The organism is Halomonas getboli (assembly GCF_023094245.1).
In the GTDB taxonomy this organism is placed as follows: domain Bacteria; phylum Pseudomonadota; class Gammaproteobacteria; order Pseudomonadales; family Halomonadaceae; genus Halomonas; species Halomonas getboli.
Genome location: NZ_JALMEW010000002.1, coordinates 449,468 through 504,115, shown reverse-complemented (window position 1 = coordinate 504,115; position 54,648 = coordinate 449,468). Strand labels below are relative to the sequence as shown.

At 67.7% G+C, this 54,648-nt stretch carries 53 protein-coding genes, 1 pseudogene and 1 riboswitch (2 of these 55 only partly in view); of the genes and pseudogenes, 30 read left to right on the top strand and 24 right to left on the bottom strand.

The features are described 5' to 3' along the window. On the top strand, nt 1–153 hold the final stretch of the coding sequence (locus MYL53_RS07310) for an OsmC family protein (RefSeq protein WP_247852958.1). Its footprint begins 276 nt before the window's first position; 153 of the gene's 429 nt are visible here — the last part of the coding sequence; its start codon lies off the left edge, out of view; the stop codon is at nt 151–153. A gap of 86 nt (nt 154–239) precedes the next feature. Here MYL53_RS07310 and MYL53_RS07305 read toward each other — a convergent pair whose 3' ends face one another. Further along, nucleotides 240–917, bottom strand: a complete 678-nt coding sequence (locus MYL53_RS07305; RefSeq protein ID WP_247852957.1) for a gamma-glutamyl-gamma-aminobutyrate hydrolase family protein — start codon at nt 915–917, stop codon at nt 240–242. Next, a complete protein-coding gene (locus MYL53_RS07300) occupies nt 914–1,909 on the bottom strand; it encodes an amidoligase family protein (RefSeq protein ID WP_247852956.1) in 996 nt (331 codons plus the stop codon). The genes MYL53_RS07305 and MYL53_RS07300 overlap by 4 nt, the downstream gene beginning before the upstream one ends. Before the next feature lie 133 nt (nt 1,910–2,042). On the opposite strand from MYL53_RS07300, the gene MYL53_RS07295 reads away from it, so the two are divergent. After that, nucleotides 2,043–4,304: a mechanosensitive ion channel family protein gene (locus MYL53_RS07295; RefSeq protein WP_247852955.1), complete on the top strand. Its 2,262-nt coding sequence runs from the start codon at nt 2,043–2,045 to the stop codon at nt 4,302–4,304. Between the two features lie 24 nt (nt 4,305–4,328). Here MYL53_RS07295 and MYL53_RS07290 read toward each other — a convergent pair whose 3' ends face one another. Beyond that, nucleotides 4,329–4,742, bottom strand: coding sequence for a hypothetical protein (locus MYL53_RS07290; RefSeq protein WP_247852954.1), 414 nt, complete (start codon nt 4,740–4,742; stop codon nt 4,329–4,331). 1 nt (nt 4,743) lies between these two features. Then, on the bottom strand, nt 4,744–5,814 hold the full coding sequence (locus tag MYL53_RS07285; RefSeq protein ID WP_247852953.1) for a J domain-containing protein: 1,071 nt from the start codon (nt 5,812–5,814) through the stop codon (nt 4,744–4,746). A gap of 154 nt (nt 5,815–5,968) precedes the next feature. Between MYL53_RS07285 and MYL53_RS07280 the strand changes: the two genes are divergently transcribed. The 5 genes from MYL53_RS07280 (at nt 5,969) to MYL53_RS07260 (ending at nt 10,156) form a co-directional block, all read left to right on the top strand. After that, nucleotides 5,969–6,337 (top strand): glutaredoxin family protein, encoded by a 369-nt coding sequence (locus MYL53_RS07280; protein WP_247852952.1) that lies wholly within the window; start codon nt 5,969–5,971, stop codon nt 6,335–6,337. Between the two features lie 299 nt (nt 6,338–6,636). Then, complete coding sequence (locus tag MYL53_RS07275; protein WP_247852951.1) at nt 6,637–7,131, top strand: P-loop nucleotide/nucleoside kinase family protein; 495 nt, start codon at nt 6,637–6,639, stop codon at nt 7,129–7,131. Nucleotides 7,132–7,229: 98 nt separating this feature from the next. Continuing rightward, nucleotides 7,230–7,673 carry an SRPBCC domain-containing protein gene (locus tag MYL53_RS07270; protein WP_247852950.1) on the top strand — a complete coding sequence of 148 codons (444 nt, stop codon included), beginning with the start codon at nt 7,230–7,232 and terminating at the stop codon, nt 7,671–7,673. Nucleotides 7,674–8,059: 386 nt separating this feature from the next. Beyond that, a complete protein-coding gene (locus tag MYL53_RS07265) occupies nt 8,060–8,629 on the top strand; it encodes a cysteine hydrolase family protein (protein ID WP_247852949.1) in 570 nt (189 codons plus the stop codon). Between the two features lie 210 nt (nt 8,630–8,839). Further along, a complete protein-coding gene (locus tag MYL53_RS07260) occupies nt 8,840–10,156 on the top strand; it encodes a diguanylate cyclase (protein ID WP_247852948.1) in 1,317 nt (438 codons plus the stop codon). A gap of 136 nt (nt 10,157–10,292) precedes the next feature. Here MYL53_RS07260 and MYL53_RS07255 read toward each other — a convergent pair whose 3' ends face one another. Continuing rightward, nucleotides 10,293–11,033 (bottom strand): dienelactone hydrolase family protein, encoded by a 741-nt coding sequence (locus MYL53_RS07255; RefSeq protein ID WP_247852947.1) that lies wholly within the window; start codon nt 11,031–11,033, stop codon nt 10,293–10,295. A 173-nt stretch (nt 11,034–11,206) separates the two neighbouring features. On the opposite strand from MYL53_RS07255, the gene MYL53_RS07250 reads away from it, so the two are divergent. Continuing rightward, nucleotides 11,207–11,527 (top strand): antibiotic biosynthesis monooxygenase family protein, encoded by a 321-nt coding sequence (locus MYL53_RS07250; RefSeq protein ID WP_247852946.1) that lies wholly within the window; start codon nt 11,207–11,209, stop codon nt 11,525–11,527. A gap of 52 nt (nt 11,528–11,579) precedes the next feature. Here MYL53_RS07250 and MYL53_RS07245 read toward each other — a convergent pair whose 3' ends face one another. The 9 genes from MYL53_RS07245 to MYL53_RS07205 all read right to left on the bottom strand — a co-directional run bounded on the left by MYL53_RS07245 (nt 11,580) and on the right by MYL53_RS07205 (nt 19,456). Next, nucleotides 11,580–11,900, bottom strand: a complete 321-nt coding sequence (locus MYL53_RS07245) for a hypothetical protein (RefSeq protein ID WP_247852945.1) — start codon at nt 11,898–11,900, stop codon at nt 11,580–11,582. 26 nt (nt 11,901–11,926) lie between these two features. Then, entirely contained in the window at nt 11,927–12,328 is a 402-nt protein-coding gene (locus tag MYL53_RS07240) for a gamma-glutamylcyclotransferase family protein (protein WP_247852944.1), read from the bottom strand. 308 nt (nt 12,329–12,636) lie between these two features. Continuing rightward, nucleotides 12,637–13,059 (bottom strand): cytidine deaminase, encoded by a 423-nt coding sequence (gene cdd, locus MYL53_RS07235; RefSeq protein ID WP_247852943.1) that lies wholly within the window; start codon nt 13,057–13,059, stop codon nt 12,637–12,639. Beyond that, entirely contained in the window at nt 13,056–13,790 is a 735-nt protein-coding gene (gene deoD / locus MYL53_RS07230; protein ID WP_247852942.1) for a purine-nucleoside phosphorylase, read from the bottom strand. Before deoD ends, cdd begins: the two co-directional genes overlap by 4 nt. A gap of 47 nt (nt 13,791–13,837) precedes the next feature. After that, nucleotides 13,838–15,079 carry a phosphopentomutase gene (locus tag MYL53_RS07225; RefSeq protein ID WP_247852941.1) on the bottom strand — a complete coding sequence of 414 codons (1,242 nt, stop codon included), beginning with the start codon at nt 15,077–15,079 and terminating at the stop codon, nt 13,838–13,840. Then, the gene (gene deoA / locus MYL53_RS07220) at nt 15,076–16,404 is read right to left on the bottom strand and encodes a thymidine phosphorylase (RefSeq protein ID WP_247852940.1); all 1,329 of its coding nucleotides are present in this window, start codon (nt 16,402–16,404) and stop codon (nt 15,076–15,078) included. Before deoA ends, MYL53_RS07225 begins: the two co-directional genes overlap by 4 nt. Continuing rightward, nucleotides 16,404–17,186, bottom strand: a complete 783-nt coding sequence (gene deoC / locus MYL53_RS07215) for a deoxyribose-phosphate aldolase (protein WP_247852939.1) — start codon at nt 17,184–17,186, stop codon at nt 16,404–16,406. Before deoC ends, deoA begins: the two co-directional genes overlap by 1 nt. 89 nt (nt 17,187–17,275) lie before the next feature. Next, on the bottom strand, nt 17,276–18,544 hold the full coding sequence (locus MYL53_RS07210; protein ID WP_247852938.1) for a NupC/NupG family nucleoside CNT transporter: 1,269 nt from the start codon (nt 18,542–18,544) through the stop codon (nt 17,276–17,278). A gap of 78 nt (nt 18,545–18,622) precedes the next feature. After that, entirely contained in the window at nt 18,623–19,456 is an 834-nt protein-coding gene (locus MYL53_RS07205) for an outer membrane protein OmpK (protein ID WP_247852937.1), read from the bottom strand. 278 nt (nt 19,457–19,734) lie between these two features. Here MYL53_RS07205 and MYL53_RS07200 point away from each other — a divergent pair, with 278 nt between their 5' ends. The 8 genes from MYL53_RS07200 (at nt 19,735) to MYL53_RS07165 (ending at nt 27,104) form a co-directional block, all read left to right on the top strand. Beyond that, complete coding sequence (locus MYL53_RS07200; RefSeq protein ID WP_247852936.1) at nt 19,735–20,454, top strand: DeoR family transcriptional regulator; 720 nt, start codon at nt 19,735–19,737, stop codon at nt 20,452–20,454. 108 nt (nt 20,455–20,562) lie between these two features. After that, entirely contained in the window at nt 20,563–21,243 is a 681-nt protein-coding gene (locus MYL53_RS07195; protein ID WP_247852935.1) for a CBS domain-containing protein, read from the top strand. A 299-nt stretch (nt 21,244–21,542) separates the two neighbouring features. Next, nucleotides 21,543–22,514, top strand: coding sequence for a ubiquinol oxidase subunit II (cyoA, locus tag MYL53_RS07190; RefSeq protein WP_247852934.1), 972 nt, complete (start codon nt 21,543–21,545; stop codon nt 22,512–22,514). A gap of 3 nt (nt 22,515–22,517) precedes the next feature. Continuing rightward, entirely contained in the window at nt 22,518–24,542 is a 2,025-nt protein-coding gene (cyoB, locus tag MYL53_RS07185; RefSeq protein WP_247852933.1) for a cytochrome o ubiquinol oxidase subunit I, read from the top strand. Then, entirely contained in the window at nt 24,542–25,156 is a 615-nt protein-coding gene (locus MYL53_RS07180) for a cytochrome o ubiquinol oxidase subunit III (protein ID WP_247852932.1), read from the top strand. The genes cyoB and MYL53_RS07180 overlap by 1 nt, the downstream gene beginning before the upstream one ends. 1 nt (nt 25,157) lies before the next feature. Beyond that, entirely contained in the window at nt 25,158–25,487 is a 330-nt protein-coding gene (cyoD, locus tag MYL53_RS07175) for a cytochrome o ubiquinol oxidase subunit IV (protein WP_247852931.1), read from the top strand. After that, nucleotides 25,487–26,389: a heme o synthase gene (gene cyoE, locus MYL53_RS07170; RefSeq protein ID WP_247852930.1), complete on the top strand. Its 903-nt coding sequence runs from the start codon at nt 25,487–25,489 to the stop codon at nt 26,387–26,389. The genes cyoD and cyoE overlap by 1 nt, the downstream gene beginning before the upstream one ends. A 106-nt stretch (nt 26,390–26,495) precedes the next feature. Continuing rightward, nucleotides 26,496–27,104 (top strand): Yip1 family protein, encoded by a 609-nt coding sequence (locus MYL53_RS07165; protein ID WP_247852929.1) that lies wholly within the window; start codon nt 26,496–26,498, stop codon nt 27,102–27,104. A gap of 84 nt (nt 27,105–27,188) precedes the next feature. Here the strand turns inward: MYL53_RS07165 and MYL53_RS07160 are convergent, their stop codons facing one another. Beyond that, entirely contained in the window at nt 27,189–28,325 is a 1,137-nt protein-coding gene (locus MYL53_RS07160) for an aminotransferase class V-fold PLP-dependent enzyme (protein ID WP_247852928.1), read from the bottom strand. 211 nt (nt 28,326–28,536) lie between these two features. Here MYL53_RS07160 and MYL53_RS07155 point away from each other — a divergent pair, with 211 nt between their 5' ends. From MYL53_RS07155 to MYL53_RS07145, 3 genes are all read left to right on the top strand, one after another. Beyond that, nucleotides 28,537–29,043: a porin family protein gene (locus MYL53_RS07155; protein WP_247852927.1), complete on the top strand. Its 507-nt coding sequence runs from the start codon at nt 28,537–28,539 to the stop codon at nt 29,041–29,043. A 247-nt stretch (nt 29,044–29,290) separates the two neighbouring features. Then, nucleotides 29,291–30,205 (top strand): HAD-IIB family hydrolase, encoded by a 915-nt coding sequence (locus MYL53_RS07150; RefSeq protein WP_247852926.1) that lies wholly within the window; start codon nt 29,291–29,293, stop codon nt 30,203–30,205. Beyond that, nucleotides 30,202–31,428 (top strand): glycosyltransferase family protein, encoded by a 1,227-nt coding sequence (locus MYL53_RS07145; RefSeq protein WP_247852925.1) that lies wholly within the window; start codon nt 30,202–30,204, stop codon nt 31,426–31,428. The genes MYL53_RS07150 and MYL53_RS07145 overlap by 4 nt, the downstream gene beginning before the upstream one ends. 100 nt (nt 31,429–31,528) lie before the next feature. Here MYL53_RS07145 and MYL53_RS07140 read toward each other — a convergent pair whose 3' ends face one another. After that, complete coding sequence (locus MYL53_RS07140; RefSeq protein WP_247852924.1) at nt 31,529–33,340, bottom strand: sugar phosphorylase; 1,812 nt, start codon at nt 33,338–33,340, stop codon at nt 31,529–31,531. Between the two features lie 162 nt (nt 33,341–33,502). Here MYL53_RS07140 and MYL53_RS07135 point away from each other — a divergent pair, with 162 nt between their 5' ends. Next, nucleotides 33,503–36,061, top strand: coding sequence for a heavy metal translocating P-type ATPase (locus MYL53_RS07135; protein WP_247852923.1), 2,559 nt, complete (start codon nt 33,503–33,505; stop codon nt 36,059–36,061). A 71-nt stretch (nt 36,062–36,132) separates the two neighbouring features. Here the strand turns inward: MYL53_RS07135 and thiC are convergent, their stop codons facing one another. From thiC to MYL53_RS07100, 7 genes are all read right to left on the bottom strand, one after another. Beyond that, nucleotides 36,133–38,052 carry a phosphomethylpyrimidine synthase ThiC gene (thiC, locus tag MYL53_RS07130; RefSeq protein ID WP_247852922.1) on the bottom strand — a complete coding sequence of 640 codons (1,920 nt, stop codon included), beginning with the start codon at nt 38,050–38,052 and terminating at the stop codon, nt 36,133–36,135. 76 nt (nt 38,053–38,128) lie between these two features. Next, a riboswitch (TPP riboswitch) is annotated at nt 38,129–38,248 on the bottom strand. Between the two features lie 194 nt (nt 38,249–38,442). Beyond that, nucleotides 38,443–39,111 (bottom strand): thiaminase II, encoded by a 669-nt coding sequence (tenA, locus tag MYL53_RS07125; protein ID WP_247852921.1) that lies wholly within the window; start codon nt 39,109–39,111, stop codon nt 38,443–38,445. Between the two features lie 321 nt (nt 39,112–39,432). Continuing rightward, nucleotides 39,433–41,346 (bottom strand): glucans biosynthesis glucosyltransferase MdoH, encoded by a 1,914-nt coding sequence (gene mdoH, locus MYL53_RS07120; RefSeq protein WP_247852920.1) that lies wholly within the window; start codon nt 41,344–41,346, stop codon nt 39,433–39,435. Continuing rightward, complete coding sequence (locus MYL53_RS07115) at nt 41,333–42,889, bottom strand: OpgD/OpgG family glucan biosynthesis protein (protein WP_247852919.1); 1,557 nt, start codon at nt 42,887–42,889, stop codon at nt 41,333–41,335. Before MYL53_RS07115 ends, mdoH begins: the two co-directional genes overlap by 14 nt. 149 nt (nt 42,890–43,038) lie before the next feature. After that, the gene (locus tag MYL53_RS07110; protein ID WP_247852918.1) at nt 43,039–43,971 is read right to left on the bottom strand and encodes a lysophospholipid acyltransferase family protein; all 933 of its coding nucleotides are present in this window, start codon (nt 43,969–43,971) and stop codon (nt 43,039–43,041) included. Between the two features lie 3 nt (nt 43,972–43,974). After that, entirely contained in the window at nt 43,975–44,355 is a 381-nt protein-coding gene (locus tag MYL53_RS07105; RefSeq protein WP_247852917.1) for a DUF4870 family protein, read from the bottom strand. A gap of 73 nt (nt 44,356–44,428) precedes the next feature. After that, nucleotides 44,429–44,809, bottom strand: coding sequence for a VOC family protein (locus MYL53_RS07100; protein ID WP_247852916.1), 381 nt, complete (start codon nt 44,807–44,809; stop codon nt 44,429–44,431). 38 nt (nt 44,810–44,847) lie between these two features. Between MYL53_RS07100 and MYL53_RS07095 the strand changes: the two genes are divergently transcribed. The 5 genes from MYL53_RS07095 to MYL53_RS07075 all read left to right on the top strand — a co-directional run bounded on the left by MYL53_RS07095 (nt 44,848) and on the right by MYL53_RS07075 (nt 50,823). Beyond that, complete coding sequence (locus tag MYL53_RS07095) at nt 44,848–45,486, top strand: class I SAM-dependent methyltransferase (RefSeq protein ID WP_247852915.1); 639 nt, start codon at nt 44,848–44,850, stop codon at nt 45,484–45,486. Nucleotides 45,487–45,651: 165 nt separating this feature from the next. Further along, nucleotides 45,652–47,055: an MFS transporter gene (locus MYL53_RS07090; protein WP_247852914.1), complete on the top strand. Its 1,404-nt coding sequence runs from the start codon at nt 45,652–45,654 to the stop codon at nt 47,053–47,055. A gap of 78 nt (nt 47,056–47,133) precedes the next feature. Continuing rightward, the gene (locus MYL53_RS07085) at nt 47,134–48,951 is read left to right on the top strand and encodes an acyl-CoA dehydrogenase (protein WP_247852913.1); all 1,818 of its coding nucleotides are present in this window, start codon (nt 47,134–47,136) and stop codon (nt 48,949–48,951) included. A 144-nt stretch (nt 48,952–49,095) separates the two neighbouring features. Continuing rightward, nucleotides 49,096–49,950 carry a 3-hydroxyacyl-CoA dehydrogenase NAD-binding domain-containing protein gene (locus tag MYL53_RS07080; RefSeq protein ID WP_247852912.1) on the top strand — a complete coding sequence of 285 codons (855 nt, stop codon included), beginning with the start codon at nt 49,096–49,098 and terminating at the stop codon, nt 49,948–49,950. 99 nt (nt 49,951–50,049) lie between these two features. Then, the gene (locus tag MYL53_RS07075) at nt 50,050–50,823 is read left to right on the top strand and encodes an enoyl-CoA hydratase-related protein (RefSeq protein ID WP_247852911.1); all 774 of its coding nucleotides are present in this window, start codon (nt 50,050–50,052) and stop codon (nt 50,821–50,823) included. Between the two features lie 68 nt (nt 50,824–50,891). Here the strand turns inward: MYL53_RS07075 and MYL53_RS07070 are convergent, their stop codons facing one another. Beyond that, a complete protein-coding gene (locus MYL53_RS07070; RefSeq protein WP_247852910.1) occupies nt 50,892–51,800 on the bottom strand; it encodes a DMT family transporter in 909 nt (302 codons plus the stop codon). Between the two features lie 190 nt (nt 51,801–51,990). Here MYL53_RS07070 and MYL53_RS07065 point away from each other — a divergent pair. The 5 genes and pseudogenes from MYL53_RS07065 to MYL53_RS07040 form a co-directional block, all read left to right on the top strand. After that, nucleotides 51,991–52,703 (top strand): annotated as a pseudogene (locus tag MYL53_RS07065) (aspartate/glutamate racemase family protein). 37 nt (nt 52,704–52,740) lie between these two features. Then, nucleotides 52,741–53,598 (top strand): MOSC domain-containing protein, encoded by an 858-nt coding sequence (locus tag MYL53_RS07055; protein WP_247852909.1) that lies wholly within the window; start codon nt 52,741–52,743, stop codon nt 53,596–53,598. 6 nt (nt 53,599–53,604) lie between these two features. Next, complete coding sequence (locus MYL53_RS07050; RefSeq protein WP_247852908.1) at nt 53,605–54,042, top strand: GNAT family N-acetyltransferase; 438 nt, start codon at nt 53,605–53,607, stop codon at nt 54,040–54,042. A 48-nt stretch (nt 54,043–54,090) separates the two neighbouring features. After that, the gene (locus MYL53_RS07045; protein WP_247852907.1) at nt 54,091–54,477 is read left to right on the top strand and encodes a tautomerase family protein; all 387 of its coding nucleotides are present in this window, start codon (nt 54,091–54,093) and stop codon (nt 54,475–54,477) included. Between the two features lie 111 nt (nt 54,478–54,588). After that, nucleotides 54,589–54,648, top strand: partial view of a PHA/PHB synthase family protein gene (locus MYL53_RS07040; protein ID WP_247852906.1) — the 5' portion only. It continues 1,707 nt past the right edge of the window; only the first 60 of its 1,767 coding nucleotides appear in the window; the start codon lies at nt 54,589–54,591; its stop codon lies off the right edge, out of view.

Genomic DNA, 54,648 nt, shown 5'->3' with positions numbered 1-54,648 from the left:
TTCAGCATCAGCGCCATCCACCTGGAGACCCGCGCCAGCGTGCCCGGCGCCGACGAGGCGGCCTTCCAGGACGCGGCCGAGAAGGCCAAGGCGGGCTGCCCGGTGTCGAAGCTGTTCAACGCCGAGATCACCCTGGACGCCAAGCTGGACTGACGTCATCACTTTGATCGCTGGATTCACGAGGCCACCTGCGGGTGGCCTCTTTCGTGTTCGGCGTACGGGGAAGAGGACGCACGGCGTCAGCGGCTGCGGCGGGCGGCGTCGACCAGGGCGCGGATCAGCCGCTGCTGGGGGCGATTGAAGATCAGCCACTCCGGGTGCCACTGCACGCCGATCAGGAAGTCGTGCTCGCGGGACTCGATGGCCTGCACCAGGCCGTCGCGGTCGCGGGCGACGATCTCGATGCCCCGGCCGGCCTCCTGCACCGCCTGATGGTGCAGGCTGTTGATGCGGCACCAGGTGACGCGAAGGATGCGGTAGAGCCGGCTGTCGCCGACGATGTCCACCGTCTTGCGCGGCAGCACGGTGCGCCGCCGCTTGAGCCCCTCGTAGGTGGTGTAGATGTCCGGATCCAGGGTGCCGCCCTGGTGGACGTTGATCAGCTGGGCGCCGCGGCAGATGCCGAGCACCGGCGTGTCGGCGGGAATGAAGCGCTCGAGCAGCGCCAGCTCCAGCTCGTCGCGTTCGGGGTCGACGCGCACGTCGAGCTGGATCTCGCCGCCGTAGTGATGGGCCTCGATGTCGTCGCCGCCGCCGATGATCAGGCCGTCGAGCGCCTCGGGCCGCGGCCGCGAGGGCGACAGCCGCAGCGGACGCCCGCCGTGACGCCACACGGCGAACCAGTCGAACCACCAGGCGATGCGGCTCTTGCGGTCGGAGGTGGTGATGCCGATCAGCGGGCGTTCGCTCTGCCTCATGCGTGCCCCAACCTCCGGCGCAGCGAGCGCCAGACCCGCACCGGCCAGGCCGGCCGATGGCGCGCCAGGTACTGGGCGCCGCGCTCGGCCAGGGTCTCGGGCGTGGCGGCCAGGGTCTCCACCTCCAGCCAGCGGTTCCACTCCTGCACGGCGCCCCAGCCCGGCTCCGAGAGCTGGGCGTTGGGCAGCCGGTAGTGGTAGGTCGGCCGCGGCTTGACCAGATGATCGCCGAGCAGCTCGTGGGGATGCTCGGGATGCAGGTGGGCGAACAGCGGCAGCAGGTCGAGCTCGCGGTTGCGGGTCGGGTTGTACTCGAGATAGTCGTCGATCAGCGTCTCGAGGTCCGGCGCGTAGCCGGGGTCGAGCACCTTGAGCGCATAGGCCCGCGGGAAGGGATTGGCGTGGGGCAGCACCTCGCGGGTGATGTCGACCTGGATCTGCTCGCGCAGCCAGCGGGCGCTGAGCAGATAGGCGCGCAGATGGGCCAGCAGGCTCTCGACGTCCAGGCGCGGCGCCTCGGGGTTGAGGTGCAGGCCGAAGCCGTAGAGCAGGCTGGCATCGGTGCCCTTGGCGCCGTGCTGGCGCAGTGCCTCGAACAGCGCATCGAGCTCGCCGAGCTCGTCCCAGGGGACCGGCGGGCAGACGATCTCGGTGGGCACCAGGCCGGTGACCACGTCGCCGATCAGCTCCCGGGTGCGCTCGTGGAACTCCTGGCGCATGCGCTCCCACTCGCTGTCCTGGCAGGCCTCGGGATCGACGCGCTGTTCGTCCGGGTGGGCGTACTGGGTGTCCAGCTCGATGCCGAACTCGCCCCAGCGCGTTTCCTTCACCTTCAGGCGATGGGGGCTCAGCACCTCGACCTCGCCACCGAACAGCGACTGCACCAGGCAGGCGGTGTCGTGCGGCGGCAGGCCGGCGAACTCGATTTCAACGCCCACGCGGCGCGGCTTTCCTTGCGCATTGTCGGGCACGGGTGGCGGTTGCGGCGTCATGACGGCATCCTGTGTGACGGTATCGGCAGCCTAACATCGCTGCCCAGGATTCTGATATTGCGGACCCCCAACGCACGGAGACCCCACGTTGCCACGCGCTCGCCGCCACTTCTCGTTTGCCCTGCGGGGCCTGATGCTGCTTTCGCTCCTGCTGCTGCCGCTGATGGCGGCCGCCCAGTCGCTGCCGATTCCCGCCCTGGGCGGCCAGGAGCAGAGCGGCGAGCAGCAGCCCGACCCCGCCGCCCTGCAGCAGGCGCTCGATCGCATCATCTCCACGCTGGAGGACGAGAACCGGCGCGACCAGCTGCTGAACAGCCTGGAGGCGCTGCGCACGGCCAACGGCCAGGTGGCCGAGGACGAGGGCATCGCCGGTCAGCAGGGCCTGCTCGGGGCGTTGGCCGACACCTTCAACGAGCTGGGCCAGCAGGCCGAATCCGGCAGCTCGCCCTTCAACGACTGGCAGCGCCAGTTCCGCCAGGGCTGGGGCGATTTCACGCAGCTGGTGATGCGCACCGGCGACGGAGCAGTGCTCAACTTCCTGGTCGAGATGGCGGTGCTGGTCGGCATCTGGGCCGGGCTGCTGGTGATCCTGATCGCGCTCGGGCGGCGGCTGGCGCAGCGCCGGGCATGGCCGCTGGATCTGCCCCGGGAACCCAAGGGCGCGCTGCTGGCGATCCACTTCCTGCGCCGTCTGCTGCCCTGGGCGCTGGCCTTCCTGCTGGCGCTGGGCGTAGCGCAGCTGGTCCCGGAGAGCGCCGGGCGCACCGGGGCGTTGGTAGTGGCCTACATCTCGCTGTGCGGGCGTACCCTGTCGGTGGTGGTGGAAACGGTGATCTCGGTGTTCACCCGCGGCCACCGCTTCGTCGCCGTGCAGATCCTCCAGCATCGGGCGCTGCGGCCGCTGTTCGTGATCGGGGCGCTGATCGCGCTGGGCGATGCCCTCAACTCCACCCGCATCACCGACGCGCTCGGCGTCGATCTGTCCAACCTGCTGTCGGTGATCGCCAACGTGCTGGCGGCGTTCCTGAGCGGCCGCTTCGTGGTCCGCTTCAAGCGGCCGATCACCCATCTGATTCGCAATCGCCCCTACTCGTATCGTCGCGACAGCAGCGCGGCCGCCGACATGGCTCGCGCGGTCGGCGGGCTGTGGCACATTCCGGCTCTGCTGCTGGTAAACGGCTCGCTGGTGGCGATCTTCGTCACCGGCGGCGACGTGGCTACTGCCCTGGCGCGCTCGATCGTGTCCGCGGCGCTGCTGGTGCTGACCCTGGTGGTGGCGGGGCTGATTCGTCGCCACTCCGAGCGCCGCACCAAGCGCCGCTTCCGCCGCGAGTATCGCCGCCGCCTGGAGCGCTTCGGCTATACCCTGGCCCACGTGCTGGCCTGGATCACCTTCGCCGAGCTGTTCCTGCAGGTGTGGGGCGGCTCGCTGATCGGCATCGGCCGCCAGGGCGTGGCCAGCGTGCGCATCGGCCAGGCGCTGCTCGGCATCGGCTTCACCGTGCTGCTGGCCTGGCTGGCCTGGATCTTCGCCGACACCGCCATCCAGCGGGCGCTGGCCTCCTCGGCGCGCACGCGCGGGCGGCGGGTCAACCAGGCCCGGGCCCAGACCATCACGCCGATGATCCGCAACATCATCTTCGCCACCATCGTGATCATCGCCTCCATCGTCGGGCTGGCCAATCTGGGAGTGAACGTCACGCCGCTGCTGGCCGGTGCCGGGGTGATCGGCCTGGCGATCGGCTTCGGCGCCCAGACCCTGGTGCAGGACCTGATCACCGGCATCTTCATCCTCATCGAGGACTCGCTGGCGGTGGAGGACTTCGTCGAGATCAACGGCCACATGGGCACCGTCGAGGGGTTGACGCTGCGCACCGTGAAGCTGCGCGATCTGGACGGCATCGTGCACATCATCACCTTCAGCCGCATCGACTCGATCCATAACATGTCGCGCCAGTTCGGCATCGCGCTGATGAAGATCCTGATTCCCTACGACATGAAGATCGACGACGCCATCGCCCTGATGCAGGAGACCGCCCAGGCGCTGCGCCAGGATCCGATGATGCGCCACTACATCTGGTCGCCGCTGGAGATGCAGGGCATTCACGCCTTCGAGAACGGCTGCCCGCTGCTGCGCATGCGCTTCCGCACCGCGCCGGAGATGCAGTGGGACGTGGCGCGTGCCTTCAACCTGCTGCTCAAGCGGCGCATGGAAGAGCAGAGCATGGACCTCGGCGTGCCGCGCCTGAGCGTCAGCATGGAAGGCCACGGCGGCGGCCGGCTCGACGGCACCACCGAATGGGGCGATGCCGCCGGCCGCCAGCCCGGCGAGGCCGGCGTCGCCGACCCCTATCGCCAGACCAGCGCCAGCGGCGGCTCCCCCGATCCGGGCTAAGATAGGCCGGCTAACGCGGCCCGGCTAGAACGGCGGCAGGTAGCGCCCCAGCATCGCACCGCCGGCCAGCGTCGCCAGCCACAGCACGATCAGCGCGCCGCGGCGCCCGGGCCTGCGGTTGTGGGCCCGGGCGGCCAGGTTCAGGCGCTGCATCCATTCCTCGAAGCGCGAGCCCGGCGGGCCCGGCGGCAGCGAGAAATCGTCCGCCGGGCCGGCGCGCCAGTAGGGCGCGTGGGTCAGGCCCAGCCGCGCGCGCAGCCGGCCGATGTCGGAGAGGGTGTCGTGGAGGGCGTCGTACTCGGCGCGGCGTGAGTCGGCCTGCAGCACGGTGGCGGCGTCGGCCTTCAGCGCGCTGTGCTCGCAGCGCGCGATGGCCTTGGCCAGTGCGGCTTCGTCGGCATCGGGCGAGAGGTGCAGTCGCTGGTAGAGGTCGCGCATTTCAGCTCACCTTCATCAGGAAGTCGTAGGCTCGGCGAATCCGCTGGAAGCGCCGCGAGGCGCTGGCCACGATCGCCTCGCCCTCTTGGTGGAAACGGTCCGGGTGGTGGGCCTGGGCCAGGCGTCGATAGGCCTTGCGGATCTCGCCGCGGCTGGCGCCGGGCTCCAGACCCAGCACGGTCAGGGCGCTGCGGATGCGGGGGTCCGGCGCCGCGGGCCGCTCGTGGGCGCGGTGGGCGCTCTCGTCGTCGCGCCGCTGTTCTCGATGGCCGCCGCGCCGTTGCGCCCGCTCGTCTTCCCGGCGTCGACGCGCCTGTTCGCGTTCGGCCCGCTGGCGCTGCTTCTCGGCCTCGCGACGGGCCTGCTGGCGGCGCTTCTCGGCGTCGCGCTCGGCCTGCTGACGGGCCTTTGCCTGTTCCTTCTCCTGCTGCCGCTGGCGCTTGGCTTCGGCCCTTTCCTCGCGGGCCTGACGCCGGGCCTCGGTCCTGGTCGCGCGGGGGCTTTCCGTCTCGGCCCGGTCGCGCTTGTCCGCCTGTTCCTGCGTGTACTGCTGACGCTTCTCCTCGCCGGCCGTCTCGCGGCGGCGGTCGCGGGCTCTCTGCTCGCGCCGCTGCCAGTAGTCCTGCCGGCTGGGGTCGCCCGGCTCGCGCAGCGCCCGCCCGACCTGGGAGGCATAGAGCTCGGCGAACTCCGGCGGCGACACGCCCAGCAGGTCGGCCAGGAAACGCAGCACATGGTGATTGGCCAGGGTCGGCTCGCCGTGCTCGGCGGCCAGGGTGACGGCCAGGCGCAGGAAGGCGCGGGCGGTGTCGCCGTGCAGTTCCTTCTGCAGTACCTCGGCGGCGAGCTGGATGGCGCCCAGGTCCTGGCTGGCGGCGATCTCCAGCAGCGGTTCCAGCGCGTGGCCGTGGCGGAAGGCGCCGGTCAGCGAGACCAGCTGGGCGCGTTCGGCTTCCCCGACCGGCCCCTGCTGGGTCAGCACCCAGGCCAGCAGCAGCAGCGCGGCGCTGTCGGCCTGGTCGCGACTCTGGAGCAGCAGCAGTTCGAAGGTGGAGAAGCGCGCGGCGGTCATTCCCTGACTCTGGTTGAAGGGCTCGGCAAGCCCGGTGCGACGATGTGCTAGCGTAATCTCGTGGGTGCCGGCATTCGCCCCTCGGGCGACGGCCGGGTACAGCCCTTCGTTATCGGCGGCGGGCGCCAAATCTTGATGCCAGGAGGAGACCCTCATGCGATCGCTGATCCAGACGTTGCTGGCGCCGGTGGTGTGGGTGGCCGACAAGCTCGGCACCAGCCGCGAGATCGAGCGCGACGAGGCGCAGCAGGCCGAAGTGGATGACGCCTGCGAGGCGCTGGCGCTCTACCAGTTCTGGAGCGAACCCGAGTGCATCCGCGTGCGCCGCGAGATCACCCGCCTGGGGCTCTCGATCGAGACCCGTGACGCCCGCCTCGATCCCGAACACGGCCAGACGCTGAAGGAGCAGGGCGGCAAGCTCCAGGTGCCGTGCCTCTATATCCGCGAGGCCTCCGGCGAGGAGCGCTGGCTCTACGATGCCAGGCGCATCATCGACTATCTGCGGGGGCGGTTTGGGGAGTAGTGCGGCGTCTTGTCTCGATACGGCAACGTCCTTTTCCACCGCGACAGTCCTCCGGGCAATGGCGCTCATACCACGCTAGATCCTCAACTAATTTAGTGGCAGGCTGAGGGAAAGGTCGTGATAGGTGGAAGGCTCGATGATCTGTGTTATGACGCCAAATTATTATCAAGGCTATTGAAAATCAGTCGGTTAGCTCGCGTGAGGCGCGCCGCATAACACGGATGAACATGCCGGCGCGTTTAAGTCGATAAACGAGCCGACTACCTAATAACTGTTATGCATCAAAATAGAGAGCAACAATGAACAAAGGAATATTGACCTTCTTCTGTGGAAAAATGGGTGCAGGAAAGTCTACCAAAGCTAGCGAAATCGCACTGAAAAGCAATGCAGTATTGCTTTCAGAGGATGAATGGCTTGCGTCACTTTACCCAAATAAGATTTTGTCACTAAATGACTATATCGAATATTCAAATCTGCTTAAGCCGCAGATTAAAAAGCTTGTTCAATCTATGTTGTCTACAGGAGCTAATGTGGTAATGGACTTTCCGGCAAATACTCTTTCACAAAGAGACTGGTTTCGGAGCATTTTTTTCGAGATTGAGGCTCCACATAATTTGATATATATCGACCTGCCAAACGCGGACTGCTTGAAACAGATTGAAAAACGGCGCAAAGAACAGCCAGAAAGATCGGCAACAGATACACCAGATATGTTTGAGCAGGTGACAAAGTATTTTATGGCCCCTACCCCCGAGGAAGGCTTCAATACAACCAAAGTGGCGCAAAATGCATAACAAGGCGCTGCTGCGGAAAATTTACTCGCTGACGCTCCTAATTTTCCGCAGAGCGCGGCGTTATACGGCATGAAACCCACAAGCTCGGAGTTTCAAGCATGGCTGACGATAGAGCGCTACAAACTTCCAGAACTTTACCTTTCTCCCCAGAAGAAATTTACGGAGCATTTGCTTCGCCTGAATTGTTGGCGGCATGGTGGGGCCCAGAGGGATTTTCAAATACCTTCGAAATTCATGATTTCAGGGAAGGGGGGCGCTGGAAATTCATAATGCACGCCCCAGACGGAACCGAACACCAGAATGAGAGCAAGTTCGAAGTGCTTGAGCCCAATTCGAAGATAGTCATTCACCACGACTGCCCGCCCAATTTCCGACTCACAGTAGAGCTCACTGCCGATGCTGAAGGAACGCACGTAAACTGGAAACAAGTGTTTGAAGATGCCCAAACTGCCCAGGTAGTCAAAGAGAGGGCTGGTCCAGCAAATGAGGAAAATCTTGATCGACTCACGCGGGTGCTTGAGCAGGCGAGAAATGCCGTATAACCAGGCAGTCAACCGGACGCCAAAAGCGGGGCGATTTTGTCTGGCATGACCATAAAGATACGGATGAGGTTTTTTGGTCGTCAAAGGCGAAATGGGTATCGAACTCCGGGATGGTATGATCCATCTCTCCGAGAGAGAAATGTATGTTGTCGAGAAGGGGGGAACATAAGCCCTTCGCTGAAGGTGAATGCCATGTTCTCCTTATTGGGCCGCGGGGCGTGGTCAATACCGGAGACTCCGGAAGCGCGCTTCAGGCGGACAATGATGTCTGGGTATAGCGGCAAGCTATCCTGCGCACACAAGGCCTGGCGCAGTGGCGACCTCGGTTTTGTTCCCTGGGATCTCTCCCGGGCAGGCAACCTTTTTTATGGCATCAGGATGATGAAATGGATCAGCAGGCAGCGTTGATCGTCGTCGATATGCAGCGTGGGATGGGGGAGCCCGACGCCGGCGAGCGCAACAATCCCGACGCCGAGCGGAATATTCAGGCGCTTCTGGCCGCCTGGCGCAAGAAGGGATGGCCGGTCGTGCATGTTCGTCATATATCGCGGACGCCGGGTTCACCGTTCTGGCCGGGCCAGCCCGGGGCCGAATTCCAGCCCGACATGGCACCGCTGGGTGAGGAGCATGTGGTCGAGAAGCACGTGCCCGATGCCTTCACGCACAGCAGTCTCGAGCGGTGGCTGCACGTCCGCGATCTTCGCCGGCTGGTGGTGGTCGGTGTGAGTACCAGCAACTCCGTCGAATCCACCGTGCGTACGGCAGGCAATCTGGGGTTCGAGGTGGCTGTGGTGTGTGATGCGACGTTCACCTTCGCCAAGTCCGACTACGCCGGGATTCCAAGGTCGGCGGAGGAAGTTCATGCCATGTCGCTGGCGAATCTCGAGGGTGAATATGCCGCGGTCGCGACCACGAGGGACATCCTTAGCGCCTCTGATCGATCGTCGAGCGTGTGATGTAATGCGGAGGTATACGGTCCCGCTCCGGCTGGCGGGCCGGGATGGGCGTGCAGCATCCCCCGACAGGCGGCCTGATATCCGCAATGGGAAGCGCGTTGGGCTTCTTCGACCCCCTGAGTCATTGAAGAGGGTCCACAATATGCTCAAGGAGCGCGTTCTACCTCTTCAGGACGTATCGGTAACCTGCGTAAGCGTCGCGGAGGATGCATGACCTCGATAAAGAAAATACCGGAATTCTGGCGACGTCGATCCCTGAAGTTCTGGCTGGCAACAGGCATGCTGATGAGCCTGGCGCCGATCTTCATTTCCGCGTTCGCGGGCTACTTACTCTATCGTGGGACGATCATCCAGCCATTGATTGAGGTCACTTCGGAGCAGCATCGTATTTTGCAGCCTTTGCAGAACGTGCAGCTGTCGCTTTGGGATGTCTCGGATTCGGTGATCGATTTCGCGATCGATGGCGAGCCCAGGCGCAAGATTGCCTATCAGCAGCAGGCCAGCCAGATCGACGCGGGCTTTGAACGGCTTGCCGCCGCCATGGATGATCAGGGCTTCGATATATCCCGGCTCAATCAGGCCAAGGAAGCCTGGCGGAGTCTGGCCGATCTTTCCAGCGCCATTCTGTCTGGTGAGTCACTGCACGGTAATGCCACGGTCGGCATGGGTGTAGAACAGTTCGAGGCGCTTATCGACGACCTGGCCCATCAACTCGAAACGGTTCAGGACACCGTCCGCATTCGGAACGAGCGGACCCATCAGCAAGCACTGGCCAGCCTGAAACTTTCCGAATATCTGGCGGTAGCCGGGCTGGCCGTCTCGATTCTTGGTGCGATCCTGGGCGTCATCGTCATCAATCGCTCGCTGGTCAGTAGCATGGACCAGTTGGCTGCCGGTTCAATGCGGTTTTCCGACGGGGAGCGCGATCATCTGATCGAGGTGCAGATCCCCCGTGAACTCGCCAATGTCGCTGATGCCTTCAACCTGATGACTAAGCGAATTCGTGAACAGGAAGACACTCTGGAGCTTATGACGATCACCGATGGTCTGACCGGCCTTTACAATCGGCGAGGCCTGGATCACCTGCTGTCCGAGGAAATGCGGCGAGCGGAGCAAGACGGCACGCCGCTCAGCCTGATCATCGGTGATATCGACCATTTCAAGGCCTTCAATGACACTCATGGACACCAGGCGGGGGATGAAGCCTTGAGATGTGTCGGTCGGACGCTGGCGGAGAATCTCCGAGAAGTGGACAAGGCGTGCCGATTTGGGGGCGAGGAGTTCGTGATCATCCTGCCGGGATGCTGCGCTCAAGACGCACGTCAGGCGGCGGAGAGGCTGAGGCGTGCGGTCGAGGCGAAGGTCTTGTCTCTCGACGGAGCGAAGACGGCTCAGGTGACCATCAGTCTGGGGGTTGCCACGTCTCCCGGCGTTGGTGGCACGACCGAGATCTTGCTGAAACGTGCCGACTCGGCCTTGTATCAAGCGAAGGAACAAGGCCGTAACCGGGTGATAGCCACCGTATAAAGGGTTGAATGCCTCCCCCTATACCGGAAGAGGCGTGGGTAAGGTGTCTGAGGTGCTGCGACATCGGATGATCGCGATGGCGCAACCGTACAGCAACGAGGCTCCCTCGCCATGCCACTCGGTGACGAGGCTCGGTTCAAAGCGCCTCTTCCAGCAGCATCAGCAGCCGTTTGTAGTGCAGCTCGTTGGCCTCGTCGTTGTATGAAGGCGCGTCCTTGGCGGTAAAGCCGTGGGCGGCGCCACGGTAGAGCTCGGTGGTGAAGTGCACGCCGGCCTTGGCCAAGGCCTCGTCCATGCGGGCGATCTGCTCGGGCGGCAGCAGCTCGTCCTGATCGGCGTGGGCGAAGTAGACGCGGCCTGCGATGTTTCCCACCACGTTTATCGGCGCGTTCTCGTCATCGGCCTTGGCCAGGTGGGCGGAGTGGAAGCCGGCCGCGGCGGCGACGCGCTGCGGGTGCTCGGCAGCCATGCGCAGCGCGAAGGCACCGGTCATGCAGTAGCCGACCACGGCGACCTTGCCCCCGGCGAAATCCGGCGCGGCGTCGATGCCCTCGAGCCAGGCGGCGAAATCTCGGAACTGCGCCTCGGGCGTCAGGTGGCCGGCGTACTCGACCAGCGTCGGGCGCACGTCGGGATCGCGGAACGACTTGCCCGCCGGGACGATCTCGCCGGCCGCGTCGCGATAGTAGACGTTGGGCATCAGCACGGCGTAGCCGGCGTCGGCGATGCGCTGGGCCTTCTCGTGATAGCAGGGGCGCAGGCCGCCGATATCGGTGAGCAGCACCACGGCCGGCAGCGGGCCCTCGGCGTTTGCGGGCGTGAAGACATGGGCGTCGATGGTGCCGTCGGCGGCGGCAAGGTCGATGGCGCGAGACATGAGGGCTCCGTATGGTGGATGGGCAGAGTGGGCATCAGGCATTGGCCCTGTGAGTGGTGACAATCTCTACCATAACGGGCCGATGCCACTAAAGCGCTTTAATCGACGCGTGAGAGCGGCTGGGGCGGCTTGGCGTCGTCGGGATCTCTTATGACCTTTTACAAGGGGCTGTGATGACAGAACAAGCCGGGTTTTACGTGCTGTATCGCTTCAAGGTGGTGCCGGGCAAGGAGGAGGCCTTCAAGGATGGGTGGTGCCGAATGACCGAGGCCATCCGCGAGCAACGTGGAGGGCTGGGCTCCCGCCTGCACTATTCCGAGGATGGCTGGTGGGTGGCCTATGCGAAGTGGCCGAGCCGGCAGGCCTGGGAGGCGTCACGAAGGCTTGCCGAGTCACCCGACAGCGAGGCCGCCGCCCTCATGGCGCAGTCCCTTCAGGAGCGTTTGCCGCCTATACCTCTAGCACCCGAGATCGATCTGATTGACCGCCGTTAGGAGACCGGCGGCTAGCGCGAGGGATGATACCGGCGGGGCCACGAAGGGAGCGTTACTGCCCGCCGCCGATGGTCAGTCGCAAAGCCTGGAGGCCGCCGAGCTCGAGCCGGACTTCCTCGGAGAACAGCGGGTGGCCGTGCACGGTGAGGTCGATGCTGGCGGCCGCGCCGCGGTAGTGCACGTCGGCGGTGACGTCCGCCTCGGTGCCGAGCGGTGCCAGCGGATCGTAGCGGACGCCGTCCACTTCCACGGCGGTGAGGCCCATGTCGGTCAGCGCCTGGGTCACGTTTTTCTTCACGGCCATGCCGTAGGTGACGTAGAGCCCTCCGTAGGCCAGCGCGGCGATCACGATCAGGGAGAGAAGTCGGCCCATCGCGGGTTCCTCGTGTGAAAGTCGGGTCAGATGACGGACTGGCGGGGCTGCCAGCCGCCCTCGCGAATCGCGGGGAAGCCCGCGACGTCGCGATTGTAAAGATACAGCCAGGCCGGGCCGAAGGCGGTCGCGTGCACGACCCGGTCATAGGTGCCGCTGGCCGGCTGGCGCACGCGATAGTCCTCGAGCACGTCGAGCTCCTTGAGCCCCGCGACATCGACGCGGAACACCTCGATTTCGACGCCCATCGAGCGTTCGAGCCGGGCACCGGGGTAGGGGCCGAGGTCGAACAGGGTGATGTCGGTGAGCACGTCCGCGCCCACGAACTCGGCGCCGTTCAGCCAGTGGTGATTGCGCAGGCCGCGTTTCAGGGTGCCGTAGACGGCGACCAGCGGCGTGCGCTCGATGGCGATGGCGGGGCTATGCATAGAGGCTGCTGTTCCTTTCCGCGGTTTAGCGGCTCTCCAGTCTACCAAAACGCCCCGCACGATGGCGGGGCGTCGAGGGCGAGCGGCAATGGGAGAGTGTGGCTCAATCCATCGCCGAGTCGCGGCCCAGGTTCTCGGGGCCGAAGGGCGTCCATGGGGTCAGACCCCGGCCGAGCCATCAGGCCCGTTATGGTGCACTGCTCTGGCTGTATCGCCGCCGCCGGGGTCTGACCCCATGGCGGCAATCAGCTCGCCATCGGCAGAGAAAGGGACGCCGACGGCGATGCCATTTTGGGAAGGCCTCGGGCTCAGTCGCCCAGGGTCGAGGAATGGCCCAGATTCTCGGGGCCGAAGGAGTCGGGCAATAGCTGATCCATGGTGTAGCGGCGCAGCAGCGTGCCCTGGGCGTCGACCACGCGGATCAGCGTCTCGGGCGTGGCGAACTCGCGGATGCGCTGGCGGCAGTCGCCGCAGGGCGTGCACAGGTGCTCGCCCGGGCCGATCACGTAGACCTCGCGCAGCTCGCGCTCGCCGGCGCTGGCCATGGTGGCGATGGCCGAGGCCTCGGCGCAGATGCCCTTGTAGTGGGCCACCTCGACGTTGGCGCCGACATAGCGAGTGCCGCTCTCGCTGACGATCAGCGCGCCCACCGGATGGTTCGAGTAGGGCGCGTAGGCGCGGTCGCGCACGCCGATCAGCGCCTCGACGATATCGGGCTGAACCTCGCTCATGCCTGGGCCTCCCGGGCGGCATCGTCGCGCAGCACGCTTTCCAGGGCGACGGTCATCATCTCGTCGAAGGTGGTGGCGCGCTCGTCGCTGGAGAGCGAGTCGCCGCGCACGATGTGGTCGGACACCGTGCAGATGGTGGCGGCCCGGGCGCCGTACTCGGCGGCCACGCCGTAGAGGCCGGCGGCCTCCATTTCCACGCCGACGATGCCGTAGCGGCGCATCAGATCGATCATCTCGGGGCGCGGGTCGTAGAACAGGTCCGCCGAGAAGATGTTGCCGACCTTGACCGGCACGCCCTGGGCCGCGGCGGCGTCCACCGCATGGCGGGTCAGCGCGAAGTCGGCGATGGCGGCGAAGTCGTTGCCGAGGAAGCGGGTACGGTTGACGCCGGAGTCGGTGCAGGCGCCCTGGCCGATGACCACGTCACGCACCTTCACGTCGTCGCGCACCGCGCCGCAGGAGCCGACGCGGATCAGGCTCTTCACGCCGAACTCGGTGATCAGCTCCTTGGCGTAGATCGATACGGACGGAATGCCCATGCCGTGGCCCATCACCGAGATCTCGCGGCCCTTGTAGGTGCCGGTGTAGCCGTACATGTTGCGCACGTCGTTCACCTGGCGGGCGTCCTCGAGGAAGGTCTCGGCGATGTACCTGGCGCGCAGCGGGTCGCCGGGCATCAGCACGGTGTCGGCGAAATCGCCGCGTTCGGCCTTGATATGCGGGGTGGCCATGTTCGGTCTCCTTGGTCGTGTCGGTCCGGGGCTCGGCGGGCCGGGTCTTAGCGTGCCTGGGCGTTGAGAGCCGGTAGAAAGCTTTCGCCGTCATCCATGGGCGCCAGGCCGAGGTGGGCGGCCAGGCTCTGGCCGATGTCGGCAAAGCTCTCGCGGATGCCCAGCGAGCCGGGCGCCAGGCCGGCACCGCTGGCCAGCACCGGGATGTGCTCGCGGGTGTGATCGCTGCCGGGCCAGGTCGGATCGCAGCCGTGGTCGGCGGTGAGGATCAGCAGGTCGTCGTCCTCGAGGCGCGCCAGCAGCTCGGGCAGGCGGGCGTCGAAGGCCTCCAGGGCGGCGGCGTAGCCGGCCGTGTCGCGGCGGTGGCCGTAGACCATGTCGAAGTCGACGAAGTTGGTCATGATCAGCGAGCGCTCCCCGGCCTCGGCCATCGCATCCAGGGTGGCATCGAACAGGGTGTCGTGGCCGCTGGCCTTGATGGTGCGCGTGATGCCGCAGTGGGCGTAGATGTCGGCGATCTTGCCGATCGCCACCACGTTGCCGCCGTCGTCATGCAGCTTCTGCAGCACCGTGGGTGCGGGCGGTTCGACGCTGTAGTCGCGGCGGTTGCCAGTGCGGGCGAAGTCGTGGGCGCTCTGGCCCGTGAAGGGACGCGCGATCACCCGGCCGATGTTGTAGGGCTCGAGCAGCCGGCGGGCGATCTCGCACAGCTCGTAGAGGCGCTCGAGGCCGAAGGCCTGCTCGTGGGCGGCGATCTGGAACACCGAGTCCGCCGAGGTGTAGACGATCGGCTTGCCGCTGGCGACGTGCTCTTCGCCGAGCCGGGCGATGATCTCGGTGCCGGAGGCGTGGCAGTCGCCGATCACGCCGGGCAGGCCGGCCTCGCGCACCAGCGCCTCGAGCAGCTCGGGCGGGAAGCTGTGCTCGCGCTCGCTGAAGTAGCCCCACTCGAAGCGCACCGGCACGCCGGCGATCTCCCAGTGGCCGGAGGGCGTGTCCTTGCCGGACGAGACCTCCCGGGCGATGCCGTAGGCGCCGTCGACAGTCTCCGGCGGCGTGACGCCGGCGGCCCAGGCGCCGGTGCTCTCGTGGTGGGCGTGGAACAGGCCCAGCCGGCCGAGGTTCGGCAGCGCGAGCGGACCCTGGCGGTTCTCGCCGTCGGTCGCGCCGGACGCGCAGGCCTCGGCGATATGGCCCAGGGTGTCGGCGCCGGCGTCGCCGAAGGCCTCGGCGTCCGGGGTGGCGCCGAGGCCGAAGGAATCGAGAACGAGCACGATGGCGCGGGTCATGGGACCTCCCGACGGATGGTGTCCTGAATCAGTGGTGGGGCGGGGCAGGGCGCGTCACTCAGCGTGAGGGCGTCGCGCAGCTGGGCCTCGGCGCGTTCGGCGTCGGCCTCGCTGCGGGCGTGGATGCGGGCCAGCGGCTGGCCGGCGGTGACGGCCGCGCCCAGCGCGGCGATGTCGGACAGGCCGACGGCCGGGTCGATGGCGTCCGCCGGATGGCGGCGCCCGCCGCCGAGCTCGACCACCGCCATGCCCACGGCCCGAGTGTCGATGGCGCCGAGATGGCCGGCGCGCGCGGCGCGGACCTCGCGCACCACCGGCGCGGCGGGCAGGTGGGCGTCGGCGCGCTCGAGCAGATCGCTCGGCCCGCCGAGGCCCGCCACCATGCGCGCGAAGCGCTCGGCGGCGGCGCCGGAGGCCAGCCGTTCGTCGAGCCGGGTGAACGCCGCGCCGCGGTCGGCGGCCAGGCCCCCGGCCAGCAGCATTTCCGCGGCCAGGGTGCGGGTGACCTCGAGCAGGCGGCCGCCGCGGCGCTCGCCGGTCAGCACCGCCAGCGCCTCGCGCACCTCCACGGCGTTGCCGGCGCAGGGTGCCAGGGGCTGGCTCATGTCGGTCAGCAGCGCGGTGGTCGGCGTGCCGGCGCGGCTGGCTACCGTGGCGATGGCGGTGGCGAGCTCCCGGGAGGCCTCGGGCGTGGGCATGAAGGCGCCGCTGCCGACCTTGACGTCCATCACCAGGGCGTCGAGGCCGCAGGCGAGCTTCTTGCCCAGGATCGAGGCCACGATCAGCGGCAGCGACTCCACGGTGGCGGTGACGTCGCGCACCGCGTAGAGGCGCTTGTCGGCCGGGGCCAGGCTGCCGGTCTGGCCGATGATCGCCACGCCCGCGTCCTTCACCAGGCGGCGGAAGGTGGCGGTGTCCGGGGTGACCGAGTAGCCGGGGATCGCCTCGAGCTTGTCGAGGGTTCCGCCGGTGTGGCCGAGGCCGCGCCCGGAGATCATCGGCACGTGGCCGCCGCAGGCGGCGACCCAGGGGCCGAGCACCAGCGAGACCAGATCGCCGACGCCGCCGGTGGAGTGCTTGTCGAGCACCGGGCCGAGCAGGTCGAGCCCGCTCCAGTCGAGCACCTCGCCGGAGTCGCGGGTGGCCTCGGTGAGGGCCACCGTTTCGGCGTCGTCCATGCCCTGCAGATAAATGGCCATGGCCAGGGCGCCGACCTGGGCGTCCGCGAGGCGGCCGTCGGCGATGCCGGAAACCAGCTCGCGGATGGCGTCGGGCGGCAGCGGCCGCCCGTCGCGCTTGGCGCGGATGGCTTCCTGGGGAAGCATCAGTAGTCGTCCTCGTCGCCGTCGGCGGCCGGGGCGTCGAAGGCGCCGAGGTTCATCAGCAGGTCGTCGAGCAGGCCGGAGGCGCCGAAGCGGAAGTGGGCCGGGGAGATCCAGCCGGCGCCCATGATGCGCTCGGCGAGCTCCAGGTAGGCCGCGGCATCCTCGGTGGTGCGTACGCCGCCGGCGGCCTTGAAGCCGATGTCCTTGCCACTGTCGCGGATCACCTCGAGCAGGATCTCGGCGGCTTCCAGGGTGGCGTTGATCTCGACCTTGCCGGTGGAGGTCTTGAGGAAGTCGGCGCCGCCTTCCACGGCCAGTTCGGCGGCGCGGCGGATCAGCGCCGGGTCCTTGAGCTCGCCGGTCTCGAGGATCACCTTGAGGGTGGCATCGCCGCAGGCGGCCTTGCACATCTCGACCAGGTCCTGGCCCACGCCTTCGTCGCCGGCTATCAGCGCGCGGTAGGGGAACACCACGTCGACTTCGTCGGCGCCGGAGGCCACGGCCTCGCGGGTGGCGCGGGCCGCGCGCATCACGTCGTCGTCGCCGTCGGGGAAGTTGGTGACGGTGGCGATCTTGACGCTGTCGTTCAGGCGATGGGCGGTCAGCGCGCGGCGGGCCGGGACGATGAACTGCGGGTAGATGCAGATCGCTGCCGGGGTGCCCATCGGCGTCTTGGCACGCTGGCACAGGCCCTCGACGGTGGCGTCGGTGTCATCGTCGTTGAGGCTGGTGAGGTCGAGCAGCGGCAGGGCCTGGCGGGCGACGCGTTGCAGATCGGTCATTGACGGGGTCCTGTAGAGACGTGGTCCGGTAGAAAAGGGGCCTGTTTGACAGAGTACACCGCGGCCGAGCGGGCCGCGGTGTCGCCGGTTCAGGCCCCGAGGGCGATGAAGAAGCCGGCCAGGGTAGCGGACATCAGGTTGGAAAGGGTACCCGCGAGCACGGCCTTGAGGCCCAGGCGGGCGATGTCGTGACGCCGGCTGGGGGCGATGCTGCCCAGGCCGCCGAGCAGGATGGCGATGGACGACAGGTTGGCGAAGCCGCACAGCGCGAACGACAGGATCGCGGCGGTGTGCCGAGACAGCGCCTCGCCGGTGGCCGCCACGATCTGGTCGCCGCTGAGGTAGGGCGCCAGGTTGATGTAGGCGACGAACTCGTTGACCACCAGCTTCTGGCCGATAAAGGAGCCGGCCAGAGTGGCCTCGTTCCAGGGCACGCCGAGCAGGAAGGCCAGCGGCGAGAACAGCCAGCCGAGCAGCATCTCGAGGCTCAGTGAATCGTAGCCGAACCAGCCGCCGATGCCGCCGAGGATGCCGTTGACCAGCGCGATCAGGCCGATGAAGGCCAGCAGCATGGCGCCGACGTTGGCGGCCAGCATCAGGCCGGAGCTGGCGCCGGAGGCGGCGGCGTCGAGCACGTTGCTGGGATGGTCCTCTTCCTCGTCGAGGCGCTCCTCGGCGGCGGAGACGCTGTCTTCGGGCGCCTCGGTCTCGGGCAGCAGCAGCTTGGCGAACAGCAGCCCGCCGGGGGCGGCCATGAAGGAGGCGGCGACCAGGTATTCCATGGGAATGCCCAGCGCGGCGTAGCCGGCCAGCACCGAGCCGGCCACCGAGGCCAGGCCGCCGCACATCACGGCGAACAGCTGCGATTCGGTCATCTTGGCGATGAAGGGGCGCACCACCAGCGGGGCCTCGGTCTGGCCGACGAAGATGTTGGCGGTGGCCGAGAGCGACTCGGTGCGCGAGGTGCCGAGCGCCTTCTGCAGCGCACCGCCGAGGATGCGGATGATCCACTGCATGATGCCGAGGTAGTAGAGCACCGCGGTCAGCGAGGAGAAGAAGATGATGATCGGCAGCACCTTGACGGCGAAGATGAAGCCGGAGGACTCGGCGTCGGCCAGGCCGCCGAACAGGAAGCTGATGCCGTCGTCGGCATAGAGCACCACCTGGCTGACGGCGTCGGAGACGGTGGCGAGCACGGCCTGGCCGGCCGGCACGTAGAGCACGAAGGCGCCGATGCCGGCCTGGATGGCGAAGGCGCCGCCCACGGTGCGCAGGCGGATCGCGCGGCGATTGCTGGAAAAGAGCACGGCGATGGCGATCAGCGTCGCGATGCCGATCAGGCTCATGAGCAAGGTCATGGGGATGTCCTTGTGGTTGATGGCAGAGGCGCGCGCGACGCGCCTCGGGGCCGGCGATGGGTCACGAGGCGCGGCAGGTTACAGGAAGTTGTACTTCAGGGTATAGATCATCGCATTCTGGTACTCGCCGGCGGTGCCCAGCTTGTTGTTCGAATAGCGATACTGCACGCCGGTGGTGATCTCGTCGATCGGGTGCCACCACAGCGCCACGGCGCCGTTGGTGCCCAGCTCGCCGGCCGGGCCGTTGACGTAGTTCCTGCGCAGGTACTCGTCGTCGCGCTCGAAGGTCTGCTCGTGCCAGTTGGTCAGGCTGAAGGCCTCGCCGAAGGCCTGGAAGTCGTAGCCCAGCACCCAGCCGGCCATGTAGCCGTTCTCGCCGCTGTAGCTGTTGCCGTCGCTCTCGACCCAGGCCTTGCCGATGAACGGCTTGAACCACAGGCCATTGGCGAAGGTGTGGCGATAGCCGAAGCCGACTACGCGGTCCTGTTCCTCGCTGTCGTAGCCGTAGTCGCGGAAATCGTAGACGTGGAAGTACAGCGAGAAGGGCGATTCGCCGAGATAGATGTGCGAGGTGACCTTGGCGGCGCTGCGACGGTTGTCGCGGCCGTCTTCCTCGGCGGTATCGTTATGCGGGTTCTCGGCGTCGTAGAAACCGTAGAATTCGCCCCAGTCGAAGCCGACGCCGCCTTCGAGCTCGAGGTAGAAGAAGTCGCCCTTGGCGGCGTTGGTCGAGGTGCGTTCCTCGGTGCCGTCGGACCAGTCGAGATAGTTGACCGAGACGTTGGCGAACGACCACTGGGGCGTGAGGGCCGTGGCGGCGGCATCGTCGGACGCGGCGGCGGGCAGGGCGGTGGCGCCCAGCAGCAGGCCGGCCAGGGAAACGCTGTGGCGGGGAGCGAGGGAAATCGTCATGGGGATCGGCTTCTCTGAACGTTGTTTGTGACGGTTGTTGTCGGGTGAGGTGCCGGGCACGCGGCCGGGCGTCGCTCACGTCGACTGGGATCACGGGCCCGGTCGTGACGGGCGAACGGTATGGCGCGCGGCGTGCTTGTTATTTGAGTAACATGGCAATGTTATTTTAATCACATTCGGCGTCGCAACCCTCAGAAGGGCCGGGGACGCCAACGCGGGGAACGAGCGCGGCGAACGCCGCTCGGGCCCGAGAGAGTCAACAGCGAGAGGGAGTGCAGTTGAACGAACGAAGTGAAGGGCGGCTGATGCGCCTGCAGCGGGCCCTGGGGCAGGGCGGCAGCCTGCGCCTGGCCGAGGCGGCGGCGCTGTGCGACGTGTCGGAGATGACCATCCGCCGGGACCTGGCCGGGTCCGACGGTAGCCTGGTGCTGATCGGCGGCTATCTGATGCTGGCCAGCGATCCGCGCCATGCGTCGGTCTATGACCTGGCCGTGCAGCGCGATCGCAACGCAGAGGTCAAGCGGCAGCTGTGCGAGCGGGCACTGGCTACCCTGGCAGAGGGTGACACCCTGTTCATCGACTGCGGCACCACCCTGACGCCGCTGGCGGCCAGCCTGCCCGATGGCATGTCGCTGACGGTCGTGACCTATGCGCTCAATATCGCCGAGGCGGTCAGCAAGCGGCCAGGCGTGCGGCTGTGGCTGCTGGGAGGCGCCTTTCACGATTCCTCGCGTTCCTTTTCCAGCGATCAGATGGCCGAGGAGATCCGCGGCTTCGGTCTCAACAAGGCGTTCCTGACGGCCGCCGGCGTGGACGAGCGTCAGGGACTGAGCTGCTTCCACTTCCACGAGGTGGCGCCCAAGCAGGCCGCCATCGCTACCGCCCAGCGCCGAATATTAGTGGTCGATGCCAGCAAGCGCGGGATGGTGCGCCCGGCCCGCTTCGGAGGGCTCGAGGATATCGACGAGGTGATCACCGAGGAGGGCATCGACGATTGATGTCGTGTCGGATCTTGCTCGCCGTCAAGGTCGGACGCCGGAAAGTGGCTATGTTGAAGGGGCGAGGGGCGTGTCCCGCGCCTCATTCATAGCCTCGGAGACGTTGCCATGCGCGCTGCAGATGTCATGACGCCCCATGTGATCACCGTGTCGCCGGACAGCGAGGTGCGCGAGATCGCCAGCCTGCTGCTCGAGCATGGCATCAGTGCCGTGCCGGTCGTCGATGACGACGACCGCGTGCTTGGCATCGTCAGCGAGGGCGACCTGATCCGACGCGCCGAGGACGATCGGCGCGACAAGGCCTGGTGGTTGAGGATGTTCGAGATCACGGATCCCGGGGAGTACGTCAAGACCCATGGCCGCAAGGCCCACGAGGTCATGACGCCGGAGCCCGTCACCATTGCCGAGGACCGCCCGCTGCCTGAGATCGCGCGGCTGCTCGAGAAGCATCGCATCAAGCGGGTGCCGGTGGTGCGCGAGGGCCGGCTGGTGGGCATCGTTAGCCGGGCCAATCTGCTGCGCGCCTTTTCGGTGGCGGAACCTTCGGTGCCGTCCGGCGTCGGAGATCGGGACATTCGCGACACTATCCTGAAGGAGGTGGAACGACACACCGGAGTGATGGTCGAACGCCTCAACGTGATCGTCAGCGACGGCCAGGTGCAACTCTGGGGGCTGGTCGACAGTCAGGAACAGCGCCTCGCCGTGCAGGTGGCGGCGGAAAATGCTCCCGGGGTTGCCTCGGTCGAGAATCACATCGGTTTCATGCCAAAGGGAATGGGCGGATACTGAGGGTCGCATCGCCGGCGCGGCGGCCCGCCGCGACCGGGTGGTGCGCACCCCTGCGGCAAATCGTCACTTTCCTCTTTTCCTCGTTTGCTACACAATACGCTCCCTGCGGCCGGACCCTTTTCGCACGCGCCACCACGGCGTTCGTGAGGGTTTGGCCATGAGTGAGCCGAGCCCTTTCCACGATGGTTAGCCTTTGCTGCGGTCATGGGTCAACCGGCGCAGGACAGGTCTCGGCCTTTGTGTAGCTTGCTACTAGTCAGCAGGATTTTTCCTGTCGCCAAGCCTGACGAGGTCGAAACATGAATCGAACTCCCCACCTGCGCAAGCTCGGAGTCTTGCTGCTGGCGGTGTTGCCCCTGTTGCTGGCGGGGTGCAGCTCGGCACTGCTGGACCCCAAGGGCCAGATCGGGGAAGAACAGCGAACCCTGATCCTCACGTCCTTCGGTCTGATGCAGATCGTGGTCATTCCCGTGATCGTGATGACGCTGCTCTTCGCCTGGCGCTATCGCCGCAGTAACCGCGAAGCCTCCTACCGCCCGGATTGGCACCATTCCAATCTGATCGAGGCGGTCGTGTGGTTCGTACCCTGTGTGATCATCGTCTTCCTGGCGGTGTTGACCTGGTACACCTCGCACAGCCTGGACCCGCACAAGCCGATCGAGCCGACCGCAGAACAGCAGGATCCCATCGAGATCCAGGCCGTTTCGCTGGATTGGAAGTGGCTGTTCATCTATCCCGAGCAGGGCATCGCCACCGTCAACGAGCTGGCCTTCCCCGAGGATACCCCGGTGCACTTCCGTGTCACCTCGGGCTCCGTGATGAACTCGTTCTTCATCCCGCGTCTGGGCAGTCAGATCTATGCCATGGCCGGCATGGATAACGACGTCCACCTGGTCGCCGATGAGCCGGGCGTCTACGCCGGTCGCTCTACCAACTACAGCGGCGCGGGCTTCGCCGACATGATCTTCGACGCCCATGTGGGCACCCAGCAGGATTTCGATGCCTGGGTCGAGAAGGTGCGCGAATCGTCCGAGTCCCTGACCTATCCCGATGAGTACTATGCCCTGGCCGCGCCCAGCGAGGCCAATCCGGTCGAGTACTTCTCCGAGGTATCCCCCTCTCTCTACGAGAGCATCATCAAGAGCTTCAAGGCTGGCGGTCGTCACGCCGAGTACATGGCGGCCCTCGCGGGCGAAGGCCATGGCGCTGGCCACGGCGAAGAAGCCGCCGACGCCCATGGCGAGTCTGTGAGCGCGGAGGCAGCGGAGTAAATTATGTTCGGAAAACTGACTCTGGAGGCGATTCCTTTCCACGAGCCGATCATCATGGTGACCGCTGCGGTCATCGCGATCGGTGGGCTCGCGCTGGTGGGAGCGCTGACCTACTTCAAGAAGTGGGGCTATCTGTGGACGGAATGGATCACTTCCATCGACCACAAGAAGCTCGGCATCATGTACTTCCTCGTGGCGCTGGTGATGCTGATTCGCGGCTTCGCCGACGCCATCATGATGCGCAGCCAGCAGGCGCTGGCCGCGGGTGGTGCCGAAGGCTTTCTGCCGCCGCACCACTATGACCAGATCTTCTCCGCCCACGGCGTGATCATGATCTTCTTCGTCGCCATGCCCATGGTCATCGGTCTGATGAACCTGGTGGTGCCGCTGCAGATCGGTGCGCGTGACGTGGCCTTCCCGTTTATGAACAACCTGAGCTTCTGGCTGTTCGCGGCGGGCGTGGTGTTGGTCAACATCTCCCTGGTGGTGGGTGAGTTCGCCCAGACCGGCTGGCTGGCCTATGCGCCACTATCGGGCATAGAGTACAGTCCCGGCGTCGGGGTGGATTACTGGATATGGGCGCTGCAGATATCGGGTATCGGCACGACCCTGACCGGTATCAACTTCTTCGTCACCATCATCAAGATGCGCACCAAGGGCATGAAGCTCTTCCGCATGCCCATTTTCACCTGGACATCGCTGTGCGCGAACGTCCTGATCATCGCTTCTTTCCCGATCCTGACCGCGACCATCGCACTGCTGACGCTCGATCGTTACCTGGGGATGCACTTCTTCACCAACGATTTCGGCGGCAACATGATGATGTACGTCAACCTCATCTGGGCCTGGGGCCATCCTGAGGTTTACATCCTCATCCTGCCGGCGTTCGGTGTGTTCTCCGAGGTCATCGCGACCTTCGCGCGCAAGCGTCTGTTCGGCTACGGCACCATGGTGTGGGCGACCGTCGCCATCACCGTGCTGTCGTTCATCGTCTGGCTGCACCACTTCTTCACCATGGGCGCCGGCGCCAACGTCAATGCCTTCTTCGGCATCATGACGATGATCATCGCCATCCCGACAGGGGTGAAGATCTTCAACTGGCTGTTCACCATGTACCGCGGCCGGATCGAGTTCACCTCGCCGGTGCTGTGGACCCTGGGCTTCATCATCACCTTCTCCATCGGTGGCATGACCGGTGTGATGCTGTCCATTCCGGCGGCCAACTTCGTGCTGCACAACAGCCTGTTCGTCATCGCCCACTTCCACAACGTCATCATCGGCGGCGTGGTGTTCGGCATGCTGGCGGGCCTGACCTATTGGTTCCCGAAGGCCTTCGGCTTCACCCTCAACGAGAAGTGGGGCAAGCGCTCCTTCTGGTGCTGGCTGGTCGGTTTCTACGTTGCCTTCATGCCGCTGTACGTGCTGAGCTTCTTCGGTGCCGTGCGTCGCATGCAGTCCTACGCCAACAGTGACTGGCAGCCGCTGATGATCGTCGCCTGGGTCGGTGCCGTGATCATCATGTGCGGTATTGCCTGCACCGTGATCCAGTTCTACGTCAGTATCCGCGATCGCAAGCAGAACCTGGACCTCACCGGCGATCCCTGGGACGGCCGTACCCTGGAGTGGGCGACCTCTTCTCCCGCGCAGTTCTACAACTTCGCGCATCTGCCCGAGATCCAGGGTGTCGACGACTTCTGGCGCATGAAGCAAGAGAACGGTGGCAAGACGCCGCTGTCCGAAGGTCCCTATCAGGACATTCACATGCCCAAGGACACCTGGGAAGGTCCGGTCATCGGTGGTCTCTCCATCGTGTTCGGCTTCGCCCTGATCTGGCACATCTGGTGGCTCGCCATCGTCGGTGGTCTCGGCATGTTCGGTGTGTTCATGGCGCGCATCTTCCGTGAAGACGTCGACTACTACGTGCCCGCCGCGGAAGTCGAGCGCATCGAGCGCGAGCACCGTAAGAGCGTCGAGCGTGGCGTTCCGCAGTCTTCAACCTATGCATCCCAGGTAGGGGGGCAGGCGTAATGTCTACTGATACCCTGAGCAACCACGGGGATCATGCTCACGAGCACGATCACCACGACACCTCGGGCACCAAGCTCTTCGGGTTCTGGGTCTACCTGATGAGCGACCTGATCATCTTCGGGTCGCTGTTCGCCACCTTCGCCGTGCTCCTCAAGGGCACGGCCGATGGTCCGACGCCCGGTGAGATCTTCGAACTGCCCTTCGTTCTGGTCGAGACCTTCCTGCTGCTGTTCTCCAGCTTCACCTACGGGATGGCGGTGCTGGCGATGAACGCCGATCGCGCGTCCCAGGTGAAGGCCTGGCTGGCGATCACCTTCCTGCTTGGCGCAGGCTTCGTCGGCATGGAAGTCTACGAGTTCCAGCACCTGATCCATGAAGGCTTCGGTCCGGATCGCAGCGCCTTCCTGTCGGCCTTCTTCACCCTGGTCGGCACCCACGGTCTGCACGTGACCTTCGGCCTGATCTGGATCCTGGTGATGCTGATCCAGGTGCAGACCAAGGGGCTGACCGACATGACGCGCCCGCGGATCATGTGCCTGAGCCTGTTCTGGCACTTCCTGGACATTGTCTGGATCTGCGTCTTCTCCTTCGTCTACCTGATGGGAGTCCTGTGATATGAGCGGACACGCCTCTCATGCCGAGCAGAGCCACGGCAGCGTCAAGTCCTATGTGATCGGCTTGATCCTGTCCATCGTGCTGACCATCATCCCGTTCGGGGTGGTGATGACGGGATCCTTCGCCACTTCGGCCACCGTGCTGATCATCGTGGCTACCGCGGTGGCTCAGGTGCTCGTGCAGTTGATCCTGTTCATGCACATGAGCACCAAGACCGATGAAGGCTGGAACGTCACGGCCTTCGTCTTCACCGTGTCGATCCTGGTCCTGGTCATCGGAGGTTCCTTATGGATCATGCACAACCTGCATCTCAACATGATGATCGGGTGATGGCGACCTCCTCTCGGCGTCGGGACTATCTGGCTCTGACCAAGCCGGGGATCATCGGTGGCAATGCCATCTCGGTACTGGGCGGCTTCTTCCTGGCCGCCCAGGGCCAGATCGATCCCTGGCTGCTGCTGGCCACGCTGGCAGGATTGTCCCTGGTGATCGCGTCCGGGTGCGCCTACAACAACGTCATCGATCGCGATATCGATGCGGTGATGGAGCGTACTCGCAGCCGGCCCCTCGTGCAGGGGCGGCTGTCGGTCGCTGAGACGCTGCGCTTCGCGACCCTCCTGGGGGTCGCGGGCTTCGCGCTGCTGGCGGTGTTCACCAACGCCTTGACCGTGGGCCTGGCGGCCTTCGGGTTCGCCATTTACGTGGGTGCCTACAGCCTGTGGCTGAAGCGTAGCTCCGAGTATGGCACCCTAGTGGGTAGCCTGTCCGGCGCCATGCCGCCGGTGGTGGGCTACTGTGCGGTGTCCGGCCAGTTCGATGTCGGTGCGCTGACGCTGCTGGTGATCTTCTGCCTGTGGCAGATGCCGCACTCCTATGCCATCGCCATCTTCCGCTTCAAGGACTACGAGGCGGCGAAGATTCCCGTTCTGCCCGTGGTGCGCGGCATCGGTACCGCCAAGCACTACATCCTGGGCTACGTGGTAGCCTTCGTCTTTGCCTCCCTGGCGCTGAGCGTGGCCGGCTATGCCGGACCGGGCTATTTCGCCGTGGCGCTGGTGATGGGCATCTACTGGCTGTACCTGGCCATGCAGGGCTACTGGACCACCAACGCCGAGCGTTGGGCCAAGCGCGTCTTCGGCTTTTCCATCCTCACCATCACCGCACTGAGCGTGATGATGTCGGTGGAATCCAGCCTGCTGCCGACCACACCGTTGATGGCTGCCCTGGGGTAAGCGCTCTACCGTTGGCGGAAGACCTCCCCGGTCTCTGCCTATACTTGCCGGTGAAGACACACGTGTGGCGGGCCGCCCTGGCCCGTCCCCGGCAGGAGGGAGTGCCATGTTGACACATGCCTGGGGCATCCTTGCCCATCCGAAGCGCGAGTGGCAGCAGATCAAGGAAGAGCGCGAGACGCTCACCCACCTCTACGAGCACCACGTGCTGCTGCTGGCAGCCATTCCCGTCGTCTGTTCCTACATCGGCACCACCCAGGTGGGGTGGAGTCTCGGTGGGGGCACGACCATTCAGCTGGGCTATCTTGACGCCCTGGGCGCCGGGATCGTCTTCTATCTGGTGATCCTGGCGGCCGTCTATGCGGTGGGCAAGGTGATCCGTTACATGGCCAAGCGTTTCACCAAGCCGCCGAGCCAGAGCCAGTGCATCGTGTTCGCCGGCTATGTGGCCACGCCGATGTTCGTCAGCGGCATCGTGGCGATCTATCCGCTGATCTGGCTGTGCATGCTGGCCGGGGTGATCGGGCTCTGCTATACGGCCTATCTGCTGTATCTCGGTATCCCGTCCTTCCTCGGCATCGACAGCGAGGAGGGCTTCATCGTCTCCAGTGCGACCCTGGGCATCGGGGTGCTGGTGCTGGAGGCGCTGCTGGGCATCACCGTGCTGCTGTGGGGCTATGGCGAACGCATCATCCTGTCCCTGATCGGTAGCTGATACCCTCGGGCGAGTCCCGCAAGAACGTCGAAGGGCGGCCCGCGGGCCGCCCTTCGGCGTTCGTCGTGATGACGCCTGATTCGGCTAGATATCGGTGCTCTCGATATGCGTCAGGGCCTTGTCGAGGGTCGCCAGGGTGCGATCGACGTCGTGCAGCTTGTCGAAGCCGAACAGGCCGATGCGGAAGGTGCGGAAGTCATCGCCCTCGTTGCACATCAGCGGCACGCCGGCGGCGACCTGCAGGCCGTTGGCGGCGAACTTGATGGGGAGATCGGGATCCCGGGTGTAACTCACCACCACGCCGGGTGCCTCGAAGCCGGGGGCCGCTACGCTCCGGTAGCCATGCTCGGCAAGGCGCTCGCGCACCCGTCGCCCGAGCTCGAGCTGTTCGTCGCGGAGCTTCTCCAGACCGTAGGCCTCGGCCTCGGCCACGGCATCGCGCAGGATGCGCAGGGCATCGGTGGGCAGGGTGGCGTGATAGGCGTGGCCGCCGGCCTCGTAGGTCTCCATGATCGACAGCCACTTCTTGAGGTCGCAGGCGAAGCTCGAGCTTTCGGTCTCCTCGATGATCTCGCGGGCCAGGCGCGACATCATCACCATGGCGCAGCAGGGCGAGCCGCTCCAGCCCTTCTGCGGGGCGCTGATCAGGATGTCGACGCCGGTGTCCTGCATGTCGACCCAGTCGGTGCCGGAGGCGATGCAGTCGAGCACCAGCAGGCCGTTCTGCTCGTGGATGGCCTCGGCCAGGCGCTGGATGTAGTCGTCGGGCAGCTTCACGCCGGACGAGGTCTCGACGTGGGGCGCGAACACCAGATCGGGCTGCTGGTCGTGGATCGCCTCGAGCACTTCCTCGATGGGCGGCGGCGTGAAGGGCGAGGTCGGATCGTCGTCGTCGAGCCGCACCGCCTTGCGCACATAGAGATCGGACGGGATCTGGCCGCGCTCCAGGATTTGGTGCCAGCGGTAGCTGAACCAGCCGTTGCGGATGACCAGGCAGCGCCGGTCGGTGGCGAACTGCCGCGCGACGGCCTCCATGCCGAAGGTGCCGCTGCCGGGAATGATGACCGTCGAGTGGGCGCGATAGACGCGTTTCAGCGAGGTGGAAATGTCGCGCATCACCTGCTGGAAGCACTGCGACATGTGGTTGAGGGAACGATCCGTGTAGACCACCGAGTACTCGAGCAGTCCATCGGGGTCGACATCGGGCAGTAAGCCGGCCATTGCTGTCTCCATGTTGTCGGACGCTTTCTCCCTGTGACGGGGCGCGTCTTGCACGTTAGATGAGGATATTCCCTATCTTGGCTTCAGGCCAGAGCGAGGGCGCCGGAGCCGGTCTCATGACCCGCGTCAGCGTCCGGGATGGCGTCCGGAAGCGTTTTGTTCCAGACTGTCCCTGCGCAGGGAAACATTGTTTCCTAACTGGAGAAATCCCATGAAGACCTTGCTGATTCCCGTCGCGGCGGCCTGTCTGGTGGCCGCCACCAGTGCCCAGGCCCAGAGCGGCCCCATGACCTATCAGCCGAGCCCCTACGTCGGGGCCGATGCGCTGTTCTGGGAGCTCGACCCGGACGGCCGCGCGGACGATCGCGACAGCACCGGGCTGCGTCTGCGGGCCGGCGTCGCCTTCAACGACTACTTCGCCCTGGAAGGCCAGTTCGGCACCGGCGGCTCCGACGGCCACCTGGATCTGGACTACCTGGCCGGCGGCTACGCCAAGGGCATGCTGCCGATCACCCCGCGCTTCAAGCTCTACGGCCTGCTGGGCGCCACCGAGGTCGAGTTCGACGGCGCGGACTCCGAGAGCGATGTCTCCTACGGCGGCGGCGCCAGCTACGCGCTGATGCCGAACCTCTCGCTGGACGCCGACTACATGCGCTATCTCGACAAGTCCCACTACGATTTCGACGCCATCAGCCTGGGCGCCACCTACCACTTCTGATCGCGCCTTCTCGATCGGCCAAGCGCCCCGCCACCGGCGGGGCGTTTTCGTGGGGCACTCGGTGGCCAGGCGTTTCTCGATAGGGCGAATCGCTGCACTGTCGTGAGACGGCCGCCTTTTCATGGTGCATGCGAGGCGGCCGGCGGATCGCCGACGATGCTCACCAGGCCTGCCACCGCGCTGCTCGAAGCCCGTTTGGCACGTTACCTGCAATGCCTTGGGGAACAAGGTCACGAAAGGTGCTGCCATGTCATCCCCATCCTCCCGGCCCGATCTCTCCGGCGCGCGGCTGCTCTTCACCGACCTGGACGGTTCGCTGCTCGATCACGAGACCTACGACTGGTCGCCGGCCGTCGAGTGGCTGTCGCGGCTGCACGAGGCGGGTGTGCCGGTGATCCCGGTGACCAGCAAGACGCGCAGTGAACTGCTGGCCCTGCGCCATGCCCTGGACCTCACCGAGACTCCCTTCGTGGCCGAGAACGGTGCGGTGGTGGGGCTGCCCGCCGCCTGGTGCCATGCCCGGCTGGAACGGATGCCCGGCCCTGACGGGCTGGTGATCAAGCCCCTGGGTGTCGATATCGGCTTCATCCGCCAGCGCCTTGTCGTATGGCGAGAGCGGCTGGGCCTGCGCTTCACGCCGATGAGCGAGATGCCGCTCGACGAACTGGTCGCCTTCACCGGGCTCAGCGATGAGGAAGCGCGCCTGGCGCGGATGCGCGAGGGCAGTGAGCCGCTGGTGTGGGACGACAGTGAGGCGCAGCTGGAGGCCTTCCGCGAGGGCCTGGCCGGGGACGGCCTGCATCTGGTGCGTGGCGGGCGCTTCTGGCATGCCACCGGCGAGTCCGACAAGGGCCAGGCGGTGCGCTGGCTGAGCGAGCGCTTTGCGGCCCTGCGCGGCGTGCGCCCGCTGACCCTGGCGCTGGGCGACGGCCCCAACGACATCGCCATGCTCGAGGCGGTGGACCAGGCGGTGGTGATCCGCGGCTGCCACGGCCTGGAGGTGTCGCCGAATCAGCCTGCGCTCTACCGCAGCCGGGAAAGTGGCCCGGCCGGCTGGGCCGAGGGGGTGGACCACTGGTGGGGGCGAGGCGAGCGCCGGTGCGAGCCGGCGCTGATGGCGTCCGACAACGATAACGACCGAGTGGGGAGTGTCAGCGCATGAGCGATTTCCATCAGAACGGCATCATCACCGACTTCCACAACCTGACCCGCCGGCCGGTCGAGGCCCTCGAGGCTGATCTGGTGGGGTTCTCGACGCAGCGGCCGATGAGCCTGATCCTGCCGTCGTTGTATTCCGAGCTCGAGGGGCCTGCATTGGCGAATATCGTCGATCAGCTGGCCGAGGTGCCCTATCTCTCGGAGATCGTGATCGGCCTCGACCGCGCCGATCGCGACCAGTTCGACCGGGCACGCGAGTTCTTCTCGCGGCTGCCCCAGCGCCACCGCATCCTGTGGAACGACGGTCCGGGCCTGCGCGCGCTGGATGCCGAGCTGGAAGCGCAGGGCCTCGCGCCCCAGCAGCCGGGCAAGGGCCGCAACGTCTGGTACTGTGCCGGCTACGTGCAGGCCTCCGGGCGCAGCGAGGCGGTGGCCCTGCATGACTGCGATATCCTCACCTACGACCGCGGCATGCTGGCGCGGCTGTTCTATCCGGTCGCGCATCCCTACTTCAACTACGAGTTCTGCAAGGGCTACTACCCGCGCATCGCCGACGGGCGGCTCAACGGCCGTGTCTCTCGGCTGATGGTTACGCCGCTGCTGCGCGCGCTCAAGCAGATGTTCGGGCCGCTGCCGTACCTCGAGTACCTGGACTGCTACCGCTATCCGTTGTCCGGTGAGTTCGCCATGCGCACCGAGGTGCTCGACGGCATCCGCATCCCCGCCGACTGGGGGCTCGAGATCGGCGTGCTCTCCGAGGTGCACCGCAACTACTCCACCCGCCGCCTGTGCCAGGTGGACCTCGCCGACAGCTACGACCACAAGCATCAGCCGGTCTCCGAGGAGGACGCTTCCGGCGGGCTCAACCGCATGAGCCTGGATATCGCCAAGGCGCTCTACCGCAAGCTGGCGACCCAGGGCGTGACCTTCAGCGCCGAGGGCTTCCGCACCCTCAAGGCCACCTACTACCGCATGGCGCTGGACCTGATCGAGGCCTACGACCACGACGCGCGGATGAACGGCCTGAGCCTGGATCGCCACAGCGAGGAGCGGGCGGTGGAACTGTTCGCCACCAACCTGCTCGAGGCCGGCGGCGTGTTCCTCGACAACCCCGGCGAGCGTCCCTTCATTCCCAGCTGGAACCGGGTGCGGGCGGCCATTCCCGATCTGCTGCCGCGCATGGCCGAGGTGGTCGAGGCCGATAACGCTCCGGGCCCAGGTCGGTAGCCGGAAGCTCGAAGAGCGGCGCTTCGCGCCTGGAAGCCGGAAGAATTACCGCCCCCATTGGCTTGCCATGGGGGCGGTGTTCTTTGCGCTGTCTTCCAGCTTATGGCTGGTTGACCAACCACAGGGCGCCGTAGGGCGGCAGGGCGTGTTCCGACTGCCAGACCTCGCCGTCGAGTCGGTCCCGCCACACGCCTTCGTTCAGCTCCTCCAGCGCCAGCGGTTGGGGGCGGTCGGTGACGTTGTGGATCGCCAGCAGCCGGCGCCCGTCGTCCAGCGGGCCGCGCTCGACGACCAGCAGCGCCGCTGGCGTCTCGATCACCCGCTGGGGCACGTCGGGGTGGAAGCAGGGCTCGTCGCGGCGCACCTCGAGCAGCCGCGTCAGGGCGGTGAAGGCCTGATGGGTCGAGGTGTGGCGGCTGTCGAGCAGCCGCTCCAGGCTGCCGCGGTCCCAGCTGTGGCGATTGATCGAGCGCAGCCGGCCGCTGCGCTCCATGCCCTCGATGTCGTTGAGGGTGCCGGTCAGGGCGTGCAGGTAGAGGGCGGGAATGCCCTGCAGGCCGAGCATCAGCTGCTGGCTGCACAGGAAGCGCGGCATCTGCCAGGGGTCGGCGCCGCGCCGGGTGCCCTTCATGGCATCGAACCAGGTGATGTTGATCTCGTAGGGTGAGTCCTCGCCGTCGTCCTTGGTGCGCATGCTGACGAAGCCGCCGAAGCGGTGCATCAGCTCGAGCAGTGCCTCGACCTCGTGGGGCGGCAGCCAGCCCTCCAGCGGGCGCACGCCGATGCCGTCGTGGCTGGCGGTGAAGTTGAGGAAACTGCAGCCCGGCGGCAGCTCGGGCAGGCTGCGCAGCCAGGCCGCCAGGGTGCCGGCCTCGCCGCTGGTGAAGGTGTGCAGCAGCAGCGGCGGCAGCGGGAACTGGTAGACCAGGTGCGCCTCGTCCGGTGTCGTGCCGGCCTGCTCGAGGCCCTGATCTTCCAGACCCTGACCTCCAAGACCCTGTCTTTCGAGACCAAAGTAGCTGATGTTCTCGCGGTGCGGCACGTTGGTCTCGGTGAGGATCAGGGCCCCCGGTGCCACATGGTCGGTGATGGCGCGCAGCAGCCGCACCACCTCGTGGGTCTGGGGCAGGTGGATGCAGGAGGTGCCGACTTCCTTCCACAGGTAGGCGATAGCGTCCAGACGGATCACCCGCGCGCCCTGACAGAGGTAGAACAGCAGGATGCCGACGAACTCCAGCAGCACGTCGGGGTTGGCGAAATTCAGATCGATCTGGTCCTCCGAGAAGGTCGCCCACAGGTGGCGGGGGCCGCGGCGGGTCGGCACCTTGACCAGCAGCGGCGAGTTGCGCGGGCGTACCACCGCCGAGAGATCGGTCTCCGGGTCCATTTCGATGAAGTAGTCGCGCCCCGGCAGGTTGCCGCCCAGATAGTCGGCGAACCACAGCGACTCGCGGGAGACGTGGTTGAGCACCAGGTCGATCCCGAGGTCGTGGTGGCTGGCCAGCTGGCGGATATCGGGCCAGTCGCCCAGCCGCGGGTCGACCTCGCGGTAGTGGATGACCGAGAAGCCGTCGTCGCTGCTCCAGGGAAAGAAGGGCAGCACGTGCACGCCGCTGAAGGTGCTTCCGAGCCGATGGGCGAGGAAGTCGTCGAGCACCTCGAGCGGAGCGTGCTCGTCGTCGACCAGGCTGTCGCCGTAGGCGATCAGCCACTGGTCGCGCTCGCTCCACAGCGGCCGGGCGGGCGGTGTTTCCCCATCCGGGGGCGTCATGGGCGCCTGATGCGCCAGCAGGGTGAGCAGCCGACGCAGCACCTCGTCGGCGCGGGGGCCGTAGAGCATCGTCAGGTGGCGGTGGGCCCGCTCGCGGAAGGCCTCGGCGGCCAGCGGCGTCGATAGAGAGGGTTCCGGCATGGCGATGGCCTCTTGGTGGATTTTCCCATAAGCATGCAGGCCGCGTGCCATCTGTCCACGTTCGAGGAATCTGGAAGCGTTGCCCCGCTGCCTTGAGTCTATAGCGGCTACAGGCTCTAGGCTGGTGCTCATTCAGAAGACGAGACGTTTCAGGAGGTCATCATGGCGTGCAACGCCGCCGACGCCGGTTTCCGCCGACACCACTGGCGGGTGGAGGGCATGGACTGCCCGAGCTGTGCCGGCAAGATCCGTGGCGCCCTGGAGCGCCTGGACGGCGTGAACGACGTGCGGGTATCGGTCATGCAGGGCTCGCTGGCCCTCGATCTGGAGGCCGGGCGGACGGCGCCGGAGACCGTGGAGTCGCTGGTCGAGCGGCTGGGCTATGGCGTGCATCTCCAGCAGCCGGCGAGCGCGAGCCAGGCCGTGGGCGGCTGCTGTGGCGGTGATCATGTTCACGACCACGACCACGACCACGACCACGACCACGACCACGACCACGACCACGACCACGACCACGACCACGACCACGAGACCATGATCCAGGCCGCGGGAGCATCCCGGACCTGGCGCGTGAGCGGCATGGACTGCCCGAGCTGCGCGGCGACGATTCGCGGCGCCCTGAAAGCGCTGCCCGGCGTCGATGGCATCCGCGTCTCGGTGATCAACGAGACGCTGAGCCTGTCGTTGGACGAGGACCGGACCTCGCCGGAGACGGTCACCGCCACCGTGCGCCGGCTGGGCTATGACGCCACGCTTCACGAAGACGCGGCGGAGACGAACGACGCCCCTCCCAGGCAGCGCTGGTTCGCCACCGCCAAGGGGCGCCAGGTGCTGGCCACCGGCGTCGCGCTCTCCGTGGCCACGCTGCTGTGGGTCACGCTCGGCGCCGAGCTCGCCCACTGGGCCTTCTTCGCAGCCTGCCTGATCGGGCTGGCGCCGATCGCCAGGCGTGCGGTGACGGCGGCGCGGGTCGGCATGCCGTTCACCATCGAGATGCTGATGACCCTGGCCGCCGGCGGCGCGCTGATCATCGGCGCCGCCGAGGAGGCGGCCATGGTGGTGCTGCTGTTCGCGATCGGCGAGATCCTCGAGGGCGTGGCCGCCGACCGGGCGCGCTCGGGTATCCGCGCGCTGGCCGAGCTGGTGCCCAGGGAAGCGCGGCTCGAGACCGCCGACGGCGAGACGCGCACGGTGGACGCGTCACATCTGGCGGTCGGCCAGGTGGTGGTGGTGCGCCCCGGCGACCGCATCCCCGCCGACGCCACCATTCTCGAGGGCCGCTCGGCGATCGATGAGTCGCCGGTGACCGGCGAGTCGGTGCCGCGGGACCGGGGCGAGGGCGACGAGGTGTTCGCCGGCTCGATCAACCATGACGGCGTGCTCCGGCTGCGCGTGGCCCGGCCGCCCGAGGACAACACTATCGCGCGCATCATCCGGCTGGTGGAGGAGGCCCAGGAGGCGCGGGCGCCTACCGAGCGCTTCATCGACCGTTTCAGCCGCGTCTACATGCCGGCGGTGGTCGGTCTGGCGGCGCTGGTCGCGGTGGTGCCGCCGCTGGCGATGGACGGCGCCTGGAGCGAGTGGACCTACCGCGGCCTGGCGCTGCTGCTGATCGGCTGCCCCTGCGCGCTGGTGATCTCGGTGCCGGCGTCGATCGCCTCGTCGCTCTCCAGCGGCGCCCGGCACGGGCTGCTGCTCAAGGGCGGCGCGGTGATCGAAGCCGCCGCCCGCACCGAGGCGGTCGCCTTCGACAAGACCGGCACCCTGACCGAGGGCCGGCCGCGGGTGACCGACGTGGTGCCGGCGGGCAATGATGTCGCCGCTCAGGATGTCATCGCCCTGGCGGCGAGCCTCGAGCGCGACGCCAGCCATCCGCTGGCGCTGGCGGTGGTCGAGCACGCGGACTCGCTCGGCGTCGCGCCTTCGCCTGTCAGCGAGGCCCGAGCGGTGCCGGGGCAGGGCATCGAGGCGCTGATCGAGGGGCGTAGGGGCTTCGTCGGCGCGCCGCGCCATGCGGCCGAGCGCGCCACGCTGGCCGAGGCGCTGGCCGCGCGCATCGAGGAACTCGAGGGCGAGGGCAAGACGGTGATCGTGGCGCTCGAAAACGGCGTGGTGCTGGGAGCGATCGCCCTGCGCGACGAGCCGCGGGCCGATGCCGTGGCAGGCGTGCAGGCGCTGACGGCGCTGGGCGTGCGGTCGGTGATGCTGACCGGCGACAACGATCGCACCGCGGCGGCCATCGCCGGACGCCTCGGCATCGAGCGCCGCGCCGAGCTGTTGCCGGAGGGCAAGGTGGAGGCGATCCGCGAGTTGGCCGGCCATGAGCGGACGATGATGATCGGCGACGGCATCAACGACGCCCCGGCGCTGGCCAGCGCCCAGGTGGGCGTGGCCATGGGCTCGGGCACCGACGTGGCGCTGGAGACCGCCGATGGCGCGCTGCTGCGCAACCGGGTGGGCGACGCGGCGGCGATGATCCGGCTGGCGCGGGCGACCATGGCCAACATCCGTCAGAACATCGCCATCGCCCTGGGGCTGAAGGGGCTGTTCCTGGTCACCACCGTGCTCGGTATCACCGGGCTGTGGCTGGCGATCCTGGCCGATACCGGCGCCACCGTGCTGGTCACGCTCAACGCCCTGCGGCTGCTGCGCTTCGCGCCTGGCGGGAGTGACGTGACGGAAGACGACGCGGCCGTTGCCGCCTCGCCCGCGGCACACTGAACTCGTCTGGCCGCATGAAAAACGCCGCGCCGGCAATCCGCCGGCGCGGCGTTCTGCGTCAAGGCGCGAGGTCAGACCTCCCTGTACAGCTCGGCGCCCTGGTTGCGGAACTTCTCGGCCTGCTCGGCCATGCCGCGCTCCACCGTCTCTCGTTCTACCCACTCAGGGTCGCCGTCGAGGCCGTTGCCGGTGGCCCCGTCCTTGAAGACCGAATCGCGGACCTCCTGGCTGATCTTCATCGAGCAGAACTTGGGCCCGCACATGGAGCAGAAATGGGCCACCTTGGCCGAGTCCTTGGGCAGGGTCTCGTCGTGGTACTCGCGGGCGGTGTCCGGGTCGAGGCCGAGGTTGAACTGGTCCTCCCAGCGGAACTCGAAGCGCGCCTTCGACAGCGCGTTGTCACGCCTTTGCGCAGCAGGATGCCCCTTGGCCAGGTCGGCGGCATGGGCGGCGATCTTGTAAGTGATGATGCCGGTCTTGACGTCGTCCTTGTTGGGCAGCCCCAGGTGCTCCTTGGGGGTCACGTAGCAGAGCATGGCGCAGCCGTACCAGCCGATCATCGCCGCGCCGATGCCGGAGGTGATGTGGTCGTAGCCGGGCGCGATGTCGGTGGTCAGCGGCCCGAGGGTATAGAAGGGCGCCTCGTCGCACTCGCGGAGCTGCTTGTCCATGTTCTCCTTGATCAGGTGCATTGGCACGTGGCCGGGGCCCTCGATCATCACCTGGACGTCGTGCTGCCAGGCGATGCGGGTCAGCTCGCCCAGGGTCTCGAGCTCGGCGAACTGGGCCTCGTCGTTGGCGTCGGCCACCGAGCCCGGGCGCAGGCCGTCGCCTAGCGAGAAGGCGACGTCGTAGCGCTTGCAGATCTCACAGATCTCCTCGAAGTGCTCGTAGAGGAAGCTCTCGCGGTGATGATAGAGGCACCACTTGGCCATGATCGAGCCGCCGCGGGAGACGATGCCGGTGGTGCGCTTCGCCGTCAGCGGCACGTAGCGCAGCAGCACGCCGGCGTGGATGGTGAAGTAGTCGACGCCCTGTTCGGCCTGCTCGATCAGGGTGTCGCGGAACACCTCCCAGGTCAGGTCCTCGGCCACGCCGTTGACCTTCTCCAGCGCCTGGTAGATCGGCACGGTGCCGATCGGCACCGGGGCGTTGCGGATGATCCACTCGCGGGTCTCGTGGATGTTCTGCCCGGTGGACAGGTCCATGATGGTGTCGGCGCCCCAGCGGATGCCCCAGGTCATCTTGTCGACCTCGTTCTCGATGGAGGAGGTGACCGCCGAGTTGCCCAGGTTGCCGTTGATCTTCACCAGGAAGTTGCGGCCGATGATCATCGGCTCGGACTCCGGGTGGTTGATGTTGTTGGGGATGATGGCGCGGCCGGCGGCCACCTCGTCGCGCACGAACTCCGGGGTGATCTCCTGGGGCAGGCGGGCGCCGAAGGCCTCGCCCGGATGCTGGTGGCCGAGGATGCGTTCGACCTCCTCGGTCCCGAGGGCTTGCCGACGTTGATTCTCCCGAATGGCGATGAATTCCATCTCCGGGGTGATGATGCCCTGGCGGGCATAGTGGAGCTGGGTGACGTTCTTCCCTTCCTTGGCGCGGCGGGGTGCGCGGGTCAGCTCGAAGCGCAGCGGGGCGAGCATCGGGTCGTTGGCGCGGCGGCGGCCGTACTCGGAGGTCGGGCCGTCGAGGAACTCGGTGTCGTCGCGGGCCTCGATCCAGCCGCGGCGAAGCTCGGGCAGGCCGCGGCGCAGGTCGATCTCGGCCTCGGGATCGGTGTAGGGGCCGGAGGTGTCGTAGACCAGCAGTGGCGGATTCTCTTCATCCGCCCCCGACGTGCGGGTCGGCGACAGGCCGATCTCGCGGAAGGGCACGCGGATATCGGGCCGCGAGCCTTCGACGAAGACCTTGCGCGAGCCGGGCAGCGGGGCCACGGCGGCGGCGTCGACGCGGGCGCTCTCGTTGAGGAAATGGGTGGTCTTGCTCATGGTCGTGCTCCCTTGGCTTGAATGGTTCGTCAGGGAGGACCGTCGGGGAGGACAGGGGCGGCCGACGCCGAGGCGCCGCCGCGTGTCGCTTGATCCCTACGCTGGTCCTAGCCAGTTCAGGTTCAACGGGATCCATGCTCGGGCGTCTCGCGCCGCATGATCTCAGCCGTCTTCAACGGCACCCCGTCAAGCGTGGTGTGGCTCGCCGTGGTGGCGGGCCTTATTGCATCATGTTGTCTGTTTGGTCCGGGCTCGCCGCCGAGCCGGGGAAGGCCGAAGAGGAGGTCCTACGCCAGGGATGGCGTCGGTAGCGTACAGGGAAGTATTCACAGCGCCTCCTCGGAGGCCTTCCTCGGCGATTCCTGTCTCAACGGCCAGCTTGCCGCTAAATCAGTCCGCGCGATCCAGCCCCATCTGCCAGAAGTCGATCTCCAGCCGGGTGGCGTCGCGGAACAGTCGCGCCAGCTGGTCGAAGCGCGCCGGCGTCACCTCGGCCAGGCGCGCGTCCAACCAGGCGATCTCGGCGTGCATCGCTTGCTGGAAGTCGTCGCCCTGGTACATGGCGATCCAGGCATCATAGGGGTTGGCGTCGCCGCGCACGGTGAACGGCTGCGCCTCGAGCCAGTTGGCGATCTCGCCGTAGCCCACCAGGCAGGGGGCCAGCGCCACGCGCAGGTCGAGCAGGTCGCCGCGGCTGCCGGCGTCGAGCACGAAGCGGGTGTAGGCCAGGGTGGCCCGGGCCTCGGGCAGGGCCGCCAGGTCGTTCTCGCCGATGCCCCATTCGCGGCAGAAGCCGCGGTGCAGGTCCAGCTCGACGTCGAGGATGGTCTTCAGGCCATCGAAGGCCTGGCGCAGCTCGTCCAGGTCGCGGCTCTTGTAGGCGGCCAGGGCGTAGGCGCGGGCGAAGTGGATCAGGAACAGGTAGTCCTGCTGCAGGTAGTGGCGGAAGGCGTCCGCCTCGAGCGTGCCGGCGCCCAGGGCGCGGACGAATTCATGCTCGGTGTAAGCGCGCCAGTCGGCCTGGCAGGCGGCGGTGAGATCACTGAAACGACGGCCCATCTTGCCTCCGATTCCGTTGAGAGCGGATGCCGGAGGGCGTGCATGGCGCACGAGCGCAGGGGAAACGGGAGGTAGGGGCGGCGCACGAGGAGGGCGCGCCGGCCCACCGCCTGATTCCCTACGCCGGTTCACGTGCGGCGCGTGCCACACCCACCCGGATCAGGTTCCACGGGACCAGCGCTGGGCTCTGTCTCGAACGTCGTCGAGCGCGAACCTGCGCCATCTCAGCCGGTTCCACCGGCACCCCGTCAAGCGAATGGGCCGAGTCTAGCAGCTTGGCGGGCGACGAACATCCCCGTCGTCGCTCCGGCCGCTCGACGGTCACTCGCCCTGGACGGCGCGGGCCTCGGCGCTCGCCGACCCCGCCCAGTGGCGGCCGAAGGACTGGATCGGCATCTCGCAGGGGCGCTCGGCCGGCGGTGCGGCGGGGTCATCGGCTTGCTCGAGATCCAGCGAGGCCGGCCTGGCCTCGAGCACCGCCGGCGGGGCGGTCTCGCCGGGCACCAGCAGCAGGCCGCACCGGCGCAGGCGACGCCCGATCGTCAGGCTGCTGCTCCAGCGCACCAGCGGCGCGGCCAGCATCAGCCCGAGCCATACCGGCGTCAGCCACCAGAAGAAGGTCGGCGTGGCCCACCAGGTGATGCCGGCCCACAGGGCGCCGGCCAGGGTGCCCGGCCAGGTATGGCGCAGCGCCTCGCGCCAGGGCAGGGCGCGCCCCTCGCGCGACTGCGGGTTCCAGGCCACGGTGCGGCCGCTGAAGACCTCGATCACGAAGCGGCTGTGGAAGACCATCATCAGCGGCGCGATCAGCATCGCGAACAGCGCCTCGAGCAGGGCGCTGGCGACCAGCCTGCCGCGCCCGCCGTAGCGGGACGGCGACCGGCACAGGGCCAGCACGACGCCCAGCAGCTTGGGCATCAGCAGCATCGCCAGGGTGCCGCCGAGCAGCGGCATGATCAGGTTGGGCGGGGCGATCGGCCAGTTCGGGAACAGCTGGGCATTGGAGGTGAAGAAGTTGGGTGCGATCAGGGCGCGCAGCAGGGCATCGGCGGTGCTGACCACGAGAATCGCCAGCCAGACCAGCGATGACAGATAGGCCAGCGCGCCGCACAGGAAGTGCACGCGACTGACCATGTGCAGGCCGCCGGCGCCGAGCAGGCGCAGGTGCTGCAGGTTGCCCTGGACCCAGCGTCGGTCGCGCTTGGCGTAGTCGAGGATATGGCTCGGCATCTCCTCGAAGCTGCCGCCGAGGTCGGTGCGCATGCGGACCTCCCAGCCGGCGCGCCGCAGCAGCGCGGCCTCGACGAAGTCGTGGCTGAGGATGTCGCCGCCCAGCGGCGGGCGCCCGGGCAGCTCGGGCAGGCCGGCATGCCGGATGAAGGGCGCCACGCGCAGGATGGCGTTGTGGCCGAAGTAGTTGGCGGCGTCGGACTGCCAGAAGCTCAGCCCGGCGGCCAGCATCGGCGAGTAGACCGCCGCCGCGAACTGGTTGGTGCGCCCGAACAGGCTGTCCTGGCGCACGGGAATCGGCACCGTCTGCAGCAGCCCGAGGCGCGGATTGGCCTCCATCTGGGCGATCAGCTCGTGCACGGTATCGCCGCTCATCACGCTGTCGGCGTCGAGCACCAGCATGAAATCGTAGCGCTGTCCCCAGCGCTGGCAGAAGTCGCCGAGGTTGCCGGCCTTGCGGCCGGCGTTGCTATCGCGATGGCGGTAGTGCACCCGGCAATGGCCGGACAGCCGCCGCTGCAGCGCCGCCATGACGGCCTTCTCCTCGGCCACCACGGCCTCGTCGGTGCTGTCGCTGAGCACGAAGGCCTCGATGTGCCGGCGCTCGGTGATCGGCGGCAGGTCTCGGCAGGTCGCCTCGAGGCCGGCGGCGACCCGCTCGACGTCCTCGTTGTGGATTGGCATCACCAGGGCGGTGCGCGAGCGGGCGTCGTCGGGCGGCCGGGGCGAGCCGGCCCGGGCCAGGCTCAGCGGGTCGCGCCCGGCGAGGCTCAGGACGAAGCCGATCAGGCCGCTCCAGAAGGCCACGGCGATCCAGCCGAAGGTCACCGCGAACAGCGCCAGGACCGCCAGCTCCAGCGGGGTCAGGCCGCCGACGTGGAGGATGCGGAACATGGTCCAAACGCCGAGGGCGGTGGTGGCGGCGATCAGCAGGGCGACGGCCCAGCGGCGGGTGCGGCGCCAGGGAATGGGCGCCGCGGCGTTGCGGGAATCAGCGGCGCTCATCGGGATACCAGACATAGTTCCAGGTTTCGGTCAGCGGCTCGCCGTGCAGGGTCAGGGCCAGGCGCATGTCGGCCGGCGTGCCGTCCTCCGGCGCGAGGCGGAAGCTGACGCGCCAGGTGTGATCGGGCAGGCGCTGCACGCGGGGCTCGATCAGCTCGCCGCTGGAGGTGCTCAGGCGCGGCTCCACCGGCTGGTCGGCCTCGAGGCCGTCGAGCGTGGGCCCCTGGAAGTCGACGATGAAGACGCGCTGGCTGGCGGGAGGCGGATCGTCCTGCCCCGGCGTGGCACCCCAGCCCTGGCGCGAGCGCAGCACATGGGCGAGGCGCTGGTCGGGCGGGGTGGCGCCGAGGGTACTCAGCCGGTAGCGGAAGGTCCGCGACTGCCCGGCCTCGAGCGGCTGCTCGGGGATCCAGTAGGCGGTGATGTTGTCGTTGGCCTCGCTGTCGGAGGGGATCTCGACCAGCTCGACGCGGCCCTGGCCCCAGTCGCCCAGCGGCGTGACCCATTCGCTCGGGCGCGTCTCGTAGCGGGCCTCGGCATCCAGATAGGCATCGAAGCGGCGCGGCCGCTGGATCAGTCCGAAGCCCTGGGGCGAGGTGTCCTGCAGGCTCGACAGGTGCAGCGTCTCGGGATTGCTCAGCGGGCGCCAGATGCGCTCGCCGTCACCGGTCTGCATGGCCAGGCCGCTGGAGTCGTGGACCCGGGGGCGATAGTCGTCCGCCGGGTAGTTTCCGAGCCCACCGTGCAGGTACATGCTGGTCAGCGGCGCGATGCCGAGTTTGGCCACGTCTTCGCGGGCGAACAGCCGCGCCTCGGTCTCGACCGTGGTCGGCTCGCCGGGGGCGATCTCGAAGCGATAGGCGCCGGAGAGCGACGGGCTGTCGAGCAGGGCATAGACCGTCAGGTGCGTGTCCTCGGGGCCGGGCTCGACCAGCCAGAACTCGCGAAAGGCCGGGAACTCCTCGCCGCGGGGGGCGCCGGTGTCGATGGCCAGCCCGCGGCTCGAGAGGCCGTAGCCCTGATCGCGACCGATCATGCGGAAATAGGAGGCGCCGAGAAACACCATGAACTCGTCGCGGTAGTCGCCGCTGTTCAGCGGGTAGTGCAGGCGGAAGCCGGCATAACCGAGATCGCCGAGGGCCTCGGCGTCGAGATCGGCCAGCTTGGCGGCCTCGCCATCGTAGCGGAAGCGCGATGGGTCGAAGGGCAGCGGACTGACCTCGCCGTCCTGATCGACCAGGTTGAGCGCGACCGGCTGGTCGTAGAGGAAGCCGGGATGGAACAGCTGGACCTCGAACAGACCGTCGTCGTGCCAGAGTGCCCGGTCGGGGCGAAAGCGGATCTGGCGGTAGGTATCGTAGTCGAGCTCGGTCAGCGCCGGCGGCAGGTCGGCGTCCGGCGCCTCATAGGGCGCGTCGGCCAGACGCTCGGCCCGGTCGGTGACACGGTCGAACAGCCCCTGCTCGGCGGCGGGCCCGGCGCTGGCCTCCATGGCCAGCGTCGTACCCAGCGAGAGGGCCAGGAAACGGAACAGCGATGTCATGAGGTGACTCTCCTTGGAATCCCGCCGGCATTCCCTGCGCGAGCCGGTCCAGGGGGTCGTGTCGTGTTATGAGTATGATTATCGTGAAAAGCGTACCGGGGTTGGTCAGCGCGCCGCCGGGATGGTTCCGCCCCGCGGTGCCCAAGGTGCTATTTGTAGACGCGGAAGCGCTTCCAGTCGGCGCGGCCCTCGAGCTCCTCGGGGGTCTTGCGATAGCGCTTGTATTCCCACTGATACTGGACCGGGTCCAGAGCGATGGCGGCCTCCACGCAGGCGTTCACCCCGGCGGCCGAGGTGGCTTCATCGGTGGAATAGACGCGCTCGTCGGCGGCCAGGAAGTGCAGCGCGAAGCCGCGGCCGGGCAGTCGCTTCGCCACGCCGGTGACCACACGAGCATCGGTACGCGCCACCAGCTTGGGCAGCAGGGTGGCGGTGTAGGCCGGGCGGCCGAAGAAGGGGGCGAAGACGCCGCTGCCCCAACCCGGCGTCTGGTCCGGCAGGATGCCGACCGTCTCGGTGCGCTTGAGCGCCTTGAGCAGCGCCGCCACGCCACGCGGGTTGGTCGGCACCAGCTCGGCGCCGCGTCGCTCGCGTCCGTGGCGGATGATCGGGTCCAGCGGGGCGAGCTTGGGCGGCTCGTACATGGCGGTGAAGGGAAAGTGCCCGGACAGCCAGAAGTTGAGCACCTCCCAGTTGCCGAAGTGGGGGGCCAGCACGATCACGCCGTGTCCCTCGGCGCGGGCCTCGTCGAGCAGCTCGCGGCCGTGGACCTCGAGAATGCTGGCCTCGACTCTCTCGGGGTCGCCCATCCAGGCCAGCCCAAGCTCGAGCATGGTGGCGCTGGAGTGGACCAGGCTCTGCCGCGCCAGGCGGCGGCGCTCGGCCTGGGAGGCGCGGGGATAGGCCTGGGCCAGGTTGATGCGGGTCACCCGGCGCTCGCGGCGGCTGCCGGCCTGGATCAGCGGACCGATAACGTTCGCCAGGCGCCATAGCGAGGCGGGCTTCCAGTTGGCGAGGGCGCGCCACAGGCCGGCGATCAGCCGGGCCTGCAGGCGTCCCTGGGGGTGTTGCGTCTCGGCCATGGATCAGATCAGCCAGGTGTCGACGTTGTCCGGGGCGCGCTTCTCCTGCAGGCCCTTGAAGCCCTTCACGCAGCGGATGATCATCCATACCGCCAGCGCGATCAGCAGCGGGAAGCCGATCACGACCAGGGTCAGCAGCGAGGCCAGCGCGGCGTAGAGCAGGCCGATCCAGAAGGTGCGGATCTGATAGCGATAGTGCTCGTCGAGCCAGGTCGGCCCCTTGCCGCGATAGACGTAGGCGATCACCACGCCGATCACCGAGGTGAAGCCCACCACGAAGCTGGCCAGGTAAAGCGCATAGACGACCATCGCCATGGTGGTGTCGGGCGTGCGGGTGTCGTCGGCGACCACGGCGTCGCGGCGCGCGGGATCATGCTCGTTCATCGGTCGTCCTTGCGGGGATGGAAATCGTGGCGCCCATGATACTGGCCTGGGATGGCGATGCCACCGTCGGCCGTCAGCGCTTGGGCCGGCTGATCTCGAGCAGGTTGCCGTCGGGGTCGCGCAGGTAGAGCGACTCGAGCTCGCCGTTGGCGCCCTGGCGGCTGACCGGGCCGAGTTCGACCTCGACGGAGAGCGCCTCAAGGTGGCGCTGGACCTCGTCCAGGGGCAGCTGACTGCGCAGGCACAGGTCGAGGCTGCCGGGAGTGGGCGTGGCCGCCCGTGGCTGGATGTCGGTGGCGGTCCAGTGCAGGCGCAGGGCCATGTCGCCGAGCATCAGGTCCACGCGCTCTCGGTCGCGATAGCGGACGTCCAGCCCCAGCACCCGGGTGTAGAAGTCCACGGCGCGGGTAATATCGGTCACGGTGATGACCAGATGGTCCAGACCTGACAGCATGCATGCCTCCTGAAAGTGAGTCCTGCACAGAGAATACGATGATGCCGACCTGTCCGCTATGCGCATCCACCGATCATGGGCCCTACCATCGCGATGCGCGGCGCGACTACCGCCGCTGCCGGTGCTGTGCGCTGGTGTTCGTGCCGGCCCATCAGCGCCTCGGGCCGGCGGAGGAGAAGGCGGTCTACGACCAGCACGAGAACTCCCCGGACGATCCCGGCTATCGCCGTTTCCTGTCGCGGCTGTTCGACCCGCTGGCGGCGGAGCTCCCGCCCGGGGCCCGCGGGCTCGACTTCGGCGCCGGCCCCGGGCCGACGCTGTCGGTGATGTTCGAGGAGGCCGGCCATCGGATGGCGATCTATGATGCCTTCTACGCGCCGGACACGGCGGCCCTCGAGCGCACCTACGACTTCATCACCGCCACCGAGGTGGTCGAGCACCTGTTCACGCCCGGCGCCGAGCTCGAGCGCCTGATCGGCCTGCTGGCGCCCGGCGGCTGGCTGGGGCTGATGACCAAACGGGTGCCGCCGGACGAGGCCTTCCCCGGCTGGCACTACATCCTCGATCCGACCCATGTTTGCTTCTTCGACGAGGCGAGCTTCCGCTGGCTCGCCGAGCGCCATGGCCTGAGCGTGGCCTTTCCGAGCGCCGATGTCGTATTGCTGCAGCGAACGTAAACGAACTTCATTCGATAACGCGCCGTTATCGTCATCGAAATGTCGTGAAAAAACGCTTCGGCAAGGATTGGCGGTGCCTGCCGCGGGGCGTATATTCGCCCGCGAATTCTCACCACCGCCGGCCCCGGCGGTGTCGTTTGCTGCTGCCGTCGGAGGCCCGTGCGCATGTCACGCCAGCTGTTGTTCATGGCCCTGGGGCCGCTGCTCGGACTGTTCGTGCTGGGCATCGGCAACGGCTTTCTGGCCACCCTGATCACCCTGCGCCTGGATGCCGCGGGCGAGTCGCCGGTGGTGATCGGCTGGGTGTCGTCGGCCTACTTCATCGGCCTGGCGCTGGGTGCCATGCTCAATGACCGCCTGCTGCTGGCCATCGGCCATATCCGCGCCTATGGCAGCTTCGCCTCGCTGGTGGCGGTGACCGTGCTGCTGCAGGGGTTGTTCTTCGATCCCGCGGCCTGGTTCGTGCTGCGTCTGATCGGCGGCTGGGCCACGGTGGGCGTGTTCCTGGTCATCGAGAGCTGGCTGCTGACCGCCGGCGATGCCACGGTGCGCGGCCGCCTGCTGGCGCTGTACATGATCTCGCTGTACGCCGCCGGGGTGCTGGGACAGCTGCTGCTCGGCGTCACCGATGCCATGGGGCCTACCGCTCCCTTCATGGTGATCGGCCTGCTGGCCTCGCTGTCGGTGCTGCCGATGGCGATGATTCCGCGGGTCACGCCGCTGATCGACAAGGCCGAACCGCTGTCGCCGCTGCGCCTGATCACCCTGACGCCCACCGGTGTGATGGGCAGCTTCGGTTCGGGGCTGGCGGTGGCCGCGGTCTACACCCTGCTGCCGCTCTATCTGCAGCGGACCGGCTTCGGCGTGGATCGGGTCGGCCAGCTGATGGCGGTGATGGTGCTCGGTGCCATGCTGCTGCAGTACCCGGTGGGGCGCTGGTCGGATCGTCACGACCGCCAGCTGGTGCTGATCGGGATCGGCGGCTTCTGCGCCCTGATCTCGGCGGGCATCCTCTTCCTGCCGCTGCCGCCCTGGGGGCTCGCCGCGCTGCTGTTCCTGCTCGGCGGGGGCGTCTTCTCGCTGTATCCGGTGGCGGTGGGGCATGCCGCCGACCGCGCCCCGGCGGGAGCCCTGGTGCGCATGAGCCAGGGCCTGCTGCTGATCAACGCCGTCGGCGCGACCCTGAGCCCGCCGCTGATCTCGCCGGTGATGACGGTGCTCGGTGACAGCGGACTGTTCTGGTCGCTGGGCGCGCTGGGCGTGGCGCTGGTGGCCTTCTTCGCCTGGCGGCGCAGCGTGCGCCCGGCGCCGATGCCGGTGGCGCCGTTCTCGCCCTCCACCCCGCTCAGCGCGGTCGGCGCCGAGCTGGCGGTCACCGAGGAGTGGGTCCAGGGCGCGCTGGAGCACGAGCACGTCGAGGACCTCTCCGAGGCGGTGCCCGATGTGGAGGTGGCCGAACCGCTGGTCGGCCCGCCGCCGCCCGATGAGCCGCATATCGCCTATTTCGACGATACGACGCCGGCCGAGCGCGGCGAGGAAGAGGGCCTGGCTCGGGCGAGCCACGGCTGAGGGGGCGACCTACGGCTAATGGTTCATCAGCCGTCGTGAATCTAGGCTCGCGGAACGTTCAGCTTTCGAGGTGCCCCGATGACGCCCTATTCGCCGCCGCTTCGCGACCTTCGCTTCGTGCTCGAGGAACTGCTCGAGCACGGTTCGCTCTCCCTGCCCGGCTTCGAGGAGATCGGCCCCGAGCTGGTCGACGCCGTACTGGAGGAGGCCGGCCGGCTGGCCGGTGACGTCTGGGCGCCGCTCAATGCCGTCGGCGACCGTCAGGGCTGCCGGCGCCGCGAGGACGGCGGCGTCACGCTGCCCGAGGGATTCGCCGAGGCCTACCGCGCCTACGCCGAAGGCGGCTGGAACGGCATCGGCGTCGCCGCCGCACACGGCGGCCAGGGCCTGCCTGAGACCGTCGCCAGCGCCGTGCAGGAGATGCTGCACGGCGCCAACATGGCGCTGGGGCTGTGTCCGATGCTGACCGCCGGCGCCATCGAGGCGCTGGCCCGCCACGGCAGCGAGGCGCAGCAGGCGCGCTATCTGCCGCCGCTGGTGGAAGGCCGCTGGACCGGCACCATGAATCTCACCGAGCCCCAGGCCGGCTCCGATCTCTCCCAGGTGCGCACCCTGGCCGTGCCCCTCGATGATGCCACCGGCCGCTATCGACTCAAGGGCCAGAAGATCTTCATCACATGGGGCGAGCACGAGGCCGCCGAGAACATCCTGCACCTGGTGCTGGCGCGAACCCCGGACGCCCCCGAGGGCAACAAGGGCATCTCGCTGTTCCTGGTGCCCAAGTATCTCGTTGAGGAAGATGGCAGCCTCGGCGCGCGCAACGACGTGACCTGCACCGGGCTCGAGCACAAGCTCGGCATCCACGGTTCGCCGACCTGCTCGCTGAGCTTCGGTGAGGGGCGGGGCGAGGTAAGAGATGAGGGCGAGGGCGCCATCGGCTATCTGGTCGGCGAGCTCGGTCGCGGACTCAACCACATGTTCACCATGATGAACGAGGCCCGTCACAAGGTCGGTATCGAGGGGATCGGCGTCGCCGAGCGCGCCTGCCAGCAGGCGCGGGGCTATGCCCTGGAGCGGGTGCAGGGCCGCCGCGACGGCGCGCCCTGCGCCATCGCCGAGCATCTGGACGTCAAGCGCATGCTGCTCTCGATGCGCGCCCGCACCGATGCGCTGCGCGCCCTGGCGCTGACCTGCGCGGCGCAGATGGACCGGGCTCGCCACGCCGATGATGAGGCCGAGCGCCAGGCCGCCCAGGCGCGGGTCGAGGTGCTGATCCCGGTGGTCAAGGCGTTCTCCACCGATCAGGCGGTGGAGATCGCCTCGCTGGGGGTGCAGGTCCACGGCGGCATGGGTTACATCGAGGAGACCGGCGCCGCCCAGCTGCTGCGCGACGCGCGCATCGCGCCGATCTACGAGGGTACCAACGGCATCCAGGCGCTGGATCTGGCCGGCCGCAAGCTCGCCCGCGACGGCGGCGCGGCGCTGAGCCGACTGGCCGACGAGGTCGAGGCCACGGCGGAGGCGCTTGCCGTCAGCCCCGAGCTGCGCCCGCTGGGCGAGAGTCTGGCCGGCGGCGTGGCCGATCTGCGCACCGCCATGGGCCTGGTGCTGGCCCAGGGCGCCGATCCCGAACGCGGCGCGGACGCGGTGCAGGCCCATGCCACGCCGTTTCTCTCCCTGACCGGCCACGTGCTGTGCGCCTGGCAGCTGGGCCGCTCGGCCCTGCGCGCCGAGGCGGCGCTGGCCGACGGCACCGATGACGCCGACTTCTATCGCGCCAAGCTCGCCGCGGCAGAGTTCGGCCTGCGCCAGTGGCTACCGGAGGGCCGCGCCCGGCTGGCGGCGATCGAAGCCGGCATGGGCGGCCTGGCGGCGCTGAATCCCGAACACCTCTAAGCCCGGCGAAGGGGGGAGCCTGCCAGCGTGATGTCAGCGCAGGCGGGCCTGACTCGACCGCGACACAGGAGCGGTGCATGCTGCTCCGAATGCTCGCCGGACGTGTTCGGTGGGCGAGTCCACCCAAGCGAGGGAGAGGCAGCGATGAGTCAACAACCGATCGGCGTCGTGGGCGCCGGCACCATGGGCCAGGGCATCGCCCAGGTGCTGGCGAGCGGCGGTTTCACGGTCCGCCTGTTCGACGTGGCCGAGGAGGCGATCGAGCGCGCGCGGACCGGCATCGACAAGGGGCTCGGCAAGCTGGTGGCCAAGGAGCGGCTGAGCGAGGACGCGCGCACCGAGGCCCTGGATCGGCTGCATGGCACCACCGAGATTGCGACTCTGGCCGACTGTGAAGTGATCATCGAGGCCGCGCCCGAGAACCCCGCGCTCAAGGAGCGGCTGTTCCGCGACATGAGCGCGCTCGGCGACGACATCATCCTGGCCTCCAACACCTCCTCGCTGTCGCTGACCCGGCTGGCCGGCGTCTGCGAGCGCCCCGAGCGGGTGGTGGGCATGCACTTCTTCAACCCGGTGCCGGTGCTGACGCTGGTCGAGGTGATCCGCGCCGAGCAGACGGATGATGCCACCGTCGAGCGCGTCGAGCGGCTGGCCGAGGCGCTGGGCAAGACCGCGGTGCGGGTGGGGGATTCGCCGGGCTTCGCCGTCAATCGTCTGCTGGTGCCGATGATCAACGAGGCGGCGTTCCTGGTGCAGGAGGGTGCGGCCACGCCGGAGGCGGTGGACCAGGCGATGCAGCTCGGCGCCGCCCATCCCATGGGCCCGCTGGCGCTGGCCGACCTGATCGGCCTGGACGTGTGCCTGGCGATCATGGAGGTGCTGCAGGAGGGCTTCGGCGATCCCAAGTACCGGCCCTGCCCGCTGCTTCGGCGCATGGTCGATGCCGGCTTCCTGGGCCGCAAGAGCGGGCGCGGCTTCCACGTCTATGATGCTTCCTGACCCCCGACCAAAGCCGCGATTGTCGCTCTACCAAGCGTTCGCTAGGGTGAGAGCGTTGCGTCTTTTTCGATATCACGAGCCATGTCACGAGGAGCCATCATGAGCGAGCAGCCGATCGAGGTGCAGGACGACGGCGGCGTGGTCCGCCTGACCATCAGCCGTCCCAAGGCACTCAACGCCCTGAACAGCGAGGTGCTGGCCGCCCTGGCGGCGACGCTCGACGATCTCGAAGCCCGCGACGACCTGCGTGCGGTGCTGATCACCGGCGCCGGCGAGAAGGCCTTCGTGGCCGGCGCCGACATCACCGAGATGCGCGGCAAGAGCGCCGGGGAGGCCCGTGACTTCGCCGGCCAGGCCCAGGCCACCCTCAAGCGGCTCGAGGCGCTGCCGGTGCCGGTGGTGGCGCTGGTCAACGGCTTCTGTCTGGGCGGCGGCTGCGAGCTGGCGCTGGCCTGCGACTGGGCGGTGGCCAGCGACAACGCCGTGTTCGGCCAGCCGGAAGTGCTGCTCGGAGTGATTCCGGGTTTCGGCGGCACCCAGCGCCTGCCGCGCCGCGTCGGTCCGGCCGTGGCGCTGGACCTGGTCACCACCGGGCGCAAGATCGACGCCAATGAGGCCCTGCGCATCGGCCTGGTCAACCGGGTGATGCCCCAGGCCGAGCTCGAGGACTACGCCGCCGAGCTGACCAAGCAGCTCGGCGGCAACGGCCCCCAGGCGGTGCGTAGCGCCAAGCAGGCGGTCCACGACGGCCTGGACCAGGACCTGGACAGCGCCCTGGCGCTGGAAGTCAGCCTTTTCGCGCTGTGCTTCGCCGGCGACGAGCAGCGCGAGGGCATGAGCGCCTTCGTCGAGAAGCGCAAGCCGAACTTCTGAGCGTCGCGCACCCTGCGCAGCATCAACGGCCGTGGCGGTGACGCCACGGCCGTCCTGTTTCTCCGGCGTCAGTCCAGGCGTCGGTCGCGGCGCCCGGCCAGGCGCGCCGGCCAGCCGAGGCGTAGCACGCCGGTGGCGATGGCGGTGCCGGCCAGGGTGATGGCCATGCCGGCCAGGATCTGCAGGCTCAGCGTCTCGTCGAGCAGCACATAGCCCCACAGCAGGGCGCTCACCGGCACCAGGAAGGTCACGGTAGACGTGGCGGTGGCCCCGGCGCTGGCGATCAGCCCGAAGTAGAGCAAAAAGGCCAGGGTGGTGCTGAAGGCCGCCAGTGCCAGGCCGTTGGCCCAGCCGAGGCCGCTGATCCGGGCCTCGGGCCACAGCCACAGGCCCGGCAGCAGCAGGATCAGCCCGGACATGGCGCAGCTGCCGGCGGCCAGCACCCGCACCGGCAGGTGGGACAGGTAGGTCTTGGAGTAGTTGGTGGCGATGCCGTAGCAGAAGGTGGCGCCGAGCACCGCGAGGATGAACCAGCCGTCGCCGCCCAGGGCGAAGTCCAGCCGGTCCGCGGACAGCACGTAGACCCCGAGGAAGGCCAGCGCCAGGCCCAGATACTGGCGCCGCGACACCGGCGTGGCGAAGAACAGCGCGCCGAGCAGAGCCGTGAACAGCGGCGTGGTGGCGTTGATCAGCGAGGTGAAGCCGGCCTCCAGCCGGGTGGTGGCCAGCGCCAGCAGCGAGAACGGCAGCACGTGGTTGACCAGCCCCAGCAGCATCAGCCTGCCGGCGTTGTCCCTCACCAGGCGCAGGTAGCGAACGCCGAGCAGCAGCGGCAGCATCAGCAGCGCGCCTACGCCCATGCGCACCAGGATCAGCGGCACCGGGCCGAACTCGGGCACCGCGACCCGCATGAAGATGAACGACATCCCCCACAGCGAGGAAAGCAGGATCAGGCGGAGGGTGTCGGCCGGGCTCATGGCGGTGTCCAGGTGGCGAGCGGGAAGCAAGGTGTCATGGCAGGTTAATCGCCCGTCCATCGGCAGGGAAGGGCGAGGGCCTGTGACGGTTAGTGCCGTCCCGTCGCCGTTCGCCGCCGATGACGGCGCTGGCGCGCAGGCCGGCGGTCGTGATATCGCTGTGGGGCGATGATTCCACACGGAGGTGACCATGAAGACCATCGGCGTGCTCGGCGGCATGAGCTGGGAGTCCACCCAGAGCTACTACCGGGCCCTCAACGAAGGCGTGAAGCGCGAGCTGGGCGGCTTCCACTCGGCGAAGGTGGCGCTCTACAGCGTCGACTTCGCCGAGATCGAGACGCTGCAGCAGGCGGATCGCTGGGACGAGGCGGGCGAACGGCTGGCCGACGCGGCGCGGAGGGTGCAGGCGGCGGGAGCCGACTTCCTGCTGCTGGCCACCAATACCATGCACAAGGTGGCGCCGGCGATCGAGGCCGCCACCGAGATCCCGCTGCTGCATATCGCCGATGCCACCGCCGAGCGGCTGCGCGAGGACGGCGTGCGTCGGGTGGGGCTGCTGGGCACGCGCTTCACCATGGAGCAGGCCTTCTACAAGGGCCGGCTCAGCGAGCGCTTCGGCATCGAGGTGCTGGTGCCGCAGGCCGAGCAGCGCGAGCGGGTGCATCGGGTGATCTTCGAGGAGCTTTGCAGGGGCGCATCGAGCCGGCCTCGAAGACGGCGTATCTCGAGATCATCGCGGACCTGCACGCCCGCGGCGCCGAGGCGGTGATCCTCGGCTGCACCGAGATCGCGCTGCTGGTTGGCCAGGACGATACCCCGGTGCCGCTCTACGACACCACGGCGCTGCACGCCGAGGCCGCGGTGGCCGCCGTGCTGGCCGAGGAAAAGGGCGAGCGGGCTTGATAGAGTGACGGCTTACACCAACGCCAGGGAGGCAGGGATGCGCATCACCCAGCTCAACATCTATCCGGTCAAGTCGCTGCGCGGCGTCGCCCTCGACGAGGCCACGCTCACCGAGCGCGGCCTGGCCTTCGATCGCCACTGGATGGTCGTCGACGCCCGCGGCCGCTTCGTCACACAGCGCGAGCGCCCCGCCATGGCCCGGGTCACGGTGCGCCTCGAGCCGAGCCGCCTGATGCTGGAGCATCCCGAGGCCGCGCCCCTGGCGGTGCCGCTGGCGCGCCACGGGCTCGAGCACCTCGAGGTCAGCATCTGGAAGGACACCTGCGAGGCGCTGGACGAGGGCGTCGAGGCGGCCGAATGGCTGACCGCCGTGCTGGGCGGTGGCGAGCAGGGCGATCGGGACGGCGAACTGCGCCTGGTGCGCTTCCCCGAGGAGCGCCGTCGCGAGGTCGAGGCCGACTATCTGCGCGGCGAATCGGCCCACACCGCCTTTCCCGACGGCTATCCGCTGCTGGTGGCCCATCAGGCCTCCCTCGAGCGGCTGAACGAGCGCCTCGCCGAGAAGGGTCTGGACCCCGTGCCGATGAGCCGCTTTCGGCCCAATCTCGTGGTCGAGGGAGAGGGGCCCTTCGCCGAGATCGATTGGGACGAGCTGGCGCTCGGCTCAGGCGTCCGACTGGGGCTGCGCAAGCCGTGCAAGCGCTGCAAGATCATCACCCAGGATCAGCGTACCGGCGAGGCACCGGTGCCCAAGGAGCCGCTGAAGACGCTGGTGGAGATGGACACCCAGCCGGGCTGGAAGGGTGCCTTCTTCGGTCAGAACGCCATCCCCCTCGACGGCGTGGGCCAGACGCTGCACGTCGGCGATGACGCGTCGGCGACGGTCCGGGGCTGAGGCGCGGTGCCGTCGCTGCGCCCGGCCCGTGCGTCGGACCGTGACTGGGCCGCCGCCCTGGTGCTGGCCAACATGCGTGTGGCCTATGAACGCCATGGCCTTGACTGGCAGCCGGAAGCGTTCGAGGCCGACTGGGCCGCCGGCGAGAACCACCTGCTGTGGTGCGAAGGCGCCCGCGTGGGCTATCTGCGTCTCCACTACGGCGAGGGCATCGGCTATCTCCAGGACCTGCAGATCGTGGCCGATCGGCGCGGCGCCGGGCTCGGTGCCTGGGCGCTCGAGGCCGTCAAGGCGCGGATCCGCGAGCGTCGGCTCGAGGCGCTGCGCCTCAAGGTGTTCGCCGACAGCCCGGCCGTGCGGCTCTATCGCCGCCACGGCTTCGTCACGCTGCTGCACGCGCCACCGCTGATCGGCATGGAATGTCGCCTGGCGGCGGCCGGATGAGCCACTCGGGGTCTTCATGAGGGAGGCCCCTCTTCATAAGGAAATGACATGATCGTGATCTATGGCCTTCGCCATCGTCTGGACCCCATCAAGACCCGCCTGTCGGCGGTGATCCACGGTTGCATGATGGACGTGTTCGGCATGCCCGAGGACAAGCGGGCCCAGCGCTTCATGCCCATGGACGCGGAGGACCTCTTCGCGCCCGGCGGGCGCAGCGACGCCTATACCGTCATCGAGATCAACATGATGGCCGGTCGCACGGAAGAGACCCAGAAGGCGCTGATCAAGCGCCTGTTCGCGGACATCGAGACCGAGCTTGGCATCGCCCCGGTGGACGTGGAGATCATCCTCAAGGAACAGCCGCCACACTGCTGGGGCTTTCGCGGCATGACCGGTGACGAGGCCCGCGATCTCACCTATCGCGTGGAGGTCTAGCCGCACCGCGACTTTGCTCGGGGTCATGAATCCTCCCATGACGGCCTTGCTGCTGTTCGCCAGCTGCTAGCCTTGAGGAGCGTTCGTCAAACGGTCGGGAGGAAGCGTGCGATGCGTCAGTCTCCGTCGGAGTTGTCATCCGGGCAGGGCGAAGAGGTCGAGGATCCGGTG

Bases quoted from the DNA above. Each gene is read 5' to 3' on its own strand.
- MYL53_RS07210 (WP_247852938.1), bottom strand. From the start codon at position 18,544: ATGACCTTGCTCATGAGCCTGATCGGCATCGCGACGCTGATCGCCATC.
- cdd (WP_247852943.1), bottom strand. From the start codon at position 13,059: ATGAGCGAGGTTCAGCCCGATATCGTCGAGGCGCTGATCGGCGTGCGC.
- MYL53_RS07270 (WP_247852950.1), top strand. From the start codon at position 7,230: ATGGCTGACGATAGAGCGCTACAAACTTCCAGAACTTTACCTTTCTCC.
- mdoH (WP_247852920.1), bottom strand. From the start codon at position 41,346: ATGAGCGCCGCTGATTCCCGCAACGCCGCGGCGCCCATTCCCTGGCGC.
- MYL53_RS07070 (WP_247852910.1), bottom strand. From the start codon at position 51,800: ATGAGCCCGGCCGACACCCTCCGCCTGATCCTGCTTTCCTCGCTGTGG.
- MYL53_RS07145 (WP_247852925.1), top strand. From the start codon at position 30,202: ATGAGCGATTTCCATCAGAACGGCATCATCACCGACTTCCACAACCTG.
- cyoA (WP_247852934.1), top strand. From the start codon at position 21,543: ATGAATCGAACTCCCCACCTGCGCAAGCTCGGAGTCTTGCTGCTGGCG.
- deoD (WP_247852942.1), bottom strand. From the start codon at position 13,790: ATGGCCACCCCGCATATCAAGGCCGAACGCGGCGATTTCGCCGACACC.
- deoC (WP_247852939.1), bottom strand. From the start codon at position 17,186: ATGACCGATCTGCAACGCGTCGCCCGCCAGGCCCTGCCGCTGCTCGAC.
- MYL53_RS07285 (WP_247852953.1), bottom strand. From the start codon at position 5,814: ATGACCGCCGCGCGCTTCTCCACCTTCGAACTGCTGCTGCTCCAGAGT.
- MYL53_RS07090 (WP_247852914.1), top strand. From the start codon at position 45,652: ATGTCACGCCAGCTGTTGTTCATGGCCCTGGGGCCGCTGCTCGGACTG.
- tenA (WP_247852921.1), bottom strand. From the start codon at position 39,111: ATGGGCCGTCGTTTCAGTGATCTCACCGCCGCCTGCCAGGCCGACTGG.
- MYL53_RS07300 (WP_247852956.1), bottom strand. From the start codon at position 1,909: ATGACGCCGCAACCGCCACCCGTGCCCGACAATGCGCAAGGAAAGCCG.
- MYL53_RS07225 (WP_247852941.1), bottom strand. From the start codon at position 15,079: ATGACCCGCGCCATCGTGCTCGTTCTCGATTCCTTCGGCCTCGGCGCC.
- MYL53_RS07045 (WP_247852907.1), top strand. From the start codon at position 54,091: ATGATCGTGATCTATGGCCTTCGCCATCGTCTGGACCCCATCAAGACC.
- MYL53_RS07265 (WP_247852949.1), top strand. From the start codon at position 8,060: ATGGATCAGCAGGCAGCGTTGATCGTCGTCGATATGCAGCGTGGGATG.
- MYL53_RS07305 (WP_247852957.1), bottom strand. From the start codon at position 917: ATGAGGCAGAGCGAACGCCCGCTGATCGGCATCACCACCTCCGACCGC.
- MYL53_RS07095 (WP_247852915.1), top strand. From the start codon at position 44,848: ATGATGCCGACCTGTCCGCTATGCGCATCCACCGATCATGGGCCCTAC.
- MYL53_RS07115 (WP_247852919.1), bottom strand. From the start codon at position 42,889: ATGACATCGCTGTTCCGTTTCCTGGCCCTCTCGCTGGGTACGACGCTG.
- MYL53_RS07250 (WP_247852946.1), top strand. From the start codon at position 11,207: ATGACAGAACAAGCCGGGTTTTACGTGCTGTATCGCTTCAAGGTGGTG.
- MYL53_RS07295 (WP_247852955.1), top strand. From the start codon at position 2,043: ATGCTGCTTTCGCTCCTGCTGCTGCCGCTGATGGCGGCCGCCCAGTCG.
- MYL53_RS07205 (WP_247852937.1), bottom strand. From the start codon at position 19,456: ATGACGATTTCCCTCGCTCCCCGCCACAGCGTTTCCCTGGCCGGCCTG.
- MYL53_RS07165 (WP_247852929.1), top strand. From the start codon at position 26,496: ATGTTGACACATGCCTGGGGCATCCTTGCCCATCCGAAGCGCGAGTGG.
- deoA (WP_247852940.1), bottom strand. From the start codon at position 16,404: ATGCTTCCCCAGGAAGCCATCCGCGCCAAGCGCGACGGGCGGCCGCTG.
- MYL53_RS07140 (WP_247852924.1), bottom strand. From the start codon at position 33,340: ATGCCGGAACCCTCTCTATCGACGCCGCTGGCCGCCGAGGCCTTCCGC.
- MYL53_RS07260 (WP_247852948.1), top strand. From the start codon at position 8,840: ATGACCTCGATAAAGAAAATACCGGAATTCTGGCGACGTCGATCCCTG.
- MYL53_RS07240 (WP_247852944.1), bottom strand. From the start codon at position 12,328: ATGCATAGCCCCGCCATCGCCATCGAGCGCACGCCGCTGGTCGCCGTC.
- MYL53_RS07160 (WP_247852928.1), bottom strand. From the start codon at position 28,325: ATGGCCGGCTTACTGCCCGATGTCGACCCCGATGGACTGCTCGAGTAC.
- MYL53_RS07245 (WP_247852945.1), bottom strand. From the start codon at position 11,900: ATGGGCCGACTTCTCTCCCTGATCGTGATCGCCGCGCTGGCCTACGGA.
- MYL53_RS07075 (WP_247852911.1), top strand. From the start codon at position 50,050: ATGAGCGAGCAGCCGATCGAGGTGCAGGACGACGGCGGCGTGGTCCGC.
- cyoB (WP_247852933.1), top strand. From the start codon at position 22,518: ATGTTCGGAAAACTGACTCTGGAGGCGATTCCTTTCCACGAGCCGATC.
- MYL53_RS07195 (WP_247852935.1), top strand. From the start codon at position 20,563: ATGCGCGCTGCAGATGTCATGACGCCCCATGTGATCACCGTGTCGCCG.
- cyoE (WP_247852930.1), top strand. From the start codon at position 25,487: ATGGCGACCTCCTCTCGGCGTCGGGACTATCTGGCTCTGACCAAGCCG.
- MYL53_RS07280 (WP_247852952.1), top strand. From the start codon at position 5,969: ATGCGATCGCTGATCCAGACGTTGCTGGCGCCGGTGGTGTGGGTGGCC.
- MYL53_RS07135 (WP_247852923.1), top strand. From the start codon at position 33,503: ATGGCGTGCAACGCCGCCGACGCCGGTTTCCGCCGACACCACTGGCGG.
- cyoD (WP_247852931.1), top strand. From the start codon at position 25,158: ATGAGCGGACACGCCTCTCATGCCGAGCAGAGCCACGGCAGCGTCAAG.
- MYL53_RS07100 (WP_247852916.1), bottom strand. From the start codon at position 44,809: ATGCTGTCAGGTCTGGACCATCTGGTCATCACCGTGACCGATATTACC.
- MYL53_RS07110 (WP_247852918.1), bottom strand. From the start codon at position 43,971: ATGGCCGAGACGCAACACCCCCAGGGACGCCTGCAGGCCCGGCTGATC.
- MYL53_RS07150 (WP_247852926.1), top strand. From the start codon at position 29,291: ATGTCATCCCCATCCTCCCGGCCCGATCTCTCCGGCGCGCGGCTGCTC.
- MYL53_RS07290 (WP_247852954.1), bottom strand. From the start codon at position 4,742: ATGCGCGACCTCTACCAGCGACTGCACCTCTCGCCCGATGCCGACGAA.
- MYL53_RS07255 (WP_247852947.1), bottom strand. From the start codon at position 11,033: ATGTCTCGCGCCATCGACCTTGCCGCCGCCGACGGCACCATCGACGCC.
- MYL53_RS07080 (WP_247852912.1), top strand. From the start codon at position 49,096: ATGAGTCAACAACCGATCGGCGTCGTGGGCGCCGGCACCATGGGCCAG.
- MYL53_RS07085 (WP_247852913.1), top strand. From the start codon at position 47,134: ATGACGCCCTATTCGCCGCCGCTTCGCGACCTTCGCTTCGTGCTCGAG.
- MYL53_RS07155 (WP_247852927.1), top strand. From the start codon at position 28,537: ATGAAGACCTTGCTGATTCCCGTCGCGGCGGCCTGTCTGGTGGCCGCC.
- MYL53_RS07180 (WP_247852932.1), top strand. From the start codon at position 24,542: ATGTCTACTGATACCCTGAGCAACCACGGGGATCATGCTCACGAGCAC.
- thiC (WP_247852922.1), bottom strand. From the start codon at position 38,052: ATGAGCAAGACCACCCATTTCCTCAACGAGAGCGCCCGCGTCGACGCC.
- MYL53_RS07275 (WP_247852951.1), top strand. From the start codon at position 6,637: ATGAACAAAGGAATATTGACCTTCTTCTGTGGAAAAATGGGTGCAGGA.
- MYL53_RS07055 (WP_247852909.1), top strand. From the start codon at position 52,741: ATGCGCATCACCCAGCTCAACATCTATCCGGTCAAGTCGCTGCGCGGC.
- MYL53_RS07105 (WP_247852917.1), bottom strand. From the start codon at position 44,355: ATGAACGAGCATGATCCCGCGCGCCGCGACGCCGTGGTCGCCGACGAC.